Origin of the sequence: Microcoleus sp. Pol12B5 (assembly GCF_036701335.1) — a bacterium.
In the GTDB taxonomy this organism is placed as follows: Bacteria; Cyanobacteriota; Cyanobacteriia; order Cyanobacteriales; family Microcoleaceae; genus Microcoleus.
Genome location: NZ_JAUBQQ010000048.1, coordinates 1 through 45,095 on the forward strand (window position 1 = coordinate 1; position 45,095 = coordinate 45,095).

Sequence of the window (45,095 nt, forward strand, 5' to 3'; positions counted from 1 at the left end):
TTCTAATTAACTCATAATTTTGCCTGGAATATCATTCTACTATGTATTTGTGTAATTAATTCTGTCTAACTACTTATATTCGCGATATCTTGGAGTCAAATATTTGTCACACAACCAAAGCACGCGGTAGCTGCTAATCGAACTCTTTAATATTGGGCTGTTTTCAGGCCAGCCTTCGGGCGCTTTAAAGATACCTGAGATCGGTCGTTTAGTCACCCACCACAAATGCACGTATAGCGGTGGATCGACATCAACCAGAGTATCCGCCTCATCAAGTCGCAGCCAGACGGTTTCCATGCAACCAAATCCGTCAATAATCCATCTGTCAGTCTGCAAAATTTCCTGATGAGCGCGCTTGTATTCTTCCTGTCAAACCTCAACGCCGCCCGATCGATATTTAATCTTGTCCAAGACGTAAAGCTGCAACCCAGTGATGTCAAATAATCTCTTGCTGAGAGTTGATTTACCGCCTCCATCGTTGCCAAATACTGCTACTTTTTTCACAGCCACTCTCCTTTTAGCGTTACCGATATTAATAGGATACAAGCCCAATCCTTAGCTTGACGGCTTTTCTATACTACAATAATTACGTAAAGTTTTTCCACGTCAATGATACTTTTAGAGTTTAAGGCTAAGGCAAAAACAACTCAATACGCTGCAGACGAAGCGATTAAAACCGCTCAGTTTGTCCGCCACAAATGTGTCCGTTTTTGGATGGGCAACCGAGGTGTGGAACAAAAAGATATGTATCGTCACAATACAGCGTTGAGAGCCGAATATCCCTTTGTCAAAGCCTTAAACTCTCATGCTTGTCAAGTTGCAGATCTTACGGCATATATAGGGCAAAAAAGTGTGAGTAAGGTGCTAGGGCGAGCGATTGCTTTCTTACCCATTACCGAACATACCTCACTGCCCTTGAGAAGGGCTATAATTAGGTTCAAGTTAGTCGTGTTTTAGATATTTCTCAGCCCCCCACCTGCGATCGCCGTTAAAATCGCCACACCAAAAGCTAGCCGATACAACACAAATATCCACGTCTTTTGAGTTTGCAGGAACTTCATTAGCCACGCGATCGACAAATAAGAAAACACAAATGATGAAATCGTTCCCACTATCAAAGCTGCAACTCCAGCATCGCCGATTCCTTGTGCCAAATCACCCTTTAATTCCACTAATCCAGCCAGAGTAATTGCCGGAATTCCTAATAAAAAAGAAAACCGAGCGGCGGCAGGTCTTTCCAATCCCATGAACAATCCTGCTGTTAGGGTGGAACCCGATCGCGAACACCCCGGAATCAATGCGATTGCTTGAGCTAATCCCATCAAAATACCGTCTAAGACAGTTAACTTTTCATAAGTGCGATTGCGCTTGCCAATTTTTTCTGCTATTGCTAAAAGTAGCGACATGACGATCGAAGCAATGGCGATGCTGGCCAAACTCCTAAGTGGCGAGTTGTCAAAATCTGGAACCAATGCCTTGATTAGCAGCCCAAAAAAGACTATGGGTATTGTTCCCAAAACAAGTGCCACCGCCATTTGAAACTCATGGGATTTGTAGTTACGCTGCACCAAGGCTTTTACTGCACCAACAGTTATATTTGTCAAGTCTTTCCAGAAATACCAAAGCACTGCAACAATGCTGCCCAACTGAATCACAGCAGTATAAGCAACTCCCGGATCGCCCCATCCCAGGGCGATCGGCACTACCTTTAAATGAGCGCTGCTGCTGATGGGCAAAAACTCTGTTAATCCTTGTACAATTCCTAAAACAAGAGCCTGCACCAGATTGATTTGAGCCGGCCCGGAAACATCAGCAGCCGGCGTTTGGGCGAGGAGTGCGTCAAGCAAAGCTATCATTAGTTGTAAATTCCCAGTTGTCAGTTTCTAGTAATCAGTTGAATTGAATATCTTGCACCCTTCTGGGAAGCTAGAAGCCCACCCCACCACAAATAAATTTTATTGTGGCGCGGACTGTTCCAGTCCGCCCCTGAAAAGCCGATCGCAAATAGTGATCTTCGGTCTGTAGAATCGCCTTGTTGATCGCCACTATCAGCAATTTATGATCATCGAGCCGAAACTACTTTAACCTACTCAAGAACATTTGCCTACATTTTGCTGATAAACTTAGGAAAGTTTTTGCATCTGATTTCGCTTTCCTTACAGCAACTGCCAACAACCTATGATATTTCCTGAGAACAAAAATTCACTTGTTACTGCTGCTTCAGGCATCCGCTGGCTGAGGCGAATCTTGTCAGCCAGTCTTGCAACAGTGGCGATCGCACTTAGCTTAATACTGCTAAGCGGAACGGCCCCAGCCTTGGCAACTCTTACGGACGATCGCTTTGACGGTACAATATTTGCCCTCTACGCCGGCAACGGTTCCCTAGTTCCTCCTAAAGTCAAGATTGCAGATTCTTTCAAACGTCATAAACCCGTACTGTTAGTTTTTTACACTGATGACAGCAGCGACTCCAAGCAATACGCGATCGTCGTCTCTCAACTCCAGGAATTTTACGGTCGCGAAGCCGATTTTATGCCCATAACAATTGACTCTTTGCCTCCGCAACCGTCACCAGAAATCACCGAACCAAGCCATTATTACGAAGGTTTCGTACCTCAAACTGTCATCCTCGACCAATCGGGAAAAGTAGTTTTTAATGAGAAAGGACAAATACCCTTTGAACAGGTAGATGATGCTTTTCGGAAAGTATTTGACTTGCTACCCAGAGAAAAATCAATCCCGCTCAAACGCCGTGTCGTGAACGAACTTAACGTCGAATTGTCGAAGTAATAGGTAATGGCTAATTGCTAGTCGCTATAGCAATTTTCAATGATTCCTTAACGAGAGTTTTTTTGTTTTATATTGGGTAAGGTGCGCTAGGCGCACCCTACATTTCGGGTGAGACAGTCAACAGTCAAAAGTCAACCATTATTCTCCCTCAGTAATTCTTTACAAACACCATATCGGGTCTCAGGGCAAAATGGACGTGAACTATTTAAACTTTAAACAATGAGTAGAACCTTAATTCCTGTGATTCTGGCCGGCGGTAAAGGTGAACGTTTCTGGCCACTGAGTCGCAAACAGCGCCCCAAGCAGTTTTTGAGTCTCGACGGTAGCGGCAAGAGTTTGCTGCAGGCTACTGCAGAAAGACTATTAACATTAGGTAACGGCTGGGACGATTTGTGGGTGGTAACGTCGGAAATGTTGGCTGCGGGGGTTCGCGAACAGTTGCCGCTGTTACCTCCTGAGAATTTGCTGGCGGAACCGGAGGGCCGGGATACTGCGCCGGCGGTGGCATGGACTGCTATAGAAACTGCGAAGCGTTACGGTGAGGATGCGGTGGTGGGTTTTTTCCCCGCAGATCACTGGATTGGGGAACCACAGGAGTTTATCAAGACTTTGGAGGCGGCGGCGGAGTTGGCGAACAATCAGGATGCGATCGCCACTTTGGGAGTAAAACCGAGTTATGCTTCCACCGGCTACGGCTACATCGAACAAGGCGAGGAAATTGGCAGTTTTGGGGATTTTCCGGCCTATCGAGTGGCGCGGTTTACCGAAAAGCCCGATCGCACAACTGCTGAAGAATTTGTAGCCAGCGGCAAGTTTAGTTGGAACGGCGGAATTTTTGTATTTCGAGTTGGAACAGTCTTGACAGAATTGCGAAATCATGTGCCGGAAATGATGGCAGCTTTGGAAACAAAAGGCGCGCAGGCGTACTCGGAATTACCCAAAATTAGCATCGATTACGCGCTGATGGAGAAGACGCAAAAGGCTTGTGTTCTGCCCGTAGGCTTTAGCTGGGACGATTTGGGAGATTGGAATGCGATCGGCCGTTTGCTGCAAGGAGATAAGCCGAATGTGGAGTTAGCAAAACACGTCGGAATTGATACGAAAGGTGGCATCTTTTATGCAGCGGATGAGAATGAGGTGATTGTGACCATCGGTTTAGAAGATGTCGTAGTTGTCAGAGATGGCAATGTGACTTTGATTGTGAAAAAGGACAGGACGCAGGAGATTAAACAGGTAATTAAAGTGTTGGGAGAAGATGATAAATTGAAAGATTTATTGTGATAGAAAAAGGGCGATTGAGAATCGCCCTTTGAAATTACAATAAATCCCGGAAAAAGCTACATACAAAAAATTATAAAACAGGGTGTTTTTCCAGAAGCTGTTAAAGAGGTTGAACCGGGCGAGCGTAAAACCCATCATTTAATTGTCTTACAGACTAGACTGAGGTTCGGTTTCCCATGTATAATAACTTAAATTATGGAATCAAGCGGTTGAGTACAGAGCGCTATAGAGAAAATAAGCCAATGAACACCTACTTTCAATCCCCTGCTGTCACTCTCTACCAAGGTGACTGCTTAGATGTATTAAACTCACTGCCTAATAATTGTGTCAATCTAATTCTGACAGACCCCCCCTATCATTCTACTAAAAAAGATAACATTACGGGCGACAAAAGATTTAAAAATGATCGAGATTACCTTCACTGGTTAGACAATATAGCCGAGCAATGGCAGCGGGTATTAGCTCCCAATGGCTCTCTCTACTGTTTTGCCTCTAATAAAATGGCAGCCAAAATTGAGGTAATGTTAGGTGAAAGATTTAATGTCCTAGCTTCAATTACTTGGACAAAACCCAATGAACCAGGCTATGATGGATGGAAGCAAAAGGCAAAAAAAGAAAATTTAAGGAGTTGGTATCATCATTCGGAACGGATTATTTTTGCTGAATCAGCATCAGGGGAAAACAACAAACAATCAGCTTTTGGTAGCTTGCTCAGAAAAACCCGCGAAGCTGCAGGGATCTCAACTATTCAGCTAACAGAAGCTATTGGTGAGTATGGGAGTGTCAATCACGGTGGTGCAGTATCGAATTGGGAGACCGGCAGAAACATCCCCAGTCCCGAACAATATCAAAAACTGAAATCGGTGTTGTCTAAATTTAGCCCCCAAGTCCCAGAATTACCTGATTATCAAGAAATAATCAGACCTTTTTCTGTAACTGCCGATATACCATACACCGATGTTTGGGATTTCCCAACAGTTAGACCTTACCGGGGTAAACACCCAGCAGAAAAGCCATTAGATATGATTACTCATATTATTGAAGCCAGTTCTTATTCGGGTGATATGGTGCTGGATTGCTTTGCAGGTTCAGGTGTTGTTGGACAAGCAGCCCAAATGTTAGGTCGTAAAGCTATGCTGATTGAGATTGAAGAAAGTCTGTGTCACAAAATAACTTTACGGTGTTCTGATATATCACAGCCATTACCAAAGTCTAAAACATCAGAATTTGACTGGAAAAAGGAATTTTTGTTTCAAAACTTATTAAATAATGTGTCTTCGGAAAAATAATTAATTAATTATTTTTCCGTTATTTGTGAGGACTTCTTCCATCCATTTTAATGTGCGTTTAACTCCCCAGTCTCTAGCTGCTGCATTACAGTGATGATGTCCCCATCCCAAATTGTAACGACAGTGATTATATACTCCGGCTCTGAGTTCCTTAACATGAAATAAATTTGCTGTGGTAACTGTCAAATCAGGTACATTTCTACCTTCAGCTTGTTCCACGCGGGACGCCAGTTCTTGAGCTAGGATAGGCTTCAAGCAAAGAGGGCAAACGGTACGCTGTTGGCTATCTATTATCCTGTTTTGCTGAAGTAAATTAATATCTATAAGTCCCATGGACTGACATTTAGCTTCTATTTTTGCCTTGCATTCTTCAGGATTCGGTGTGCCTTCTTCTCGCGCCATATCAAGAATTCCTTCGGTTTGCCACACAAGGAAAGATAACTGATATTTAGTAGCTTCTATTTCCGTTTGTGAAGCATACTCATAAATCCTAATTCCTGCTCCTTGACCGCCAGTATCGCTATCTATGTACCCATGCCTTTCAAGAGAGTCTTTAGCACTGGTAGTATCTGGTACGCGGGCAAGGTATTGACCTCCTAGTGGTGAAATTCGAGAGTTAGCAGGATGCCAACCATACTGACTTGGAGGGTAGCTGTTCCATTGAAGTCTAGTCTCATAAAATACTAATAAATTTTGTCCAAGCTGTAAGTCTTTTGGTAAATTTGATTTAGAGGTTGGAGGAATCTCGGAAAAGTATTCCTCTGGATGGGCAAGAACTATGTAACCATTTTCAAATCCTCCTGGTGGTGGGACAACACCAGCTTTCCACGAGCTTAGCGGTATGAGGACTGTGCTACATCGGCGGACGCGGTTTTGATAAACAGTATCTTTCTCTGCACCTCTGGTTTGACCTGTCTTTTCAACTTTTCTAGCTATTGCTGCTGGCAGACCAAGTTTATAGCTCAACCGAGTATTTTTAGCTTTAGCATTTTTTTTAGCTGTCACTCTTCTACCTCTATACCATAGTTAGCAAAGAGAGCAGAAATAGATATATCCAGGGCTTTTGTTAGATTTTCAATATTCTCCAAAGATGGATTGCGCTGACCTCTTTCTATGCTCGAAATGTAAGTACGATGAAGTCCTGAAATTTCGGCTAGGTGTTCTTGTGATAGATCGAGTTCTCGCCGACGCCGCCTTATGGCTTTTCCAAAACGCTTTTTGATATCTATTTCACTTTTTTGCTTCAAGGTACAATTATCAAAAAATGTAGACAATAAATCTACAGACTATAAATAAACTTTTATAGACAATAAGTCTACAGATTATAAGTCAATTAATGAATACTATAAGTAACAAAACGGTCTGAAAATGTTTCCGAGACGAGGAAATTCTCAACAGCAATTCTGCTACCCAAAATTCGATCGCGCCCCATTCGCACCACGCCCAAGTTATTCCCCAAGACACTGGTCAGCCCGGTCAACAGCGCTATCCTAGTAGTTATATAGCCCTTAAACCCGATCGACCCGGAGGCCCCTTGTTTAGCCTAGTTCAAAACAATTCTCGCAAAGGAGAAATTCTAGAGGTCGTCTTCCGCAACGGTTGGGACTACATGAAAAGCCTCCTAACCGGCCGCAAAACCGACGCACCCAGTCTCCCAACTCCAGCAGTTCTCCGCAATATCCTCGTCGAATTAGGCCCAGTATTTGTCAAATTGGGTCAATTGCTGAGCACCCGTCCCGACCTTTTACCCGCCAGCTATATCGAAACTCTCTCCACGCTACAAGCGGAAGTACCGCCCGTACCGTGGTCGCAAGTAGAAGCAATCGTCCGCCTGGAACTCACACAATCTCTCGAAAATACCTTCGCCAAATTTAACACCGAAGCCATCGCCGCAGGTTCCATCGCCCAAACCCACAAAGCTACTTTAAAAGACGGTCGCGAAGTCGCCCTCAAAGTTCAGCGCCCCGGTATTGATATTGTCATCGAACAAGACATCGCCGTGCTCCGAGGTTTGGCAGAACTTGTCATGCTCACAGACTTCGGTCAACAATACGATATTGTCGCCCTAGCTGAAGAATTTGCGATCGCCCTGCGTGCAGAACTAGACTTCATTCAAGAAGCCAGCTACACAGACGAACTGCGCCGCAATTTATCTAAAAGTAAATGGTTTGACCCTACACAAGTTGTCCTACCAGAAATTAACTGGGAGTTAACTACAAAAAAACTCTTAGTAATGGAGTGGCTGAACGGAGTCCCGATTTTGTTAGGCGATTTGCAAGGAATTCGCCAAAAAGGAGATGTAAATGCCGAACGCGAAGAAATTACAACGCTACTTTGCCGCGTTTTCTTCCAGCAGTTGTACATCGACGGATTCTTTCACGCAGACCCGCATCCCGGCAATTTATTTTATCTCAAAGACGGCCGCATAGCTTTGCTAGACTGCGGCATGGTCGGCAGATTAGACCCGCGAACTCAGCAGAATTTGACCGAAATGTTGCTGGCAATTGTCGATTTAGACGCTCAGCGCTGCGCTCAATTAACTTTGGAAATGGCAGAATTTGCTCAGCCGACAAGTTTAGTTAATCTAGAGAACGATTTAGCTCGAATGCTCCGCAAGTATTACAATGTCAGCTTGTCGCAAATGAACTTGTCGGAAATTTTTTATGAGGTGCTGGAAATCACCCGAAAAAATAAAATTCGGCTGCCCAGCAATCTCGGTTTGTATGCAAAAACTCTAGCTAACTTGGAAGGGCTGGCGCGCTCTTTTAATCCCCGGTTTAATATTGTAGAGCAGGTCAAACCGCTGATGACCGATATGTTTCGGCGTCAGTTATTAGGAGATGATCCGATACAAGCTCTGCTGAGAACTGCTCTGGATCTCAAAAGCTTATCTTTGCAATCTCCGCGACAAGTGGAAGTGCTTTTAGACCGAGTTACTTCGGAAACTTTGAAGTGGAACTTGACACTAAAAGAACTCGATCCGCTACGCCGCACTCTGGGGGATTCTGCGAACCGACTTTCTTTTAGTATTGTCGTGGGTTCGCTGATTGTGGGGGCGGCAATTATTTCTTCAAACGCACAAACTTCTCAGTTATCTTTTCTGAGCACTGGTTTGTTTGGGGCGGCAAGTTTTTTGGGTTTTTGGTTGATTATTAGCATTCTCAGATCAGGGCGTTTGCGGAGTTGATTGGAAAGAGGAAATAGGGAAAAGCAGGAGATATAGCAATTCTTTCGGAAAGCGCGAAACTGGCTTTTTTGTGAACGACGAACCGCAAAGACTCTCTTGACGGCTATGTTGATAAGAGAAGAGAAAAATTTCACAATTGATGCGAGGAGTCGTATAGCATCCTCAACTATTAAGCAACATCTCTGACTTAAGATAGGCGATCGTCCGCAGCCGCTAAGTCTAAGCTAGAAATTGTTCCATAAACCTAATTGAGGAAAAAAAGATGAGTAGCGGTCACGCCAGCCATAAAGGTTCTTCCACAAAACCCAATACCAACACTAACGGTCAAATTACATCCCCTGACGACCAACCCGCTGACCCGCTAAATCAAGAAACATCGGGTTATCCGTTCCATAACGAAGCAATGGAAAATCCTGTTGCCACCGCGCGGCCCGACGAAGAGGCTGAGTCTGGCGAAGAACAGCAATAGTTATATCGATTAAATTGTCATCGATATGCTATCTGCGACGCGGTTAATTAGAGGTTTGATAAAAATCAGGTTTGTACTAATTACATCTTGCACTTCCATAGTCCGCCAGGGATTTGAATCTCCGGCGGACTATTTGGGCAAGTTGAGTAGTACCTAAAAACTTCTAGACTAAAAACTCAAGTCCTTACGAGAAACCTATTTAACATAAAATTAAAGTTAGGGATTATTACTAAATGAGCGGGATGAACCAAGTAGTGAAACAGGAAAAATTGCCGGAATTGGGATTAGTCTGTATTACAACATCCGATGCAGTTCGCTTTCGCACGGTCACACGGAAGCGACTGTTGCAACTTACAGAAACTGAACAAGAAACAGTATTGCGCGAGCTTTATACAGACAACTTAAAGCGGCTTGACAAAGCGATCGACTTCTGTTGTGCTAATCAAATTAAGCTCTACCGCATGACTTCCGCACTGTTCCCTTTTGCAGATACAGATTTGGGGGAAGCAGTGCTACATTCCATGACTGAGGAATTGCGGATTATCGGCGATCGCGCTCTTTCTTTGGGCATCCGCTTGGTACTCCACCCGGATCAATTTGTCGTCCTCAGTTCCGACAAGCTTTCTGTAGTTGAAAACAGCATTAAAATTCTTGCCACTCATGCTTTAATTTTAGATATGTTGGGACAGCCCCGATCGCCCCTGGCACTGATGAACATTCACGGCGGCAAGAGCGATCGCACTTCGCAGCTTAAATCAGTCATCCGCGATTTACCCGAATCTATTCGATCGCGCTTAACCTTTGAAAATGACGAATACGCTTACAGTTCCTCGGAAATTTTAGAAGTTTGTCTCGATACCGGCGTACCAATGGTTTTTGATGCCCACCACCACGTCATTCACGAACATTTAGAAACTTACGACGATCCCAGCGTTGCCGAAATGCTCGCAGCAGCCCGCACAAGTTGGTCGGTTCCTGAATGGCAATTAGTGCACATATCGAATGGCAGAGAATTTTTTGCCGATCCGCGCCACAGCGATTTAATTACAGAAATGCCTAATTGCTATTATCAGGCTCCGTGGATTGAAGTAGAAGCTAAATTTAAAGAGTTAGCGATTGAAAAGTTGCGCGCCGAATGGTTGTCTGCGAATGTTCCACAATTTAGCAATGTCTCGTAGGGTGGGGTTTTACAAACCATCTTTGCCTAACACGAATAATCTCCAAAACCCGCCCCGCCCAACGGTAAATCGCGATGTCTCGTAGGGGCGGGTTTTACCAACAATTATTGCCTAACACGCATAATCTAGAAAACCCGCCCCGCCCAACGGTAAATCCCAATCTACCTTTTTGTTAATACCAATTATAAATTATGTGTGGACGATACACTTTAACTACTTCAGGTCAAATCATAGCCGAATTCTTCAAACTTTCGGCAGTTCCCGACATCAAACCGCGATACAATATCGCCCCAACTCAATCAGTTGCCACAGTCACAGTTTCTCAAGAGCAAATGCAGCGACAGTTCCAATTTATGCGCTGGGGTTTGATTCCAAGTTGGGCAAAAGACATGAAAATAGGCAGCAAGATGATTAACGCGCGATCGGAAACTGTAGCCGAAAAACCTGCTTTTCGCAGCGCCATCAAGCACAGGCGATGTTTGATAGTCGCTGACGGTTTCTACGAATGGCAACAGCAGGGAAAGAACAAACAGCCTTACTATTTTCAAAAGGCAGATGGGGAACCTTTTGCTTTTGCCGGTTTGTGGGAAAATTGGGAGTCTCCAGAAAAAGAAAACATTGTATCTTGCAGTATAATTACTACCGCTGCTAACGAAACAGTGCAGCCGATGCACGATCGAATGCCGGTGATTCTCCCCGACAGCGATTGGGAACAGTGGCTCGATCCTGCTGTTAAAAATGCTCAGGAAGTTTTGCCCTTGTTAAAGCCCTATGCTGCTGCGATGAAAGCAAAGGCGGTAAGTGCGATCGTCAACAGTCCAAGTAGAGACACTCCCGAATGTATTAGCGATCGGCAATAAATGATGGGAGCGGACAACACCGAGATAGTGTCAGTTATGATGTAAAATGATGTTTGAGTTGTAGCTTTGGTTTTCTAAGGATCAGTTTAACTCAGTTGTTATTTGCTCAAACATTTTTTTATCTTAACATCAGTTAGAGGACAAAAAATATGATTGGATACGTTACAGTCGGCACCAACAATCTTGAACGTGCAGCCAAGTTTTATGATACTTTGCTTGCGGAAATTGGCGCTCAACGATTCATGGAATTCGACCGATTTATCGCATGGAGCGTTTCTCCAGAGATGCCAGGATTTGCTGTTGCAAAACCCTTTGATGGCAACGAAGCAACTGTTGGTAATGGCGTAATGATCGCACTTCAAGTTGACAGTCCAGAAAAAGTCAACTTAGTTTATAACAAAGCGATCGAACTTGGCGCTAAGGATGAAGGAGCAGTGGGGTCAAGAGGCACGTTACCGGGGTTTTATGTGGGATATTTTCGGGATCTAGATGGGAATAAGCTGAACGTGTTTTATATGATTGGGCCAAACACTTAAGATTTTTATTTTTCGTGAGGCGAGCCTAAAAAAAGCTATTTCCGATCGTTAGCTATTAGTTATCAATCCATACATAAGAGTTGATAACTAATAACTAATGACTAATCACTAATCATTAAATTAACTGTCGTACATCCGGGCTTCAGCCGCCTCGGGATTTTCCTCGCAATACTCGTCAAAAGCCGTTTTTTCAAGCTTCATCGATCGCTGGTGAGAAGCCTCAGCCTGCATTTCCTCTACAATGTCCCACGCTACCGCGCACTCTCTAGAAGTAGCGCCTTTCTCGGCACAGATAGTTCTGGCATCCGCGATCGCCTGTTCGATTTGTTCCTCAAATAAAACACTTTTCGGCTTCTCGACAAAATCGCTTTTTGTCAAGATATCCGTTACCGAAATAATGCCCAGCAGTTTGTCTTTAATCACCGGAGCTCGGCGGATTCGGGTATTGGCGAACAGCCTCGCCACGTATTCCACGCCCAAGTCGGGATTCACCGTGATGCACGGTTTGGTCATAATCTCGAAGACGCGGACTTTCTGCGGGTCTACTCCGTAGGCTGTTACTTTGTAAACAATATCCGTTTCCGTCACAATGCCGTAGGCGTCTTGTTCGTGGCGGCGTTCCACAATTAACGCGCGCAAACACAGTTCGTTCATCATCGCCACCGCTTCAGCTACAGTTGCCGAACCGCGAATGGTAACAACTTCTGTTGTCATAATATCTTGGGCTTTCATCATCATTTTTTATTCCTTCCCGCTGATAAAGTCTACTGCGTCCCGATTTGGGGCTGTCCATTTGATTTGCGATCGTCATTAGGACTTACCCTCAGAAACCCGGTTTCCACCAAAATGTTGGGTTTAGTAACGATAAATCCGGTCTAGCAACTAGGTTTCTGAGAAATCGTGCGATCGCAAACTAATCATAAAACCTTTAACGGCACTCGGAATGACAAGTTGCCTGAAACAGCCGATCGCTCCCCCGGAGCCTCTGGAGTCCGCGATTTAGCCCTCAGACGGGACTAGCGTGCGATCTTCCAAGCAAGAGTGAAGTATTGCGATCGATCTTTGAGCTTGTTGGGATCAGATTTTCCAGCCCCAGTCTCAAAGAAGCAAAAGTTAACACAAACTAGGCAACTGCTTGCGCTCGCACAGATCCCCGCCTCTGATAAACTTGATTGCTGGGAGTGCAAAAGAGCACAAGGCACGCATCAGCAGTTGAGAGGATCTAGTTCGTGGACAATGTAATCGGTTTAGAGATTATCGAAGTAGTTGAGCAGGCAGCCATCGCCTCCGCTCGCTTGATGGGCAAAGGCGAGAAAGATGAAGCCGACAGAGTGGCTGTAGAAGCCATGCGGGAGCGCATGAACAAAATTCATATGCGCGGGCGCATCGTGATCGGCGAAGGCGAACGCGATGACGCACCCATGCTTTACATCGGCGAACAAGTAGGTATTTGTACCCGCGAAGATGCCAAAGATGTCTGCAACCTAGATGAATTGATCGAAATTGACATCGCTGTTGACCCCTGCGAAGGTACTAACCTGGTAGCTTACGGTCAAAACGGTTCGATGGCAGTTTTGGCAATCTCTGAAAAAGGTGGTTTGTTTGCGGCACCGGATTTTTACATGAACAAATTGGCTGCTCCTGCGGCTGCTAAGAATCATGTAGATATTCGCAAAACGCCCACTCAAAACCTCAAAATTATCTCTGATTGCCTCGGCCGCAGTATTGAAGATTTGGTAGTGGTCGTGATGGATCGCGATCGGCACAAAGGTTTAATTAAGGAAATTCGGGAAGCGGGTGCAAGAGTTCGGCTGATCAGCGACGGCGACGTTTCGGCAGCGATTTCTTGCGCGTTTTCTGGTTCCAACATCCACGCACTTATGGGTATTGGTGCAGCACCGGAAGGTGTGATTTCTGCAGCAGCAATGCGCTGTTTGGGCGGTCACTTCCAAGGGCAGTTAATTTACGATCCGGCTGTCGTAAAAACTGGTTTGATCGGTGAAAGCAAAGAGAGCAATATCGCCCGCCTGAAAGAGATGGGCATCACAGACCCAGACAAGATTTACAATGCTGAAGAGCTGGCATCTGGAGAAACTGTTCTGTTTGCAGCTTGCGGGATTACCCCCGGAACGCTGATGGATGGAGTTCGCTTCTTTGGCGGCGGCGCTCGCACTGAAAGTTTGGTAATTTCTTCTCAGTCGAAGACTGCTCGGTTTGTGGATACAATCCATATGTTTGACCAGCCTAAATCTCTGCAATTGAATTAGTGATTAGTTAGTGGTTAACAGTTAAATGTTAACAATTAACAGTTAACGGTTAACAGTCACCGGTGATTAGCAATTAGCGATAAACTAATAACTAATAACAGGTGACTGTTAACACCTAAGCAAGAAATAGTGACAAATCACAGATATGAATATTGCAGTCATAGGTCTCAGCCACAAAACAGCGCCGGTTGAAGTTCGCGAAAAACTGAGCATTCCAGAACAGAAAGTTGAAGCGGCGATCGCCCAATTGCGCGGCTACCCCCACATTCAAGAAGTTGCCATCCTCAGCACTTGCAACCGCTTAGAGATTTATATTGTTACCAGCGAATCCGAGCCTGGTGTGCGAGAGGTTATTCAGTTCCTTTCAGAATGCAGTAAAGTTCCTTTGCAGTCTTTGCGCCCTCACCTGTTTATTTTGCTGCACGAAGATGCGGTGATGCACTTGATGCGAGTGGCTTCTGGCCTCGACAGTTTGGTGCTCGGAGAAGGACAAATTTTGGCTCAGGTGAAACAAACTCACAAACTCGCCCAGCAGTACAAAGGTGTAGGCAGAATTTTAGAGCGCTTGTTCAAGCAAGCTCTCACAGCAGGGAAGCGAGTTCGCACGGAAACTAGCATCGGTACCGGTGCAGTTTCTATCAGTTCGGCAGCAGCAGAATTGGCTCACATGAAGGGTCAGCATTTAGCAAGCAGCAAAATTGCGATTATCGGTGCTGGCAAAATGTCGCGGCTTTTGGTACAGCATTTGCTCTCAAAAGGAGCTAGCCATATTTCGATCGTCAACCGTTCTGTGCGGGGCGCTCTAGAGTTGGCCGGTCAGTTTAAAGATGCTCAATTGCACCTGTATCAGCTCTCGGAAATGATGCAGGTAATTGCCAGTTCTGACTTGGTTTTTACCAGTACGGCAGCTACCGAGCCACTGTTAAATAAAGCTAAATTGGAAGCGGTTTTAGATACGAATCGCCCTTTGATGTTGGTGGATATTTCTGTGCCACGCAACATTGACTCGGATGCGAACGAACTCGCTAATGTGCGATCGTTTAATGTGGACGACTTGAAAGCAGTGGTAGCTCAAAATCACGAAAGCCGTCGCAAAATGGCAATGGAAGCTCAAGGCTTGCTGGAACAGGAAGTAGAGGCTTTTGATCTCTGGTGGCGCAGTCTGGAAACGGTTCCTACTATTAGCTGTTTGCGGGATAAGATAGAATTGATTCGGGAACAAGAGTTAGAAAAAGCTTTATCGCGTCTGGGTTCGGAATTTTCGGAGAAACATCAAGACGTGATTGAATCTTTAACAAGGGGGATTGTGAATAAGATTTTGCACGATCCGATGGTACAGTTGCGCGCTCAGCAGGATATTGAGGCGCGGCGGCAAGCGATGCAAACTTTGCAAACACTGTTTAATTTGGATGTGGATGTCAATCAGCAGTACAGCTAGTTTGTCATTAGTTATTGGTCATTAGTCATTAGTCAGTTGACAGGAAAGCAGTTAGCCGTTGACTGGAAAGCAGGAGTCATATTATGCCCGGTCAATTACCATGAATAAAAATGCCTCCAACCCTTGCGGCTAAAGCATCATTCGGGAGGGTAAATTGCTCGAACCTGATATCAGTTATCATTCAACCAATAACTAATGACTAATAACTAATGACTAATAGGCGAATTTGTCAAATAATCCTACTGATTGCGGGGCTATGGCTGGTTTTTGAATTAGCCTCCCGCATTGCAGCAGAAATTCTCTGGTTTCAGGAAGTTGGATATCTTCAGGTTTTTCTGTTAAAGCTGAAAACTCAAGGGTTGTTGGGGACGATCGCAATTGCTGTTTCTTCTGTCTTTTTGCTGGGAAATTTGGCTTTAGCCCGCCGCCTGCAACATCCCGCAGAGGAAATGAAATCGCCGGTTGTGGAGGCGCTATTCACTTCACTGGGGGCGAACAAAACGGGGAAGAATATCGGGAGGAATTACGAAATACCTGTTGCTAAATCCCAAATTACCTTTTCCTGGCTGCTGTTAGCAGTATTCGGATTGAGTTCGCTCACAACTTTTATAATAATTCACTGCGGGCTGTTAGCTGCAAATAGCCTCACCTATTTCGGTATAGCGGGGAATTTACCTCCACCGCCCGTGCAGTTGGGAATTGAGTCAATCCAGCATGGGGCGGTGCAGCTATTTTCTCGCTGGTGGCAGTTAGGCTTGTTGCTGGGGACAATGTTAGCTGTGGTAATTAAGCCTGATTTGTGGCTGCGGGCGATCGCCATTTTTATCAGTTTAGCGATCGGGCTTATTGCCACCAGTCGCTGGACAAATGTTTTGCAATATTTTAACCCTACTAATTTTAATAAAACAGACCCTATTTTCAATCACAATATTAGCTTTTATGTATTTATTTGGCCAATTTTAGATTTGCTAGGATTCTGGCTGACAGTTTTATTTTGGTACAGTTTAGTATCTTGTGCTTTAACATATTTGCTGTCGGGAAATAGCCTGAGTCAAGGGAGATTTTTGGGGTTTTCTCGATCGCAGCAGCGGCACTTGTACGGGTTGGGTGCAGCTTCCATGCTAGCCGTTGCTTTCCGCTATTGGCTGGGGCGCTACGCATTGCTGTATGCGCGGGGAGACGTTACTTACGGGGCAAATTATGCTGACGTGACAGTGCGACTACCCGTCTATGGATTTTTGAGTATTTTGGCGGGGGCGATCGCCGTTTTGATGCTGTGCCAGGTTTACCAATTCAAAATTAAAAATGAACTACTAAAAAAAATTATTTTAGCATGGGTGACTTTAACTCTTGTGGGAGGTTGGCTGCTGCCACAAATTGTGCAGCAACTCATAGTTCAACCCAACGAACTAGCACGAGAACAGCCGTATATTCAGCGCAGTATTGCCTTTACTAAAGAAGCCTTTGACCTCAACACAATCGAAATAAAAACATTCGATCCCGCCGGAAAACTTACTTATGCCGACTTAGAAAAAAATCAACTTACTATTAGCAACATCCGGCTATGGGACAAGAGGCCGCTGCTGCAAACCACCCGACAGTTACAGCAAATTAGACCATATTATACATTTCCTGATGCCGATATCGATCGCTACACAATCAAAAATGAAAAAGCGCAAAAGGGAGATTCGGACAGCCAACAAGTGTTTCTGGCAGCGCGGGAATTAGATTACACAGCAGTTGCCCCCGATGCTCAAACTTGGGTGAACGAACACCTAGTTTACACTCACGGTTACGGCTTTACTCTTTCTCCCGTAAACAGAGTCGGTGTCGGCGGTTTACCGGATTATTTTGTCAAAGATATTGGAGTTGCAGCCCAGAAAGGAGAGACTGCTTTGGAAGTCACTAGCGATCGAATTCGGGCTAGTATTCCGATCGGCTACCCGCGCATTTACTACGGCGAAATCACCGATACAGACGCGATGACGCCCACGAAAGTCAAAGAATTCGACTATCCTAGCGGCGAAGACAATGTTTACAATACTTACAGCGGTAGGGGCGGAATTGCGATCGGTTCTCTGTGGCGGCGCTGGCTGTTTGCTAATTATCTCAAAAATTGGCAAATGGCGCTGACGCGCAATTTTACCCCAGAAACTAAATTACTGTACCGCCGAAATATTAATAAAAGAGTCCGGGCGATCGCTCCTTTTTTGCGCTACGATTCGGATCCGTATTTAGTAGTAGCCAACGCCAATCTTAGCCATGATGATATAGAAAAAGAAAAAGATAAAACTAGCAACAAGATTAAACCTTCACCCTCGGCTACTGATAAATCTCCCAACTATCTTTACTGGATTATCGATGCCTATACAGCGAGCGATCGCTATCCATATTCTGACCCAGGAAAGCATGAGTTTAACTACATCCGTAACTCTGTCAAAGTAGTAATTGATGCCTACAACGGCTCTGTTGACTTCTACGTTGCCTATCCCTCCGATCCGATTATTAACAGTTGGATGGCTATCTTTCCAGGACTCTTCAAACCCCTTGACAAAATGCCTCCGGCTCTCCGAAAACACATCCGATATCCAGTAGATTTGTTGAGCATTCAATCCGAACGCTTGCTAACTTATCATATGGAAGACCCGCAAGTATTTTACAATCGAGAGGATTTGTGGCGAGTTCCCAATGAAATTTATGGCAGCGAACAGCAGCCCGTAGCACCGTATTATTTGATTATGAAGCTGCCAACGGAAACAGCAGAAGAATTTATTTTGCTGCTTCCATTTACACCAGTCAGTCGCAACAATTTAATTGCTTGGATTGCAGGTAGATCTGATGGTGGCAATTACGGAAAATTGCTCTTGTACTTGTTTCCCAAACAGCGATTAGTTTACGGACCAGAACAAATAGAAGCTTTAATTAACCAAGATCCAGTTATTTCCGAACAAATATCTCTCTGGAATCGCCAGGGTTCAAAAGCAATTCAAGGAAACTTATTAGTAATTCCCATTGAACAATCTTTACTGTATGTGGAACCTCTTTACCTAGAAGCAGAGCGCAATAGTTTGCCAACTTTAGTCAGAGTTATTGCTGTCTACGAAAACCGCATAGTCATGGCAGAAAATCTTGAATTGGCACTCAAGGCACTTTTTCAGCAACAATCTACTAATAAATCGGTCATTATTCGACCTGTAGAAGGAACAGCACCAGCTTTAAATAGTGAATGATATCAATTTCGGTGGCACCGACGGTGCCACCGAAAACGATATAAATTACTGCGATTGCTGTTCGCTAGCAGCCTTAATATCCTGCCACCAAACATGGACATAGGGCCACATCAATCTCTCGTCTGCTCCAGAATCTAGTTTCACAGTCACCTCATAACGGTCAATATGCGTGAGTTCGCCAGTTTTGCCATTCAAATACAATTGTTTGGGATTGTCGGTGATAATTTCTACCCTTTGATTCAACAGTGGTCGCATTTGAGTAGAAGAACCCTGAAACGGATTTTGGCCTTTGAGCACATAGCCACCAATCAAAGATAAGTACATTAAAGCCAGGAAAAATACCGTCAATAAACCCACAATTCCCAGGTTTTTTTGTGGTGAAAAACTGGTATAAACGCTCGCATATCCTACGCTCATAGTTCCAAAAAACAACAAATTTGGCAGGTACAGCCCATCTTCCAGAAACACGCTACCAAAAAGCATCAGGGCTACCTGAAAACCAAATAATGCAGCCACCCAACTCCACCCAGTTAACAATGATGCAGATAGTAGCCAACTCATTGCTAGAGTAAGGGCGATGGCCATTGCTATTGCCCCAAGTGGTGCTGCATAATCGTACTGTCTGAAGGGAAGAAGAACAAAAAATACTAAAGCATATGCAAAACCCCCAAAAGCCAGCGCTAATCCACTAATTATTTCGTTCCCGTTCAGCATGGCAAGGAATTTTTAGAGCACTAAATTGAAGCGTTCGCCTTCTGTTGTGATAGTAGCCGTTGAAAATTCCCAGCGGACTAATGCCAGACATTCTAACCGTAGGGTGCGCCACAAGAACCTTACCGCTATATTTAGGGGAGGGAATTCATTTGTGAACCAAGCGTGCTATTCCAGTTTCCCAAGGTGCAAGATTAACGATGACCGAAAGCACCAATCAGCCACATCAGAAAGTGAAATTTTCAGAAAACCAGATTATTTAGGGTCGATCGACTTAACAAATTGTTGCACAGGCTGTGGTAGAGCCGGCACAAAAGTCTTTCTAAAACCCCTAACATCGAACACTCGCCACAAAATACCTACCGCTACCGTCAAGAAAAATAACGCTCCCAAAAAATTGAACACAGTAGACAGAAAACCGCTGTCCCTTTTTTTCGGAGGTGTAATATGTTTCATGCGATATACAGCCGGCTCGTAATCTCTCGCCTCCTCGCGATTACGCCGCGGTGTTTTGGGCCGCGAACTCGCACTGCGGCTCTCAGTCAAACCCGTTTTATTAGTTTTAGTAAAACTGCTGGGCGAGTTTAGCTCAGAAGCGCCGCGGGTTCCCGTTAACTTACTAGCAGAAGCCCCCGTGTGACCAACAGCAGCATCCTGAATTCTGCTGTTATGGCGCTGAGTCGATTTGCGTTCGGCGAGGGTACGCATCAAACTTTGCAATTGCTGAGTCGCCGCCGGCGGGCGTTCCCCTTTCCTCGCCCAATTTAACAGCATCGCCCCGGTAATCCCGCAGAGATTCGTAGCGCCTACAGAAGCCAGCCGCTTCAGCAGAGGCTGGCTGTTGGACACAAAAATCACCAATGCGTCCGGGTGTTCTTGAGCCAAACCGTAAACGCACTGAGCCGTCGCCACCACCAGCATTGCTGGCTTGCTTTGATTTTTGATCGAAGGTTCGAGAGCGCGGTGTGTTTCCTGAGCGTCAGTTGCAATCCAGCCGCTGTCGGCAAAAAATCGCATAAACTCTCTAGCTACTTGCTCTTGAGCTTTTTCCACCGCTTGCCCTGTCAGACGATCTATTTCGTCGTACACTACTTCTGGGATATAGCAAGTTCCCACCTTCGCATATTCTTGCCAAACTTGGGTTCGGCCAGTCATTAAAACATCTGCATCAAAAGTTACCAATACAGGAGGAAGTTGATTAGCCATGACTGTATCCTATAGGCTCAGATAACTTATTTAAACTTAATCGATCGAGTTTAAACAAATTTTGGGTTGTAAAAAAATCAACTTTTGGTAGTAGATAAATTGCCCTGGGCGCTGGTATTAATGGGAAATTAGTAGTTAGGAACCCGATCACCCTTCAGTTACCAGTTCGATCGCTCAATTCCTATATTCCACTAATTTACCGCAACCCAAGAGCCTATTACCAAAGGTGCCCGACTACTGCTAATTCCCTATTCCCAGACGGCCAGCCAAAGCCGGAGTCAACGGCAACAGCGCAGCAATCATCAAGAACAAAGCTAGCAAACCCAAAGCCGCGCGAGCGTCGTCAGGCTCAGTCAGCTCGTTGAGGCTCGGCCGCTCCAGATTCCGCTGTAAAATCAGAATCACGATCGCCCAATACAGAGCCAAAGGATTAACTAAAGAAACGATCGCCAGCACCACAAAAGTCGCCAAAGTAGTGCGACTGGCTATTTTCCGACCGTAGATGGCTTGCACGATTCTACCGCCGTCCAACTGTCCCGCCGGCATCAAATTAATCGCCGTTATTACCAAGCCCAACCAACCGATAACTACCAGCGGGTGAACGTCAACAATCTGCTGCTGCAACGCCGAACCCAAAACCACTTTTGCCAAAGTTCCCACCAAAACCGAGCCCTTGAAAAATTCTGCGGGAATTTGGAACAAACTGCCGGGGTGAGACAGCAGCAAACCCGTTACCAGCATTAGCACAGAAACTATTCCCCCAGCCGCTGACCCGGCAAAAGCGATGTCAAACAAAACTTTACGGTTGGGTAGCAGCGACTCAAAACGGTCGATCGCTCCAAAACAACCTATCTGCAAAGTTGGTATAAAAAACGGCCAACTCAAGCCAACCTTGTACCGATTTGCCAGCACTCGGCGAGCAATTTCCCCAGATCCTAAAACCGCCCAAATTCCCGCTGCAATTGGCAGAACTTCTAGATATCTAGCGGGCGAGTTAAAGAAATCGAAACTTAGCAGCAAACCGCCTGTCTCTAAGCTAGTAGCAATTGTTGCCAGCAGCAGCACGACTGCTAGGATTTTTTGAGACACGGTTGTGGGCTGCGGGTCGTTGGTGCTGGGCAAGATAATAACTACGGGCTTCTCGTCCTGATTTTCTACTAAAAATAGACGGTAGCGATCGTTTAATTTTTCTTCCAAACTTGCCGTCAAACGTGAGTGTACTTGTTCTGGGTCTCCTCGGAGATTGCCTTTGAGAATTACCCCATCTTGATAGGGAATCGTTTCTGTGGCAAAGAAAGTATCAATTCCAAAGATGCCTTGAATTGCCTTGAGGTCTTCCACCGGAACGGGAATTATTTCTGATTCATTATTCGCAGGCGACGAGGTGACGATCTTAATGGTTTCTGGGCCTGGTGGTCGCTGCGACTCAGGAGCCGAGAAAGCATCGCTTTGGGATTTTACCTCAGCAGCATCCGGCCGCGGCAGCACTGTATCAGATGCAGCCTTACGCAATTGCCGGCCCAGATAAATGTACAATCCCGTGGATGCCACTAGCAGCAACAATACCGCAACTAGATTGAGGTAAATTCCGGCAGCGAACAAACCAAAGAACAGCAGCCAGGGACTCATCAGCGCAACAGACTGCAACCAAGCCAAAATTCCCAGTTTGCCAAAAGGTCTGGCGCGATAAAATCCCCAACCCAGAATTCCCAGAGCGACCAATACGAGCGCAATTGTTGCCGTATTTTCCGATGCAACTATAGGCATTCCGGTTGCTTGCGCCAATAGGGGCTTTAATCGGTCGATCGGGCTGCGGTCGAGTAATAGCATTAAATTTTGGGGAACATGAAATAGAGTTGTTGGGAACATATCCAAACCTGTCGGAAACTAGCCTGATTACTAAGGATAACCTCTGAGGGCTACTCGGCCCACAACCTGCTGCTGGTGCTGTTTGAACATCGCAGGATCTAGTCTATTGACACAATAGACCTTTTATGATACCACATCGGCTGTGTCAAACCTATACTCAGAAAGGTAGCAGTGTCGATCGCCCATAAGCAGGAAGATTCGCCCAGTTTGGCAGGTGGGGCTTTTGCTTAGGATTTGTTTTGGATGCCCGAAATCCAAAACAAATCCGAAGCAAATAATATCTCAGCCTCTCTTTTCTTGGCAGGAGAAAACTGCTGAAACCCTTGATATCATTAAATTTGTGTAACGGGTACGGCAGGACTTGAACCTGCGGCTCGCTGCTTAGAAGGCAGCTACTCTATCCAACTGAGTTACGCACCCAACTCAAAAATTGCTAACAACATTATTGTATCGGTGCAGTGTGCGATCGAGCAAGTAAATTATTTGATGACTTACGCAGAAACCGCTTTTATCTAGAAAAATATGGCTTGCAGCGCGATGGTTCGGGAAAAAAACCAAGATGATGAGAGTGTCTTTGCCTTCAAGACTGTATCTGACAAAAGCTGGAGGGACTCACCTGCAAACCGCATAATTGTCAATTTACAATCAAAACTAGGTAGGACGTAAACTCGGGTAAAGTATTTAGAGGTCGAGTTGAAACCCCAATATTTGGTCGCTCGGATATCTCTCCCCAAATTAAGCTGGAACTCAGACAGCAAAAGAGTCACAGGTGCTTTTTCCCAGATGTCTATGGGTTATGTTAACCTCGCCTAGTGGCAAAGCCTAAAACGCTGACCGCATTACCGAAAAACCAGAACTCGTCCCCTGATTTGAGGTATGAGCTGAGTCAGAATGACTAATTTGCTGATATTGAGTTATGTTGGCTAACATTATGCTCGACTTGATATTTGATAAAAATGTGGTAGAACTAGGATTGAAAGACTCAGGTGAAAATCCCTGATGGTACGGAGCCTCTATATAAGCTTCCTCTACGGCATCAAAGCAAAACAGTCAATCGCCTGCTCGGCACGAGCGAGAAAATCAAGCGTTGCCAGTACAGCAGTCGTAAATTCTGCGCGGGGGATTTTCCTTCGTGCATAGATTTATACGCCAAGGCAGAGAGACAATCTCAGCTTAGATATTTGTTAGCATTTGTTAGCAAAAAAGTATCGGAACGCTTGAGAAGAGAACCATCTCTGGGTGATCGGGAGCAATCCTGCTAATTTAAGTGGACTCGCTGAATCAAGAATCCCCTCGCCTTTAGGCATCGGGAGTGTCAAAAGCACAGCACCTCGGCCATGACAGGAGTCAAATCGCAGTGTCATGTTTATTCTGAAACGGCAGGATGTTGAAATAACCAATTTTCAACACCCAAAACGGGATCAACAAATTCCCATTCTCAATTATCAGGGGCAGACTTTTCGCCTGATCAGCGCCTTCAACGGCAAACAAGCAGAAGACGCCAGAGCCTTGTGGCGGGACTTAACCGACAACCGAGGCAAAGCCTGTGTTCTGCTAGAAGAGCCCGATCGATATAGCGTCTGGGGAAAAGTCCGTTTAGATCAGCTTGCCGGTGAAGAACCGGCAGGGAATGAAGCAGCCAAAGCGCCACTGTTCGCGCAGGCTTGTCTGCTGCTACTCCAAGCTGTTTACTTCGATGTAGAAGACCTCTTAGGTGCAAGGCAAGCCACATCGTTTCAGAAAGATATCGCCAAGGTATTTCAGCAGGGAAACTTCCCCCAGGCAGACTCCCCGGATGCGATAAAAAACTGGCTAACCGTTAGTCCCTTGCAAACTCACAAGGTGCCTCCTTGGCAAGAGCAGCATCTCAAAACCTTATTGCAAGAACTCCACCGCTTGGGCAAATCATATTTTGGCAATACGGACTTCGCGGAGGGAGTGAGCGATGTGCTGCAAGATATGCCAGCACCGGATCGGACTCAGTTTCTAGATTGGCTGAAACAATCAGCCCTCAACAAGTTGTGGATCGCAGGATAGAAAATCTGTGACAATTTCTCAGAGAATTGGATCCAGATAATTCAGCTTAGATAATTGCACTGTAGGGGGTACGCGATATACAAGTTGGATTGCCAACTTGTATTGACAACCAAATTGTTGATTCGGTTTGGATGCCACCTATGGTCTGGCAATTTAACTCAGTTTCGATCGCATTTCCCACTCACAATCATTGATACGAGTGGGGAAGAGTGAAAGCAAAAAAACAGCTCCCTCAACCTTTGAGGGTATAATTTCAGAGATAGATTTGGTACTGTAAAAACCTTAATGGTGGAGACATCTACCGTATATCTATCATTATATTTCCGGGTACAAGATCGACTAACGACTAATTTATTGAATTAGTAAATAGAGATTATTCTTGCTTAGTCTTTCTATAGTGTACGAGGGCAAAAGTCCCGACGACACACTGAAGACGCCAGTTATTCCGGAAGCGTCAGATCTAGGTTTTTTAAGTTTTTTTGGCGAAAGAATCCTCATCTACAATCAAAGATTGAGATGGGGTCAGTTCAACCGCTAGTTAGGTCTCGTGGAATCCCTATGAGTAGCACTTCAGAAAAGTCATCTACATCTTCATCTTTACTGTCAGCTCAGACCCTAGTGATTGCAGGAATTGTCTGGGCTGTCATGGCGCTGCTGTTTTTTTTGCTGTTCAGCGTCCCCCTCTCTGCAGAAGAGGGTTTACCTCTGTGGTACTCGATCGGCACTTATATTTTTGAATGCGGAGCATACTTGGGAGCGGCTTTAGTCTGTTTTAGAAACTGGCAAAGCCCCCACATGGTCAGTGGGCGCAACGTCTGGCTGGGCATAGGTCTGGGGATGCTGTTCTATTTCATAGCCGGCGTGCTGTTCGGGATTTGGGAACTCTATTTCGGGTTAGACCCGGACGTGTCTCCAGCAGATGCGTTTTATCTGGCCAGCTATGTGGTACTTATCGGGGGCATGGTTGTAGCTGTGACTTCCAAGCGGCTGAATCTAGAAATTTGGCAGTGGGCTTTGTTAGCGGGAATTGCAGCCTTCGGGATAGCTGTAGCTATTTGGGTTGCTGCACCTGACTCTTGGAGGGCCCAGCTAGGAATGGCTCCGGCAGCCACTCAAGAAGAAGTAGTGACATCTGCACCAGCAACCGCTGCCACAGGAAGAGCGCCTGCTTTGGAAAATTCGTCTAAGTTACAGGCAAAAGCAGACGCGACCGATGCTGCATCAGCACCCGAAGAAGAAGAAGAAGCAGAAATCAAAGCTCCCGCATGGGTGATGGCACTTGACAAGCAACTGGCGCCTCACAAAAACGCAATCAATTTGTTTTACATCGTTGGGGATGTTTTTCTGCTGATTATTGCTACTGCATTGCTGCTGGCGTTTTGGGGAGGACGTTTTTCACAATCTTGGAGAATGATTGCGGCTGCAACTTTTTCGCTTTACATCGCAGATATGTACTTTAAATGGCGCGATACTCAGGCTGAGGGTAGTTATCAAAGCGGCAGTTTGCTGGAAGTCTTTTTTGTTTTCAGCGCCATCCTGTTCGGCATTGGAGCTATCTTGGAGCATGACATCTCAACCCGTTCTCGCCAGAGCAGGCGCAGTCGTCGCGCAGCCTAGCGATTTCAGATTAGGGTTGCTTTGGTAAGCGATGGGGACGCGAAAGCTTTTTTGCCCTTGTCGGCATCTCTGGGCTTGAAATCGAAAATCAAAAATCATAGTTCGCTGACTGCTAGCCTGCGTCTTTTCACGTCTTTTTGCTGGAAAACTTGGCATGACGCCTACAAAACTCTCCGATTCCGATAAACGCGAACTCATCAGGCTGTACCGGCAGTCTAACGAGAATACTATCACTCTGGCAAAGCGCTACGGAGTGAGCAGTTCGACTGTGAGGCGCATCATTCAGGGGGCTTTGTCGGAGCCGGAATACGAATTTCTAGTGCAGCAAAAACAAAAGCGTTTGTCCGATCGCAGCAGTGTTTCTGAACCGACAGAGGCGACTACTGAGTCGTCGGCAGATGGCGAAACCGATCCTGTAGCTGTCCCCCTGTCGGAGTCAGTCCCTGTCCTGCCGTCAGCCTCAAATTCGAGACCGACAATCCGAAAGCGTTCTAACTCAGTCCCTGAACCAGTTGCAGAACCCGAAACTCGAGGCAATGTAGAGTCTGATTTAGATGTTTCTGATTTGCCAGATGTCCAAGCCACCCATCTTGCCGATCGAAGCCACCGCGCCGTTGTGACTGGTGAACTAAAGGCAATGCTGCCAGCAGAAGGGCTGCTGGCAGGTGAAGACTTTAGGGATTTCGAGGACGACGAGGATGATGAGGATGATGATGAGGATGAAGAGGATTTAGATGACGACTTCGACGAAGATGTAGAGGATGAAGACTCTCTGTTTGAAGGCAGTCTCCTGGGTTCACTATCGTCGGGCGAGTCGATCCTCTTCGAGGGCTTCGCTAACGAGCTTCGGGGTACAGGACTGATTCAAGTTTTGCCTTTAAGCGAAGCATCTCTGCCCAAAATTTGTTATTTGGTGGTCGATCGTGCGGCAGAGTTAATCACTAGACCTCTAAAAGCTTTTGGCGAACTCGGTCAAATTCCGGCGGCGGAAATTCGCGAGAAAACCCTGGCAGTGTTTGACAATCACCGAGTTGCCCGCCGATTTGCTACTCGCAATCAAAGAGTTTTCAAGATTCCTGACAGCAGTATGCTGCAAAAAGCAGCGCCTTATTTGCGAGCTAAGGGAATTACTCGATTGCTGATTGACGGTCACGTATATTCCCTCTAAGGGATCAAATCTATTTAATATTGTACGGTGTCGGATTCTTCTGGATTTGCCTGAAATTTAGGACGCGAGTTTTGGGAATCTGAAAGGTTCCACAGCGGTTGCAGTAGCGCACCTCCGATAAGTCCTGCACTCAGGCTCATTGCCAATACTACTCCTACGGGCATTTGTATCGATTGAAAAAAGATAAAGTTTAAGGATACGGGGGCAGCGTTCTGCACTGAAATAATGCCGATCGCGCTTACTAAAATTGCTACTAAAAAACTAATGGCGAGCAGAGGAATTGTTTTCATAAACCGGTTGACAGGCTAGTAATTTAACTTGTATACTTTTTTATAATTCCAATATGTGTAAAATTTTTATTTTTGCAACCATCCCATTATATAATAGTCTACAATACGATTAGGGGAAAAGTCAAGTAGATGCGGAAAAATAGAGGATTTTTTTAATTAATTAAAAATTTAACAAACATAAACAAATTGACACTTCCCAAACTTAAACAAATCCAAGTGTATTGCAAATCTATAACTGACCCAGCAGTTATCAAAAATACGTAAGGTGCGCTTCGGCGCACCTCACAATCCCAAGCGCTAGGGGAAAAACCCCCGTTGGAATAGGTAAAAACTTAAACAGGTTCTAACTGGGAAATTACCTTTTCCATGTGTTGGGCAACTTGGCTTTCTTTTTCCACAGAATTGGTTTCCATGTAAACGCGCATCAAAGGTTCGGTTCCCGAAGGTCGCAGCAGTACCCAGCCACCGTCTTCAAGATAAAGTTTAATCCCGTCTTTGCGGCCGATTTCCTTAACGCCGATACCTGCTATTTCTGTGGGGGGATTCTTGGTAAAAGATTCCAAAACGGCTGCTTTGTGGGCTTCTTCTAGGTGCAAATCCAAACGTTTGTTGTACAGGGGGCCGTTGGCTTCTTTAATGGCTTCTTCGACTAGCTGAGAAAGCGGTTTGCCTTCATAGGCGATCGCCTCGGCAACTAGCATATCAGCCAAAATCCCGTCTTTTTCGGGGATGTGACCCAAAACGCTCAAACCGCCCGACTCTTCGCCACCGATGAGTACCGCAGTTTCCCGCATTTTTTCGCCGATGTATTTAAAACCGACTGCGGTTTCGTAGATTGTTAAACCATACTTGGTGGCCAAATTGTCCAGCAAGTGGGTAGTTGCGACTGTACGGACGATCGCCCCAGTCAATCCTTTATTCTTAACCAAGTGACGCGCCAGCAGCAACAGTACAGTATTTGGAGTCAAGACATTTCCCAACTCGTCAACAATACCAAAGCGATCGCTGTCGCCATCGGTAGCTAAACCCAAATCCGCCGAATCCTTCTTAACAGCTTCCACCAACTCAACTAACTGTTCCCCCTTGGGTTCGGGCATTCCGCCACCAAACAGCACGTCGCGGTAGGTATGAAAACTTTCGACATCGCAGCCGCAGTGTTCCAAAACGCCGTCGAGATAGCCGCGAGAAGTCGAGTAGAGAGCGTCGTACTTCACCTTCAACTTAGCAGAGCGAATCCGCTCCACATCGATCAAAGTATAAAGAAACTTGAGATATTCGGGTTTCGGGTCAAAACTGGAGATTTTATCGTTGTGGCTGCCTTTGGCTGGGGCATCAGAAGCACCAGCAATATTGGCCACAATTGTATCAGTAATTTCCGGGGTGGCTGGGCCCGCGTAGTCGGGGATGTATTTGATGCCACAGTAAGGTGCGGGATTGTGGGAAGCCGTGAACATCAGGGCTCCTGCGGAGTTGAGATGCTTGGCGCTGTAGGCGATGACTGGTGTGGGGCAATCTCGATCGACCACTTTCACCGTCCATCCCAAATCTGCCAATACTTCCGCCGAGGTGCGGGCGAACTCGTCTGCCAGAAAGCGGGTATCGTAGGAGACTAGAACTGGACGGTCTTTGGTGTAAGCGGTTTCTAGGTAACTGGCGATCGCCCGGGTGACTTTTCGCACGTTGGCAAACGTAAAGTCATGGGCAATCAGTCCCCGCCACCCATCGGTTCCAAACTTAATTTCAGTTGAATTGCTGCTAGCGCTCATTTTATCCACTTCCTCTCGTCCTACTAATCCTACCCGAAGCCATAGCCTTAAAGACGTACTGGCCGTGCTGTTTGTGAGGATTGATCGCCCGTGGGGCCCGCATCAACCTAATCCTCTCGTTGTCGGGACAGGTTTCCGACTCCGACAGAGGACTCGAAACCGCCGGATTTGGCAAAATGTGCCCGCTACCGGGCGAGTCACTCGCTAATTCCGGTTTTGAAGGGTAGGTGGTCGATTCGTTGTCGGGACAGGTTTCCGCCTCCGACAGAGGACTCGAACCCGCCGGATTTGGCAAAATGTGCCCGCTACCGGGCGAGTCACTCGCTAATTCCGGTTTTGAAGGGTAGGTGGCCGATCGAATGGACGACGATCAATTGCGGGCGATTCCCTACGGGATAGCTTCGCTTCACGGGGAAGCTAAACAACTGATCACAAAAAACTGCCCTGGCAATGGCATTAACTAAATGCACATAAATCTGATTCTCATCTCAAATTTAATTTTTTATTTAGAAAAACCGAGCGTTAAATTTGTTGGGGTTTCATAACAATGGTCAGGCTCAAAATACATTTCTAATTGACCTATCGAAATAAATTAACCAAAGTCATCGCTAGATCGTGCTGTAGCCTAGCTTTATTAAGAAATTAGGGCGATCAACCAAAGCGCTCCACAACAAAGATAAAGTATTGCAAGCAGCAGTTTTTTTGAGGCAGACTTGACTTTAATTATTATATTTTAAGACAAATTAAATTTATTTCCAGTCCTCTTTATAGGTCAAAAAAATAAATTAGGATCGCGATCACAGAATGATGGTGATCGATCGCACAATAAATAACGTTATTAACGTGCAACTTATAAAAGATGCAGGCAGTCGAGCGAAATGGCTTATAGCTTTAAGCGTAATGGCTGATGACTGTAAGCGTACAAATGCAGAAAATTGTAGTTAACAACGTTAAAAATTAGGGGAATCGATCGGGTGCGACTTAATAAAAAAACGAGGTTTATCATGACGGGTATTTCACAAATATCTTCAAAATCTTTACCAGCAGCCGACCAACTTCAACAGGGCGCAAGTCAGGCGCCCCAAGGTATTACCGGACTGGACACTGACAAACTCCCAAAAGCTAAAGGTGTCAGCGTTTCTTCCTTCGCAGTTAGCTGGGCAAAAAAATATTACAGTACAGTTGCCGCACGAGAGAACCAAGCGCCACGCCAAATTCTCCCAAGCCTGGATTTAACTAATTTTGACGGAAATAGATCCCAAATAGTTGATAAATTGACAGATACCCTGAAATTAGCCAGCCAGATAGCTTGGAGTAGAGTAGAAGCTCTTTTAGAGACACAAATAGAGCGACACGCTATCGATCCAAGTTTAATTAATCCTTTAGAAATTGCCGCCGATTCTCGCACATTATATCGGAAAGCAATAGACGCTTATGCGGATAGAGAAGCTGTTTTCCGCTTATCAGTGCTGGTGGGAAAAGATATTATCAAAGTGAGGCGAAAATACTCAAAGACAGATCCGTTAGTGCTGGGATTTGTGACAATGGAGTTTCAATACACTAGCAAAATATTGTTAGGATGTCTTTCGGAATCAGAGAGAGCGGAATTTGCGCCCTACTTAAAAGTTGTAGACGACTATCTGCACATTCCCTACGGAGAGATTAACGAGGCGGCGGCGAATCAGCCCTCGAATTCAAGAGCTCTATTAGCCGTTCAGCATTTGTTCCAGCACACGACTCAGATTGCTAGTGCAGTGTATGAGCGAGCTAGTGCCCAGCATCAAGGATACCGCAGCAGCAGCGGGTATTTGAGCGATCACGAGGTAAAAATTTCTGGTATCCGAGATGTCGAGATTTTTCAAAGCTATTTGTGCTGGTGCGTTTTGGAAGGTAGCATTCACCCGGTACAGCAAGAATTGTTTCCAATTTGCGTGATGTTGTATCCGAAACTTCATGTAAGTTGGGAGTTAGTGCAGGATATGTTGCTGATTTTGTTTTGGGAAATATGCGAGCGGCTTCCTGCTGAAGATTTAACGGTATTTGTACCTTACTTGCGTACTTTGACGGAGATGTTTTCCAGGGATGTGTTTGATAATTAGGGAATTGGGCATAGGGCATAGGGCATAGGGCATAGGGCATGGGGTCGAAAAGCGGAACTATCGCCGAGGGATTTGGCATTGGGAATTGCCAATCTCTATTTAAAACTCCAAGCTGCCACTGCCAAACATCCCCAACCAACAATAAAAGCCACTCCCCCCAGCGGCGTAATTGCACCCAGCCATTTGATGTCGCTCAAACTCAGGGCGTACAAACTGCCTGAAAAGATGAGAGTGCCGGCAATAAAAGCCCATCCAGCGACTGCAAAAAAGGTTTGAGACTCTTGGGCGCGGCTCAAGAGTAAAGCAACGAGTAATAGAGCCAGGGCATGGTACATTTGATATCGGGCGCCGGTCTCAAAAATGGTTAAAGCTCGATCGCTCAATTGATTTTTCAAAGCGTGGGAAGCGAAAGCACCGCCTGCAACGGATAAACCTCCGAATACCGCTGCGACTGCTATAAAAATACGAATTAAAATTAGCGTTGACATAATATTTATTGAATTGGGAAGAAGGAAGTTCGGCAACGAGCAATGTACGGGATGTAACGGATGTAACGGATGTCATTCCGAAGGAAGAAGGAAGAAGGAAGAAGGAAGAGGAAAAAACATCTAATTGTTGATATCGAAGGTGCGCGCTGCGTGCCGTCTTTGTCATTGCCAGCGGGAGCGAAGCAATCGCAGAGTATGGAAATTCACTTGCCTAACTTTGGTAAGGGAAGGTGCGCTAGGCGCACCCTAGGCTGATGAGAAATTAGCTTTCTTGTAGATATTTTTAACCTATTTCCGCACAGCTTCCAACAAGCGAGAATAGTAAAAGCTAGTGCTAGTCATCGCTGTTCTGTTAATAACAAAACCATTGTTTTCTAGGATTTTGATAATATCAGCTTCGCGGTGCTGGTAAGCCCGGGTAGTTTTGCTCGGGCCGGGGAAAAGTTCACCAATTTTTTTGAGGGCGGTGAGTGCTAAGGTTTTGGGTGCAAAACTAAGAATTAGTCGAGATTCGGCGATCGAACTCAGGTGAGCGATCATTTCTGCCGCCTTATTTTGAGGATAGTGGATTAGCACATCCAAACAAATCACTGTGTGGAATTTGCCGGTTAAGGCTTCCAAATCTTGGGCAGCGAAGGAGATGTTGTATAGCTTGCCGGGAACTGCTGTCGATCGATCGTAAGCTTCTGCTACCATCTTTTCAGAGATATCGCTAGCGCAAACAATTGCCCCAGCGTCAGCCAGAGGAATGCTCAGAGAGCCTACACCGCAGCCAGCATCGCAGACACAAAGCCCAGGCAAATTGCCGTCAGCTTGCAGCCATTCGATGACTGTATCCACCGTTTTCTGGTGCCCGGTGCGGATATCTAGCTGAACTTTATTGACTTTCCCCTCGCCGTAAATTCGCTGCCAGCGATCGAATCCCGTCGAGTTAAAATACTGTCTAACTATAGTCTTGTCGTCTACCAAATTCATCGATCTGCCTGCTGCTGATTTATTGCCAACGGTTAGATATTATATAGCAATCCGGTTCGGAAAATGTGCAACTTCCAACAACCGATTTTAGATTGGCGATTTGAGATTTTAGATGAAAACGGCACATCTAAAATCTCAAATCGATCGGGTAATACCAGTTCGCACATTCCCACTTCTTAAATTCTTTAATTTAAAATGGTATAACAGGTTAAAATAACCGATGCCAAGTCAATTGCTTTGTCGCAGCATTTAAATTCCAGCGCAACAATTGACTTGCCGATTTGCCAATAATTCCCGAAATTCCGATCGCCCTTCTCGGAGATTCAGTTGCCAAGGCGATCGCACTTTCGGCATCGCAAATTCCCCACTCCACCAAATTCTGAACTCCCGCCAACAGCGGCAGAGTAGTACCTGCCAAAGTAGCACATTCCAGGGCCGAGTGATAATCTAATCTTACCCAAGCTGTACCTTTTCTGACTTCAATTTGTCGGGAATCCCAAGGATAAACACCGTCAGGCAAACCCAAGGGAGCCAAAGCATCGCTCACTAAAAAAACGCCTTTTTGATACCTACCAGCGCGTAGCAAAAAATCAATCATTGTCGGAGAAACGTGCTTCCCGTCAGCAATTAAACCGCATTTTACGCCCGGATAAACAATTGCCGCTCCCAACAAACCCGGTTCTCGGTGGTGCAAACTCGGCATCGCATTAAAAGCGTGAGTTACCATTGAAGCTCCCCGCTCAAATGCTTGTTGAGCTTGCTCTGCCGTCGCTTGGGAGTGTCCAAGACTGACGGAAATTCCCAAACTTTGCAAATAGGAAATGACTTCACCAGTGCTGTCTAACTCCGGCGCTAAAGTAATTATTTTGACAATATCGGCACAATCTCCTAAAACTTGCTTGACATTTTCTATAGTTAGCGGTAGCAAAAACTCAACTGGGTGAGCGCCTCGCTTCTGGGGGTTGAGAAAAGGGCCTTCGAGGTGAACGCCGATAATTTCCGCTGTTTTGGCTTTATTGGTTGTGGCAACAGTAGTTTGTACAGTGCGGATATAATCAGCTATAGTCGATAGCGATCGCCTAAACTTATCCACCGAAGTTGTCACCAAAGTCGGCAAAAAAGCATCCACTCCCTGATTCCACAAAAATTGACAAATTTTCGGCAAAATTTCAATATGCTTGCTTTCTAAATCAGGAAAAGCAAAACCGAGGGCCCCGTTAATCTGCAAGTCAACACCGCCCAGAGAAAGCCAATCGCCTGCTACATCAAGCACGTGCAAATGGGGAGGACAAATCCGTTTAAATACGGCGTCCATTGGCAAAACTTCTTGAATGATTCCCGTTTCGTCAACAGCAAGCATCTGCAAATCCTTGCAACCGGGGAGGCGAGCATTGAGAATATCTGTGGGTGTGGCAGTTGGGGTTGTAGCTTCAGTCATCCGATTTTAGATTTTAGATTTTAGATTTTAGATTTAATATTCGCTACGGATAAATCCGGTGGCTGGCGATGAGGATGGGGAGCTTTTTGCTTTTTGCTGGCTCCAGGGCTGCTCAGGCGGGGGCTTGTGGCAAAATTGCTTTGAAGGATCAGTTTTGGTACAAAATATCTAAATTTGAGTTAACGCAATCATTTAAAATTAGCATTTATCTGAAATCTCAAATCTGAAAATTTTATGAATCAAGCGACAGTTGGAATTATCATGGGTAGCGATTCGGATTTGCCAACAATGAAAGATGCGATCGCAGTTTGCGAAGAATTCAGTGTTGCTTGCTCCGTGGCGATCGTCTCGGCGCACCGCACCCCTGAGCGCATGGTGGAATACGCCCAAACCGCGCACCAACGAGGCTTGAAAGTCATTATTGCAGGAGCAGGAGGAGCGGCGCACCTTCCGGGTATGGTAGCATCGTTAACCCCCTTGCCCGTAATTGGGGTGCCTGTACCGAGCCGCCACCTGCAAGGGGTAGATTCGCTGTACTCGATCGTGCAAATGCCAGCGGGGATACCCGTAGCAACAGTGGGGATCGGCAACGCTAAGAATGCTGGCTTGCTGGCAGTTCAGATACTGGCAGCTCATCAGCCAGAATTGCTAGAGCGAGTTTTGCATTACCGCAAAACTTTGTCCGAATCTGTACTGAAAAAACAAAATCAACTAGAAGAGCTAGGCTATCATAACTATCTCAATCTCAACAAATAATCCATAAACTTTTGTAGTAAGATTGGAAAGTTTTCCGAATATTGCTGAGCTTACTAGCCGTAAAGAGGGTAAAAGTGATTAAAATGACTGTCGGAAAGAAAAAGTCGAAACAAGTCAGGCGGGAGGCTTTAAATTTGCCAGCAGCTAAATTTTTTACGAAAGTCAACAGGTTGAAGAAGTTATCACGGGCGATCGCCCGCCTCACTCCAAGTTGGCAAGCCTGCATACCTTTAGCTGCAATCATCTTCTTGGTGTGGGGATATGCGGCGGTAGCCCAAACAGCTCCCGCGCCAACCACCGAGGAACAATTAGCAAGCCTTAAGGTGGGCATGGATACCATGTGGGTCATGGTGGCGGGGATGCTAGTGTTCTTTATGAACGCCGGTTTCGGTATGTTGGAAACCGGTTTTTGCCGTCAGAAAAATGCGGTTAACGTGTTGTCCAAAAACTTGATTGTTTTTGCGCTTTCTACAATCGCATTTTGGGCGATCGGCTTTGCCTTAATGTTCAGCAAAGGCAACGCTTTTATCGGCAGCAGCGGATTTTTTCTGTTGAATGTAGCCGACAACAGCCCTGCCACAGGAGAGGCTTATCAAGGCATTTTCGAGTCGCTTAACTGGACGGGAGTCCCCCTCAACGCTAAATTCTTTTTCCAATTAGTTTTTGCGGGAACTGCTGCGACGATCGTTTCTGGAGCCGTTGCAGAGCGAATTAAATTCCTTGAATTCTTAATTTTTAGCTTGCTGCTAGTAGGCATTGCTTACCCGATTACCGGACACTGGATTTGGGGCGGCGGCTGGCTGGCAGACGCAGGCTTCTGGGATTTTGCCGGTTCGACGGTGGTTCACTCGGTAGGCGGTTGGGCTGCTTTGATGGGAGCGGCATTTTTGGGGCCGCGGCTTGGTAAGTACCGCGACGGCGATACTGTGGCGATGCCGGGACACAATATGAGCATTGCCACCCTGGGCTGTTTGATTTTGTGGTTGGGTTGGTTCGGGTTCAATCCCGGTTCGACAATGGCGGTCGATCCAAATGCGATCGCCCACATTGCGATCACCACCAACACCGCCGGTGCCTTCGGGGGAGTTGCTGCAACGATTACTGCTTGGCTGTACCTGGGCAAACCCGACCTTTCGATGATTATCAACGGCATCCTTGCGGGCTTAGTCGGGGTAACAGCGAGCTGCGCTTGGATTAACGTGCCCAACTCTGCCATTATCGGTACGATCGCCGGTATCCTGGTAGTTTTCGCCGTAACTTTCTTCGACAACTTGAAAATTGATGACCCTGTAGGAGCAACTTCAGTTCACTTAGTCTGTGGCATCTGGGGAACTCTGGCAGTGGGCTTGTTTGCTGACGGGCCTACAACTGGACTTTATACCGCAGGCCCGGCAGCCGGATTGCTTGTGGGCGGAGGTTTCGGTCAACTCTGGGCGCAGTTGGTCGGCATTATCTCTGTAGGCGGGATGACCGTGCTGCTGAGTACGATTTTTTGGCTGGCACTCAAAGCTTTGCTGGGTATCCGCGTTTCTGCTTTAGAGGAGGCTGAAGGTTTGGATATCGGCGAACACGGGATGGAAGCTTACACCGGGTTTGTGAAGGAAACGAGCTTGGACAACAGAAGTGAGACCAGCTACGGCGGTTATGGTGGGGGTTCTGGAGGCAAGACTACCAAACTGTAGAGCGTGCAAAGAGATCGACCAATTCAGCTTTCGTGTCCTACATTAGCTATTTATCAGCTAATTCACGCCTTTATTCAGAAAAACCACAATCTGAAATCCGCCTACTTATAAGGAATACCCTGAAAACCCCGTGACTTCAGTCCGGGGATGAAAGGGGGTTGCAGGATTTATCCTGCCTGCTCTCTTTACCCCAGTCGTGAATCTAACATCTCATCTTTTCAATTTAAAAAACTTTCGTGAAAAGTTTTGGACACGACGGGACAGTATGGTAAGCTGAAACAGTCAGGGTTAAACTCCCTTGCCCGAAGTGAAACGGGATATGAGACACACTTTTAGGCATAAACTGGGGGACAAAGTGGGGCGAAAACACTATAAACAGTCGAAACCGAAAATGTAGGTTTCAATCCAGCAAACACAAACTTTTTTACTGGGAATTGTTAAGTAGGGTAGGGCATACCCGAACTCTAGGGAAATATCCTAGTACGCTTTTGGAGATATATCCGCTGGGATGTTTCTGAGTTAAACTCGTCAATTGGTGGTATCCCCACGGTTGAAAGGTTTAAGAATTGCCGCAAGGACAGAACATTTTAAGGTCAGTCCCTGAATTAAGAATCCCCTCAGCTTCAGCCAGGGAAGTGTCAATGCTGTCTATCGTTGTGCTCGCGTTTCAATCTTCCATGCGAACGCGGGCATAATTTTATGTTTAGTTGACCTTTAATGGCTGACATATGGCGTTGCACAATTTGATGATGATTATTGTGGGGTGTCCCGCCTGCTGTGAAAATACACGCCTTCGGGCGAAGAGATCCCATCTGACAAAAAAATCAAAATTATGCCGCTATTATGCAGCGCCTTACATATAGTATTTTCCGATTGCATGAGATGTGCGCCGATAATTGGAAATTGAGAATCTGTAACTAACGAACTTTGCAAGCTGGTGTATTGATTAGAGTTTACCGGCAATTTCTTTCAGTTCTTCAACGATGCGCTTGTTCTTGGGATTCCTGCTGCCATTAAGGCGGGCGGAGACAACAGTGATTATTTCTAGTATATCTTTAGCTAACTCCTCGTCACAGCTAGTATTTTCGGTTTGATTTATAATCACTACCTCTGTCCCAAAGTGTTCGCACAAATTAAAAATTAGTTCAGAACCAAATCTCAGCAGTCTGTCTTTGTGAGTTAATACCAACCTTTCTACTTGATTGTCTGCGATCGCCCGAATTAGATGTTGTAAACCCCCCTTACTGTAATTAACTCCAGAACCTATATCCTCAATGATTTGGAATTGCCACCCCTGAGATGCACAAAACAATTCCAAAACTTGTTTTTGTCTGTCTAAATCATCTTTTTGGTTGTGACTGCTAACCCGAGCGTAAGCAACGGTTAAAGCGCCCTCGCGTTTTAAGCCCAGAAGATGAGCTAGGTCATAGCGTCTGTGACCGTTAGCGGTGCGTTCCGGTATTAGCTTGCCTTCGGCTTCCCACCTGCGTAAGGTGGAAGCACTCACACCTTTAATTTTGGCTGCTTCAGTTATGGTTAATTTTTTCATTTTTGGATTTTAGCATCAGAAATGGGTAATTTCGGTAAGTTTTAGATATATTTTTGTGCACAGCAGCGGCTTTGACAAATCCGATTCCGGTGCCAGAAAGTTTGGTAGGCAGATTTTTTATGGTAAAGTAGTGCGAAAAAGCAAACTTCTGCATCGCCGCCCTTGCCCAACACAGCACAGTGCTTGATTACTACAAGAATTGAGGCTTGAATTGAGCGGTAAAATTTGATGCAGCAATCAGTGCAAATTATTCGGTGTGAAGCCTGCAAATAGCTTGAGTTTATGGAGAAGTTTGGAGGAGGTAGCAGAAGTAGAACTCATAAATCCCTCTTAGGGATGGAAGTTAGCCGATCGAAAGCTGTTCCGGTTTGGGCTTTGCTATCTTTGGTGACGAACGGGGTACTGATACTTACAGTCGCTCAACTACTGCTGCGGGGACACAACTTGACAGAAAGCTTCCAGGCGAATGATGCGGTGACGGCAGAAGCGGCCCAGGAACAAATGGGCCAACCGGTGATCTCTGCAAAGGCAGTGCTAGACGTGCCCGTTCCAGGACCGCGACATAAATGGACTTACCAGCAGTGGGTGACGCAGTTAGGTCGCGAAGCTGAGGCGGCGGCGGCGAATCGACCCTCAAGACTGAGTGTTTTGGCTGGGGATTCTCTAAGTATGTGGTTCCCGACTAAGCTGTTACCAGTCGATCGAATTTGGCTGAATCAAGGGATTTCGGGGGAGACTTCCCTGGGTTTGCTGAAGCGGTTGCAGTTGTTCGATAGAACTGCCCCGGATACTGTGTTTGTGATGATTGGGATTAACGATTTGTTACGGGGAAGCACCGACGAAGGGATTTTGGACAACCAGCGGCAGATTATTCGCGATTTGCGGTGGGCTCACCCCAAAGCACAAGTGGTTGTGCAGTCGATTTTGCCCCATAGCGGGGAACAAGCTACTTGGGAAAATCGCGATCGCCTGTTGGCGATTCCTAACAGTCGGATTAGGGCAATAAATCGACGGCTGAAAGAAATTGCTAGTTCGGAAAATGTTTTGTATCTGGATTTGTACCCGCTGTTTGCGGATGCTGACGGCAATTTGCCAACAGAACTCAGCACAGACGGCTTGCACCTTAACGATCAAGGTTATCTGGTTTGGCGATCAGCCCTGCAACTGTTCGATCAGATGCAGTTGAAAAATGAGTCATGAGTCATTAGTTATTAGTTATTAGTTAGAAAGATAAAGGATAAAGTAACATTCTCCCCAACTCTCCTCCTCCGACTCTCCCCAACTCAAAACTCCCGCCCTCTCCTCAACTCCCCCTCTCCGATTACTCTGCGATCACTGGCTATGTCAAGTATCCACTGATAGATTAAGAAACATGATAGTTAGCTATTTAGTATAGGGTGATACAGAATAACTGTTTGTACAAATGGTGCAATCCAAAAGGCATAGACCATTAGATTGATAGTGGACGAATTAAGATGAGTCCGGCTATACGAAGGCGGGGGGTTGAGGATTGGGGAATTATCTATTGAAGATTTGTTCCGCTAAAACAGGGACTTAAAACCAAATAACTATTGCATCTAAAATCCTCACATCTAAAATCGGCTCGGTCTTCCCGAAAAATTGCTGAGTATGAAAAGGTACAACTAACGTGATCAAAAAAAGTTTAACGATCGGCATCATTGCACTGTGGGTGTTAAGCGTACCGCTGACAGGCACTGCCATAGCTCAAGATGCTGGTGCCGCTACTGCGGTGGCGCCGAATCCGATCGACAGCGGCGATACGGCCTGGATGTTGGTCTCCGCAGCACTGGTATTGCTAATGACACCGGGGCTGGCGTTTTTCTACGGGGGACTGGTGCGATCGCGCAACGTCCTCAACACCATGATGATGAGCTTAGTCATGATGGGACTGATCGGCGTCACCTGGACGCTGTGGGGCTACAGTTTAGCCTTTGATGTTTCCACTCCAGCGTCCGAAGGCTTTGGCAAAGGGATCGAAACCTTCATCGGCGGTTTCGACTGGATGTTCTTGAACAACGTCACGGCCGACAAACCAGATCCGATCGGCTACGCACCGACCATACCCCACCAAGTCTTCATGGTTTACCAGATGATGTTCGCCATCATCACTCCGGCCTTGATTTCAGGGGCGATCGTCGAACGGGTAACATTTAAAACCTATTTCTGGTTCGTACTGCTGTGGTCTACCTTCATCTACTCTCCTTTAGCCCACTGGGTTTGGGGTAGAGGCTGGCTGGGGGCGATGGGAGCTTTAGACTTTGCCGGCGGCACAGTCGTGCACATCAGTTCCGGTGTTTCTGCGGTTGTCGCAGCTTGGGTAATCGGGCCCCGCAAAGACCACTTGAACAAGCCCCACACCCCCCACAACGTACCCTACGTCTTGCTGGGAATTGGGCTGCTGTGGTTCGGCTGGTTTGGCTTCAACGGTGGTAGTGCTTTGGGCTCTGGTTCTTTAGCAACAGTGGCTTTTGTCACCACCATGATTTCAACAGCAGCAGGCGGTTTAACTTGGACAATCCTCGAATGGGTGCTCAGAGGCAAACCGACAGCAGTGGGAATTGCTAGCGGTTTCCTAGCGGGATTGGTGGGCATCACACCTGCGGCTGGATTCGTGCTGCCAGTGGGGGCGCTTTTGATCGGATCGATCACTTCGGTTTGCTGCTTCTTTGGCGTTAGTTTCCGGGCTAAGCTGGGATTTGACGACTCTTTGGATACCTTCCCGATTCACGGCTTAGGCGGAACTGTGGGTGCGATTCTGACTGGCGTGTTTGCGACTAAAGCGGTTAACGCTGCCGGAAATGATGGGCTGTTTGCCGGGAATCCGGGGCTAATCGTCACCCAGTTGGTAGGCATTCTAGCTACTTACGTGTTTGCGGCTGTCGGCACTTTTGTGATCCTGAAAATTTTGGAACAGTTTATGGAACTGCGAGTGCCGTCATCTGCTGAAGACAAAGGTTTGGATATTGACCTGCACGGGGAAGAAGCTTACGGTGAGGATTTTGCCGGCGGTTTCAGTTCGTTTGAATCGAGTTCTCCTTTTGCGCCTAAGAAGATTTGAAGCTGATTATTTGAATAAGTTCGATCGTGTAGAGACTCAGGTATCTGGTCTCTACGCTTTTTTTTGAGTTTTTTTAACGAACCGCGAAGACGCGAAGAGCGCGAAGAAGGAAGAGAAAAAAGGGTTAAGATGAAAGAATTATGCGTTTGATGCCTTCTTTGAGGATCGGAACGTTGAAGTTGATCAGAAGGCCTAGGGTGTTTTTGGTCATTTTAAGATAGGAGATAACTTGGGCTTCATGGATGGGAGCTAGCTTTTCAACAGCTTTTAATTCGACAATGAGGATATCGCCAACCAGAAAGTCTAATTGACCTTCGCCCACTGGATAACCTTTGTAGGTGATTGCTACAGGCTTTTTAGGGTGACAAGCTATCCCCCGCATCCGAAATTCAACTTCTAAGGATTCCTGATACACAGATTCTAAAAATCCTGGCCCCAAAAGCCGATGCACCTCAATAGCCGCCCCAATCACTCTATAAGCCAACTGTTCTAGCTGTTCGCCCAATTGTCTCATTCTTCTTTCTTCTTCCTTCGCGTCCTTCGCGTCTTCGCGGTTCATTTCTTCTTCCCTCTCATTTGTCGATCGTATAAATAGCATATCCCCTCTTCCCTACTGAGCCAATAAGCCCGATCGCACCCCAGGCATTCTAAAATCAAAGGTAATTAACCTAGATTTCTACTCGATACCGCATGGATACTAAAGCTTTTAAAAGATCGCTCCAACAATCGGAAAACTACCACCGCAAGGGTTTCGGACACGAAGCTGAGGTAGCTGGGGTGATGCAGACGGCTTATCAAAGCAGTCTGATCCAGCAAATTCGTGACAATAATTACAGACTGGAACGCGGCGCAGTTACGATCCGGCTGGCTCAGGCTTTTGGGTTTTGCTGGGGGGTGGAACGTGCTGTAGCTATTGCTTACGAGACTCGCCAGCATTTCCCCTCGGAACGGATTTGGATTACTAATGAGATTATTCATAATCCGTCTGTCAATCAGCATTTGCGCGATATGGAAGTTGGTTTTATTGCTGTTGAGAAGGGGCAGAAAGATTTTTCGGTTGTTGATAGCGGCGATGTGGTAATTTTACCGGCTTTTGGGGCCAGTGTCCAAGAAATGCAGTTGCTTAATGATAAGGGCTGCAAGATTGTTGATACTACTTGTCCTTGGGTTTCTAAGGTCTGGAATACTGTTGAAAAGCACAAAAAAAAGGATTACACTTCGATTATTCACGGTCAGTATAAGCATGAGGAAACTGTAGCGACGAGTTCTTTTGCTGATAAGTATTTGATTGTGCTGAATTGGCAAGAAGCTGAATATGTCAGCAATTATATCTTGCATGGGGGCGATCGCGCTGAGTTTCTTGCTAAATTTAGCAAGGCTTATTCTGCTGGTTTTGACCCAGATGTGGATTTGGAAAGCGTTGGTATTGCTAACCAAACTACTATGCTCAAAACTGAGACGGAGAATATTGGCAAGTTGTTTGAAAAAACGATGATGCGGAAGTTCGGGCCGGAGAATTTGAGCGAGCATTTTCTGAGTTTTAATACTATCTGCGATGCGACTCAGGAACGGCAAGATGCTATGTTGAGTTTGGTTGAGGAAAAGCTGGATTTGATGCTGGTGATTGGGGGTTTTAATTCTTCTAATACTACGCATTTGCAGGAAATTGCGATCGACAAAACTGTTCCTTCTTATCACATTGATTGTGCGGAGCGCATTTTACCGGGAAATCGGATCGAACACAAGCCTTTGGGGGGAGATTTGATCGTAACTGAAGGTTGGCTACCGGATGGTAAAATTGTAGTCGGCGTGACTTCGGGTGCTTCTACCCCGGATAAGGTTGTTGAAGATGCGATTGATCGCATTTTGGCGATGAAAGCAGCGGCTGCGATTATGTAATTATATTGTTTCTGCACTGCACTCGGAAGCATATTTTTCTCAGTGCAGGGCGAGTTATCTCTTTGCGAGTGCGATCGAGCGTCTCGCTCGCAAAAAGATATCATTCTGATGTTCAACTAATTTCAATTCATTAATTCTTCCCCATTACCCGATCGCTCGCATTTCTGATTTCTGATACTATTCACCCGCGTCATCCCCTCTGTGAATTTCTCCCTGCCTCCAACAAATTATTTTTTAATGAAATATTAAAAATTCGCCTTTTTTTTGGGTAAAAAGCTTGACTTGGCTATTTTGATAAGCTGTTGTGCATTTAAAACGCATAGTGGTATAATATAACATAATGATATTCAGACAAAGTGAATGCCTGCTAAAAATTTTCTAAGTTCCGAAACAAAGGAAACTCTTCAACAAGTATTAAAAGAGCATGATCATCCAGACATTCGGCAAAGAGCCTTAATTTTTTTGTTACTAAATAACGGAAATACACAAGCTCAAACTGCTGAACTAATTGGATGTTCTCTCAGAAAAGTTGCCTACTGGAGTATTCATGGTGATCCCGATAATTTAGACAGCTTTAAAGATAATAGGATGAAGGGTAATTACCGAAAAGCCACAGAAAAATACATTAATTTACTTTTAGAAACAGTTGAAGTAGAGCCTGAGAAATATGGTTATGAGTTCGGAAGATGGACAACAGCTAGACTTGCAATACATCTAGGAGAGCAGACGGGAATTGAGCTGAGTAGTACCCAAGTAAGGAGAATTTTAAAATCAAAAAAGTATGTTTACCTTTGGGCTAAATACAGCTTAAAGGATAAGCAAGATGCCGTAGAAAGGGGTTTATTTAAAGATAAATTAGATGAGTATTTAAAAATAGAAAAAGAATCTCCAAACCTATTGCAGGTATGGTTTTGGGACGAAAGTGGATTTAGTTTAAGAGTAATTAGACGGAAAAACTGGTGTAAAAAGGGGACTAGAAGTAATAAAAGAGGAGACCGACGAAAAGGTCGTATTAATGTTATGGGTGGAGTGAGATACTCAGACAAAAAAAGATGGGTAGATTTTATTCCATCTGGTAATTCTGCTAATTTTTATGCTGTGCTGAAAACTTTTTATGAAGATTTAAAATCCGAGTGGATATTGCAAGGAAATTTAGCAGAAGACTTTAAAGATAAGGGCTGTAAGTTTGTGATAATTTTGGACAACGCTAGTTTTCATAAAAAAGCAGAGACTTTACAGAAAATAGCGTCAGAGATGCCGAATCTAATCATAGAGTTTTTGCCCAAGTATAGCCCTGACTATAACCTAGTTGAATTAGTATGGCATTCCGCAAAGGAATATGTTGCTAATAGATTATTTGAATCCATTGAAAAACTAGAATCACTGTTACATAAACTTTTAAATGAAGGAGAATTAATTATGAAATGGAACCGAAAGATCAAAAACAAAGGTAACGCGAGTTAATGCAGTTTAGATGTCGAACAGCTTAATGTATTATTTAATAATGGGAATTATAGCAAAATTTAAATTTATGTCACCACTCCCATTATTTAAATGATATCCCAAAAATCAACTTTAGTCAATAAGTAAAAACTCTTTATCTTTGCGCCGCAATTTGAAACTGCCCAAGGAACACGAACGATACAAAAATCGATGCAAAAAAAGGCGAATTAAGCTTTGTAGGCTATCCTAGATTGTCTGGTGTCTGCGTGAATCACGAAACGCAAGAGAGCGATTTATGCCATCTCCGACTTAAGGGGGATGCGAGGCGGAGCGAGGCTAAATTAGAAACAAGATCGATCGCCTGGGGGGGTGGCAACCAGCCTGAAACCGAGAGGTGGTGAGGATTGAGCCAATCCGCTGCTCAAAAAAGATAGGCAGCATAATTGTTACACGCTTGCCTATCCCAAAAATAATGATACCAACATTTTACCAGACTCA

40 protein-coding genes and 1 tRNA gene are annotated in these 45,095 nt (G+C 45.6%); 23 read left to right on the forward strand and 18 right to left on the reverse strand.

Annotated elements, in window-relative coordinates; genetic code table 11:
- Window positions 1–69: 69 nt before the first annotated feature.
- Entirely contained in the window at window positions 70–336 is a 267-nt protein-coding gene (locus tag QUA24_RS18795) for a hypothetical protein (RefSeq protein ID WP_333231211.1), read from the reverse strand.
- A 33-nt stretch (window positions 337–369) separates the two neighbouring features.
- On the reverse strand, window positions 370–504 hold the full coding sequence (locus QUA24_RS18800; protein WP_333231212.1) for a hypothetical protein: 135 nt from the start codon (window positions 502–504) through the stop codon (window positions 370–372).
- 105 nt (window positions 505–609) lie between these two features.
- On the opposite strand from QUA24_RS18800, the gene QUA24_RS18805 reads away from it, so the two are divergent.
- Complete coding sequence (locus QUA24_RS18805) at window positions 610–957, forward strand: hypothetical protein (RefSeq protein WP_333231214.1); 348 nt, start codon at window positions 610–612, stop codon at window positions 955–957.
- On the opposite strand, the gene QUA24_RS18810 is transcribed toward QUA24_RS18805, so the two are convergent.
- The gene (locus QUA24_RS18810) at window positions 954–1,856 is read right to left on the reverse strand and encodes an undecaprenyl-diphosphate phosphatase (protein WP_333231215.1); all 903 of its coding nucleotides are present in this window, start codon (window positions 1,854–1,856) and stop codon (window positions 954–956) included. The two genes, QUA24_RS18805 and QUA24_RS18810, sit on opposite strands and share 4 nt — an antisense overlap.
- A gap of 322 nt (window positions 1,857–2,178) precedes the next feature.
- Between QUA24_RS18810 and QUA24_RS18815 the strand changes: the two genes are divergently transcribed.
- The 3 genes from QUA24_RS18815 (at window position 2,179) to QUA24_RS18825 (ending at window position 5,360) form a co-directional block, all read left to right on the forward strand.
- Window positions 2,179–2,790, forward strand: coding sequence for a thylakoid membrane photosystem I accumulation factor (locus QUA24_RS18815; RefSeq protein ID WP_333164025.1), 612 nt, complete (start codon window positions 2,179–2,181; stop codon window positions 2,788–2,790).
- Between the two features lie 219 nt (window positions 2,791–3,009).
- Window positions 3,010–4,071, forward strand: a complete 1,062-nt coding sequence (locus tag QUA24_RS18820; RefSeq protein WP_333231217.1) for a mannose-1-phosphate guanylyltransferase — start codon at window positions 3,010–3,012, stop codon at window positions 4,069–4,071.
- 176 nt (window positions 4,072–4,247) lie between these two features.
- Entirely contained in the window at window positions 4,248–5,360 is a 1,113-nt protein-coding gene (locus tag QUA24_RS18825) for a site-specific DNA-methyltransferase (RefSeq protein WP_333231218.1), read from the forward strand.
- On the opposite strand, the gene QUA24_RS18830 is transcribed toward QUA24_RS18825, so the two are convergent.
- Complete coding sequence (locus QUA24_RS18830; protein WP_333231219.1) at window positions 5,361–6,365, reverse strand: BstXI family restriction endonuclease; 1,005 nt, start codon at window positions 6,363–6,365, stop codon at window positions 5,361–5,363. It abuts the gene before it with no gap.
- Window positions 6,362–6,634, reverse strand: a complete 273-nt coding sequence (locus tag QUA24_RS18835; protein ID WP_333231221.1) for a helix-turn-helix transcriptional regulator — start codon at window positions 6,632–6,634, stop codon at window positions 6,362–6,364. Before QUA24_RS18835 ends, QUA24_RS18830 begins: the two co-directional genes overlap by 4 nt.
- Window positions 6,635–6,894: 260 nt before the next feature.
- Between QUA24_RS18835 and QUA24_RS18840 the strand changes: the two genes are divergently transcribed.
- The 5 genes from QUA24_RS18840 (at window position 6,895) to QUA24_RS18860 (ending at window position 11,590) form a co-directional block, all read left to right on the forward strand.
- Window positions 6,895–8,547 carry an AarF/ABC1/UbiB kinase family protein gene (locus QUA24_RS18840; protein ID WP_333164019.1) on the forward strand — a complete coding sequence of 551 codons (1,653 nt, stop codon included), beginning with the start codon at window positions 6,895–6,897 and terminating at the stop codon, window positions 8,545–8,547.
- Window positions 8,548–8,809: 262 nt separating this feature from the next.
- Window positions 8,810–9,016 carry a hypothetical protein gene (locus QUA24_RS18845; protein WP_172190898.1) on the forward strand — a complete coding sequence of 69 codons (207 nt, stop codon included), beginning with the start codon at window positions 8,810–8,812 and terminating at the stop codon, window positions 9,014–9,016.
- A gap of 242 nt (window positions 9,017–9,258) precedes the next feature.
- Window positions 9,259–10,194, forward strand: coding sequence for a UV DNA damage repair endonuclease UvsE (uvsE, locus tag QUA24_RS18850; protein ID WP_333231224.1), 936 nt, complete (start codon window positions 9,259–9,261; stop codon window positions 10,192–10,194).
- 191 nt (window positions 10,195–10,385) lie between these two features.
- Window positions 10,386–11,054 (forward strand): SOS response-associated peptidase, encoded by a 669-nt coding sequence (locus tag QUA24_RS18855; protein ID WP_333164009.1) that lies wholly within the window; start codon window positions 10,386–10,388, stop codon window positions 11,052–11,054.
- A 149-nt stretch (window positions 11,055–11,203) separates the two neighbouring features.
- Window positions 11,204–11,590 (forward strand): VOC family protein, encoded by a 387-nt coding sequence (locus QUA24_RS18860; RefSeq protein ID WP_333114010.1) that lies wholly within the window; start codon window positions 11,204–11,206, stop codon window positions 11,588–11,590.
- Between the two features lie 120 nt (window positions 11,591–11,710).
- Here QUA24_RS18860 and QUA24_RS18865 read toward each other — a convergent pair whose 3' ends face one another.
- Window positions 11,711–12,328 carry a CP12 domain-containing protein gene (locus QUA24_RS18865; protein ID WP_333163998.1) on the reverse strand — a complete coding sequence of 206 codons (618 nt, stop codon included), beginning with the start codon at window positions 12,326–12,328 and terminating at the stop codon, window positions 11,711–11,713.
- A 491-nt stretch (window positions 12,329–12,819) separates the two neighbouring features.
- Here QUA24_RS18865 and glpX point away from each other — a divergent pair, with 491 nt between their 5' ends.
- The 3 genes from glpX to QUA24_RS18880 all read left to right on the forward strand — a co-directional run bounded on the left by glpX (window position 12,820) and on the right by QUA24_RS18880 (window position 18,525).
- Window positions 12,820–13,857: a class II fructose-bisphosphatase gene (gene glpX, locus QUA24_RS18870; protein ID WP_333231227.1), complete on the forward strand. Its 1,038-nt coding sequence runs from the start codon at window positions 12,820–12,822 to the stop codon at window positions 13,855–13,857.
- 145 nt (window positions 13,858–14,002) lie between these two features.
- Window positions 14,003–15,295 carry a glutamyl-tRNA reductase gene (locus tag QUA24_RS18875; protein WP_333231229.1) on the forward strand — a complete coding sequence of 431 codons (1,293 nt, stop codon included), beginning with the start codon at window positions 14,003–14,005 and terminating at the stop codon, window positions 15,293–15,295.
- 209 nt (window positions 15,296–15,504) lie between these two features.
- Window positions 15,505–18,525, forward strand: a complete 3,021-nt coding sequence (locus QUA24_RS18880) for a UPF0182 family protein (RefSeq protein ID WP_333231231.1) — start codon at window positions 15,505–15,507, stop codon at window positions 18,523–18,525.
- A 45-nt stretch (window positions 18,526–18,570) separates the two neighbouring features.
- On the opposite strand, the gene QUA24_RS18885 is transcribed toward QUA24_RS18880, so the two are convergent.
- The 4 genes from QUA24_RS18885 to QUA24_RS18900 form a co-directional block, all read right to left on the reverse strand.
- Entirely contained in the window at window positions 18,571–19,239 is a 669-nt protein-coding gene (locus QUA24_RS18885) for a hypothetical protein (RefSeq protein WP_333231233.1), read from the reverse strand.
- A gap of 252 nt (window positions 19,240–19,491) precedes the next feature.
- Complete coding sequence (locus QUA24_RS18890; RefSeq protein ID WP_333210355.1) at window positions 19,492–20,442, reverse strand: hypothetical protein; 951 nt, start codon at window positions 20,440–20,442, stop codon at window positions 19,492–19,494.
- Window positions 20,443–20,682: 240 nt separating this feature from the next.
- Window positions 20,683–22,209: a site-2 protease family protein gene (locus tag QUA24_RS18895; protein ID WP_445242628.1), complete on the reverse strand. Its 1,527-nt coding sequence runs from the start codon at window positions 22,207–22,209 to the stop codon at window positions 20,683–20,685.
- 448 nt (window positions 22,210–22,657) lie between these two features.
- Window positions 22,658–22,731, reverse strand: a tRNA-Arg gene (locus tag QUA24_RS18900).
- A 942-nt stretch (window positions 22,732–23,673) separates the two neighbouring features.
- Between QUA24_RS18900 and QUA24_RS18905 the strand changes: the two genes are divergently transcribed.
- The 3 genes from QUA24_RS18905 (at window position 23,674) to QUA24_RS18915 (ending at window position 27,133) form a co-directional block, all read left to right on the forward strand.
- On the forward strand, window positions 23,674–24,348 hold the full coding sequence (locus tag QUA24_RS18905; RefSeq protein ID WP_333083534.1) for an Npun_F0813 family protein: 675 nt from the start codon (window positions 23,674–23,676) through the stop codon (window positions 24,346–24,348).
- Between the two features lie 558 nt (window positions 24,349–24,906).
- Complete coding sequence (locus tag QUA24_RS18910; protein ID WP_333231235.1) at window positions 24,907–25,965, forward strand: hypothetical protein; 1,059 nt, start codon at window positions 24,907–24,909, stop codon at window positions 25,963–25,965.
- Window positions 25,966–26,119: 154 nt separating this feature from the next.
- Window positions 26,120–27,133, forward strand: coding sequence for a hypothetical protein (locus QUA24_RS18915; RefSeq protein ID WP_333231237.1), 1,014 nt, complete (start codon window positions 26,120–26,122; stop codon window positions 27,131–27,133).
- A gap of 14 nt (window positions 27,134–27,147) precedes the next feature.
- On the opposite strand, the gene QUA24_RS18920 is transcribed toward QUA24_RS18915, so the two are convergent.
- The 3 genes from QUA24_RS18920 to QUA24_RS18930 all read right to left on the reverse strand — a co-directional run bounded on the left by QUA24_RS18920 (window position 27,148) and on the right by QUA24_RS18930 (window position 29,484).
- Entirely contained in the window at window positions 27,148–27,423 is a 276-nt protein-coding gene (locus tag QUA24_RS18920) for a LapA family protein (protein ID WP_333081696.1), read from the reverse strand.
- A gap of 332 nt (window positions 27,424–27,755) precedes the next feature.
- Window positions 27,756–29,189 carry a phosphoglucomutase/phosphomannomutase family protein gene (locus tag QUA24_RS18925; protein ID WP_333231238.1) on the reverse strand — a complete coding sequence of 478 codons (1,434 nt, stop codon included), beginning with the start codon at window positions 29,187–29,189 and terminating at the stop codon, window positions 27,756–27,758.
- 1 nt (window position 29,190) lies between these two features.
- Window positions 29,191–29,484, reverse strand: a complete 294-nt coding sequence (locus QUA24_RS18930; protein ID WP_333231240.1) for a hypothetical protein — start codon at window positions 29,482–29,484, stop codon at window positions 29,191–29,193.
- A 709-nt stretch (window positions 29,485–30,193) separates the two neighbouring features.
- Between QUA24_RS18930 and QUA24_RS18935 the strand changes: the two genes are divergently transcribed.
- Complete coding sequence (locus QUA24_RS18935) at window positions 30,194–31,288, forward strand: hypothetical protein (protein WP_333231242.1); 1,095 nt, start codon at window positions 30,194–30,196, stop codon at window positions 31,286–31,288.
- Window positions 31,289–31,383: 95 nt separating this feature from the next.
- Here the strand turns inward: QUA24_RS18935 and QUA24_RS18940 are convergent, their stop codons facing one another.
- Entirely contained in the window at window positions 31,384–31,776 is a 393-nt protein-coding gene (locus tag QUA24_RS18940; protein WP_333231244.1) for a DUF423 domain-containing protein, read from the reverse strand.
- Between the two features lie 8 nt (window positions 31,777–31,784).
- On the opposite strand from QUA24_RS18940, the gene QUA24_RS18945 reads away from it, so the two are divergent.
- Window positions 31,785–31,907 carry a hypothetical protein gene (locus tag QUA24_RS18945; protein WP_333231245.1) on the forward strand — a complete coding sequence of 41 codons (123 nt, stop codon included), beginning with the start codon at window positions 31,785–31,787 and terminating at the stop codon, window positions 31,905–31,907.
- A gap of 157 nt (window positions 31,908–32,064) precedes the next feature.
- On the opposite strand, the gene bchM is transcribed toward QUA24_RS18945, so the two are convergent.
- Together bchM and nagA are read right to left on the reverse strand one after the other, a co-directional pair.
- Entirely contained in the window at window positions 32,065–32,751 is a 687-nt protein-coding gene (gene bchM / locus QUA24_RS18950) for a magnesium protoporphyrin IX methyltransferase (protein ID WP_333231246.1), read from the reverse strand.
- A gap of 208 nt (window positions 32,752–32,959) precedes the next feature.
- Window positions 32,960–34,189 (reverse strand): N-acetylglucosamine-6-phosphate deacetylase, encoded by a 1,230-nt coding sequence (gene nagA / locus QUA24_RS18955; protein WP_333231248.1) that lies wholly within the window; start codon window positions 34,187–34,189, stop codon window positions 32,960–32,962.
- A 234-nt stretch (window positions 34,190–34,423) separates the two neighbouring features.
- Here nagA and purE point away from each other — a divergent pair, with 234 nt between their 5' ends.
- Together purE and QUA24_RS18965 are read left to right on the forward strand one after the other, a co-directional pair.
- Entirely contained in the window at window positions 34,424–34,945 is a 522-nt protein-coding gene (gene purE, locus QUA24_RS18960; RefSeq protein ID WP_333081709.1) for a 5-(carboxyamino)imidazole ribonucleotide mutase, read from the forward strand.
- Between the two features lie 83 nt (window positions 34,946–35,028).
- Window positions 35,029–36,627 (forward strand): ammonium transporter, encoded by a 1,599-nt coding sequence (locus QUA24_RS18965; protein ID WP_333231250.1) that lies wholly within the window; start codon window positions 35,029–35,031, stop codon window positions 36,625–36,627.
- Between the two features lie 946 nt (window positions 36,628–37,573).
- Here QUA24_RS18965 and QUA24_RS18970 read toward each other — a convergent pair.
- A complete protein-coding gene (locus QUA24_RS18970) occupies window positions 37,574–38,176 on the reverse strand; it encodes an IS607 family transposase (RefSeq protein WP_333231251.1) in 603 nt (200 codons plus the stop codon).
- A gap of 282 nt (window positions 38,177–38,458) precedes the next feature.
- Between QUA24_RS18970 and QUA24_RS18975 the strand changes: the two genes are divergently transcribed.
- Together QUA24_RS18975 and QUA24_RS18980 are read left to right on the forward strand one after the other, a co-directional pair.
- Window positions 38,459–39,376: an SGNH/GDSL hydrolase family protein gene (locus QUA24_RS18975; protein WP_333210339.1), complete on the forward strand. Its 918-nt coding sequence runs from the start codon at window positions 38,459–38,461 to the stop codon at window positions 39,374–39,376.
- 448 nt (window positions 39,377–39,824) lie between these two features.
- A complete protein-coding gene (locus QUA24_RS18980) occupies window positions 39,825–41,255 on the forward strand; it encodes an ammonium transporter (RefSeq protein ID WP_333231253.1) in 1,431 nt (476 codons plus the stop codon).
- A gap of 124 nt (window positions 41,256–41,379) precedes the next feature.
- Here the strand turns inward: QUA24_RS18980 and QUA24_RS18985 are convergent, their stop codons facing one another.
- On the reverse strand, window positions 41,380–41,853 hold the full coding sequence (locus QUA24_RS18985; RefSeq protein ID WP_333231255.1) for a GxxExxY protein: 474 nt from the start codon (window positions 41,851–41,853) through the stop codon (window positions 41,380–41,382).
- 92 nt (window positions 41,854–41,945) lie between these two features.
- Between QUA24_RS18985 and QUA24_RS18990 the strand changes: the two genes are divergently transcribed.
- Complete coding sequence (locus tag QUA24_RS18990) at window positions 41,946–43,154, forward strand: 4-hydroxy-3-methylbut-2-enyl diphosphate reductase (protein ID WP_333210335.1); 1,209 nt, start codon at window positions 41,946–41,948, stop codon at window positions 43,152–43,154.
- A 360-nt stretch (window positions 43,155–43,514) separates the two neighbouring features.
- A complete protein-coding gene (locus QUA24_RS18995; protein ID WP_333231256.1) occupies window positions 43,515–44,618 on the forward strand; it encodes an IS630 family transposase in 1,104 nt (367 codons plus the stop codon).
- The last annotated feature ends 477 nt before the right edge of the window (window positions 44,619–45,095 follow it).

Coding starts and splice junctions, on each gene's coding strand:
- QUA24_RS18805 (WP_333231214.1), top strand. CDS start 610: ATGATACTTTTAGAGTTTAAGGCTAAGGCAAAAACAACTCAATACGCT.
- QUA24_RS18810 (WP_333231215.1), bottom strand. CDS start 1,856: ATGATAGCTTTGCTTGACGCACTCCTCGCCCAAACGCCGGCTGCTGAT.
- QUA24_RS18815 (WP_333164025.1), top strand. CDS start 2,179: ATGATATTTCCTGAGAACAAAAATTCACTTGTTACTGCTGCTTCAGGC.
- QUA24_RS18820 (WP_333231217.1), top strand. CDS start 3,010: ATGAGTAGAACCTTAATTCCTGTGATTCTGGCCGGCGGTAAAGGTGAA.
- QUA24_RS18825 (WP_333231218.1), top strand. CDS start 4,248: ATGTATAATAACTTAAATTATGGAATCAAGCGGTTGAGTACAGAGCGC.
- QUA24_RS18845 (WP_172190898.1), top strand. CDS start 8,810: ATGAGTAGCGGTCACGCCAGCCATAAAGGTTCTTCCACAAAACCCAAT.
- uvsE (WP_333231224.1), top strand. CDS start 9,259: ATGAACCAAGTAGTGAAACAGGAAAAATTGCCGGAATTGGGATTAGTC.
- QUA24_RS18855 (WP_333164009.1), top strand. CDS start 10,386: ATGTGTGGACGATACACTTTAACTACTTCAGGTCAAATCATAGCCGAA.
- QUA24_RS18860 (WP_333114010.1), top strand. CDS start 11,204: ATGATTGGATACGTTACAGTCGGCACCAACAATCTTGAACGTGCAGCC.
- QUA24_RS18865 (WP_333163998.1), bottom strand. CDS start 12,328: ATGATGATGAAAGCCCAAGATATTATGACAACAGAAGTTGTTACCATT.
- QUA24_RS18875 (WP_333231229.1), top strand. CDS start 14,003: ATGAATATTGCAGTCATAGGTCTCAGCCACAAAACAGCGCCGGTTGAA.
- QUA24_RS18880 (WP_333231231.1), top strand. CDS start 15,505: ATGACTAATAGGCGAATTTGTCAAATAATCCTACTGATTGCGGGGCTA.
- QUA24_RS18885 (WP_333231233.1), bottom strand. CDS start 19,239: ATGCTGAACGGGAACGAAATAATTAGTGGATTAGCGCTGGCTTTTGGG.
- QUA24_RS18890 (WP_333210355.1), bottom strand. CDS start 20,442: ATGGCTAATCAACTTCCTCCTGTATTGGTAACTTTTGATGCAGATGTT.
- QUA24_RS18895 (WP_445242628.1), bottom strand. CDS start 22,209: ATGCCTATAGTTGCATCGGAAAATACGGCAACAATTGCGCTCGTATTG.
- QUA24_RS18905 (WP_333083534.1), top strand. CDS start 23,674: ATGTTTATTCTGAAACGGCAGGATGTTGAAATAACCAATTTTCAACAC.
- QUA24_RS18910 (WP_333231235.1), top strand. CDS start 24,907: ATGAGTAGCACTTCAGAAAAGTCATCTACATCTTCATCTTTACTGTCA.
- QUA24_RS18915 (WP_333231237.1), top strand. CDS start 26,120: ATGACGCCTACAAAACTCTCCGATTCCGATAAACGCGAACTCATCAGG.
- QUA24_RS18920 (WP_333081696.1), bottom strand. CDS start 27,423: ATGAAAACAATTCCTCTGCTCGCCATTAGTTTTTTAGTAGCAATTTTA.
- QUA24_RS18925 (WP_333231238.1), bottom strand. CDS start 29,189: ATGAGCGCTAGCAGCAATTCAACTGAAATTAAGTTTGGAACCGATGGG.
- QUA24_RS18935 (WP_333231242.1), top strand. CDS start 30,194: ATGACGGGTATTTCACAAATATCTTCAAAATCTTTACCAGCAGCCGAC.
- QUA24_RS18940 (WP_333231244.1), bottom strand. CDS start 31,776: ATGTCAACGCTAATTTTAATTCGTATTTTTATAGCAGTCGCAGCGGTA.
- bchM (WP_333231246.1), bottom strand. CDS start 32,751: ATGAATTTGGTAGACGACAAGACTATAGTTAGACAGTATTTTAACTCG.
- nagA (WP_333231248.1), bottom strand. CDS start 34,189: ATGACTGAAGCTACAACCCCAACTGCCACACCCACAGATATTCTCAAT.
- purE (WP_333081709.1), top strand. CDS start 34,424: ATGAATCAAGCGACAGTTGGAATTATCATGGGTAGCGATTCGGATTTG.
- QUA24_RS18965 (WP_333231250.1), top strand. CDS start 35,029: ATGACTGTCGGAAAGAAAAAGTCGAAACAAGTCAGGCGGGAGGCTTTA.
- QUA24_RS18970 (WP_333231251.1), bottom strand. CDS start 38,176: ATGAAAAAATTAACCATAACTGAAGCAGCCAAAATTAAAGGTGTGAGT.
- QUA24_RS18975 (WP_333210339.1), top strand. CDS start 38,459: ATGGAGAAGTTTGGAGGAGGTAGCAGAAGTAGAACTCATAAATCCCTC.
- QUA24_RS18985 (WP_333231255.1), bottom strand. CDS start 41,853: ATGCTATTTATACGATCGACAAATGAGAGGGAAGAAGAAATGAACCGC.
- QUA24_RS18990 (WP_333210335.1), top strand. CDS start 41,946: ATGGATACTAAAGCTTTTAAAAGATCGCTCCAACAATCGGAAAACTAC.
- QUA24_RS18995 (WP_333231256.1), top strand. CDS start 43,515: ATGCCTGCTAAAAATTTTCTAAGTTCCGAAACAAAGGAAACTCTTCAA.